We start from the raw sequence: 56838 nt of genomic DNA on the forward strand, positions 1-56838 counted from the left end.
GCCGACGCGGAACAGTGCCGGCTTGTCGGAGTTCTTCGGCGAATGCGCTGCGTCGGGCTGGATCATGCCGATCAGCCGATGGCCGTCGCGGAAGCAATCGTCGACCATTGAAAGGTAGCGCGGTTCGAAGATATTGAGCGGCATCTGGCCGCGCGGCAGCAGCAGCGCACCGGGCAGCGGAAATACCGGGATGATCTCCGGAAGGTCGGCGGGCCCGCGATATTCGATGTTGATCGGCATCTGGTGCGCGGTCCCCGGTTGACGTGATCAGCCCCTGCTATAGCGAGATACGGAAAACTCCGCAGCGGTTTCCCGAAAAGATCGTGCTCGAGCCGACGCGTTATGAAAACAGGATAATCGACAAGCGCTTGCGTCCCTCGACGGTTGCATCATCCGTGCCGCCCCAGGCCTCGAAGAACTGCACGAGCTGCTTGCGGGCGCCGTCGTCGTTCCATTTGCGGTCGCGCTTGATGATCGCGAGCAGCTGCTCGGTGGCCGCCGCCCGGTTACCTTGTGCGTTCAGCGCGGTCGCAAGGTCGAATCGTGCCTGATGATCGAGCGGGTCTGCGGCGACTTTCTGTTCCAGCTCGGCCACGGGTCCCAGCTGCTCCGCCTGCTCGGCAAGATCGATCGCGGTCTGCACGGCTTTCACGGCGGGATCGTTGCGCTTGGATTCCGGCACCATCGCCAGCGTCTGCTTGGCCTGCTCCATCGCGCCGGAGATGGCGTAGCATTTCGCAAGGCCCGCCAGCGCCGCGATGTTGGTCGAATCGTGCTGCAGCGCTTCGGCGTAGATCTGCGCGGCCGCCGCGGCATCGCCCTCGGCGAGCACGGCGTCGGCCTCCTGCACGATCTCGGCGACATTGACCTCGCCCGGTGCGGTGACGCCCTTGGTCAGTTTCTCGATGAAGGCATTGAGCTGGCTCTCGGGCACCGCGCCCATGAAGCCGTCGGCCGGCTGGCCGTTGACGAAGGCGATCACGGCGGGGATCGACTGGATGCCCATCTGGCCCGGGATCGCCGGGTGCTGGTCGATGTTCATCTTGACCAGCTTGACCTTGCCCTTGGCCGCCTTGACGACCTTTTCGAGAATGGGGGTGAGCTGCTTGCAGGGGCCGCACCACTCCGCCCAGAAGTCGATCAGCACCGGCTGGCGCTTCGATTCCTCGATGACGTCCTTCACGAAGGTCTGGGTGGTGGTGTCCTTGATCAGATCGGCCGCAGCCGGGCCCGGCGCTCCGTTACCCTGGTCGATGATCGTCACGGGATCCCCTCGTCTCATGTCTGGAATGGCGGCTCTTTAGCACGTCGCTCATTCATATGCTTTGCTGTCAGCCTAAAATTGGGCCGGGCCGGCCGAATTTCAATCCATCGCCGCCGATTCGGCAGTTCCGGGTCGTTTCCGGGCGATTCGACCCGAATCGGGGTCCATATGGGGCCTCGAAACCGAATCTATGCCGCCGGTAGCTGTTGCATTCGGCCTCCGCTTTTGGCATACGACAGCCGTTGCCGGCGCAGTCATGCGACCGACACAGGATGCGGGTGTAGCTCAGTGGTAGAGCACGACCTTGCCAAGGTCGGGGTCGAGGGTTCGAGCCCCTTCGCCCGCTCCAATTTTTCCCAGAGCATCCAGCCAAACCGGGTCAGGCCGTGGTCATCCACGCCGCTGGCGGCTGGTTCGGGTTCGACATGACAATCCTGGTCACCGGCAGCGCGGGTCATCTCGGCGAGGCAATTGTCCGGACGCTTCGCGGGGGCGGATCACCTGCTCGCGGGATTGACCTGAAGCCATCGTCCTTTGCCGACGCCGTCGGCTCGATCATCGACCCCGATTTCGTGCGGCGGCAGATGACGGGCGTCACCGCCGTGATCCACACCGCGACGCTGCACAAGCCGCATGTGGCGACCCACAGCAAGCAGGATTTCATCGATACCAACGTCACCGGCACGCTCAATCTGCTCGAGGCGGCCGTCGACGCCGGCGTGCGCAGCTTCGTCTTCACCAGCACCACCAGCGCGTTCGGCTCGCAGCTCAGGCCGGAGGCTGGACAGGCGGCGGTGTGGGTCACCGAGGACCTGCCGCCGGTGCCGAAGAACATCTACGGCACGACCAAGCTGATGGCCGAAAATCTCTGCGAGCTGTTCTTGCGCGAGCGTGGGCTGCCGGTCGTGATCTTGCGGACCTCGCGTTTCTTTCCGGAGGACGATGACGATCCCGCGATGCGATCGACTTATCCGCTGGAGAACGCGCAGGCCAACGAGCTGCTCTATCGCTGGCTGGATATAGCCGATGCTGTGAACGCCCATCTGCTCGCCGTCGAGCGCGCGCCGAAGATCGGTTTCGGCCGCTACGTCGTCTCGGCGACGAGCCCGTTCGAGCAGCGCCATCTCGCGGCGCTCGCGCGGGATGCGGCCGGCGTCGTGCGCGAGCTTTATCCGGATTGCGCGCAGCTCTTCGCCGCGCGTGGCTGGCGGCTCTTTCCCGAGATCGACCGCGTCTATGTCAATGCGTGCGCGCGGCGCGAGCTCGGCTGGCGGCCCGAATTCGACTTCGCGCATGTGCTGAACTGCCTTCGCGAGAGCCGCGATTTTCGCAGCGCGCTGGCGCGCGAGGTCGGATCGAAAGGCTATCATGACGCCGTGTTTGACGACGGGCCCTATCCCATCATCTCGTAAGCGCCGCAATCGCGGTTTTGCTCGACACGTCAGATGGCTAGCCGGGTTCACCGGGCGCGACGTCGTCCGACCCGTTCTACTGTGCATGGGGTTGTTTTCGCGTTTTTACGCGACGCCTCGCTCTGCTGCCTGCAAATCAGCCGCGTGCGGTCTTGATTCCGCGTTGCAGCGAGATCGTTGCCGCTGCCTGTCTCGCGTCGAGAGAAAATCCGTCTCAACTTTTACCGAGTGCAACCGCAGCGAACGCGACGCGCTTCTCACCGCCCGCAGATGTGCTAACCTTTTTGCGTCTGCCTCGCTGGCAGACCCCAGACTTCGCCTCTCGACGAACCATAACAAAATAATTTGCAGCCTTGACGGCTGCCTTAGGGGAGTGACGCGATGACATCGATGTTCCATCGATCCGTGTTGGCGCTTGCGGCGGTTGCCCTTCTTGCGGGAACCAGCGTCGGCAATGCGCAGGACAAAAGCAAACCGCTGAAGAAATACGAATCCGGCACCAAGGAGTTCTGGACCCATCCGCCGGATGACTGGTTCCTCGGCGACGAGACCGAGGCGCAGAAGGGCCTCGCGCCGCCGTCGGGTCCGCCGACGGGTGCGTCCGAGGCCGAGCTCGCGGCGATGATGAAGAAGATCAAGCTGCCGGCCGGCTTCAAGATCGAAGTCTATGCGCCCGGCGTTCTCGCGGCGCGGCAGATGGCTTGGGGTGACAAGGGCACGCTGTTCGTCGGCTCGTTCGGTCTCGGCAACGTCTATGCCATCAAGGACAACAACGGCAAGAAGGAGGTCAAGACCATCCTCAAGGGGCTGAACATGCCCACCGGTCTCGCCTTCCGGGATGGCGCGCTCTACGTCATCGCGGTCGACAAGCTGATCCGCTACGACAACGCCGAAGCCAATCTGGACAAGCTCGGCGAGGGCAAGGTCGTCTATGACGACATGCCGTCCTATGCCGCGCATGGCTGGAAGTACATCGCGGTCGACAAGGAAGGCTGGTTCTACATTCCGTTCGGACCGCCCTTCAACATCGGCATCCCGCCGACCAGCGTCTCGCAGATTCGCCGCGTCGATCCCAAGACCGGCAACGCGGAAATCTATGCGCTCGGCGTTCGCAACTCGGTCGGCGGCGACGTCGATCCGCGCACCGGCAAGTACTGGTTCACCGAGAATGCGCGCGACTGGGTCAGCGACGATCTGCCCAGCGACAAGCTGAACATGATCTCGAAAATCGGCGAGCATTTCGGCTATCCCTATTGCCACCAGGGCGATCTTCCCGATCCGAAGTTCGCCATGGGCCACAAGTGCTCCGAGTTCACGCCGCCCGTGCTGAACCTCGGCGCGCACGTCGCTCCGCTCGGCATGAAGTTCTATACCGGCGACCAGTTTCCGCCTGAGTACAAGAACAACATTCTGATCGCCGAGCACGGCTCCTGGAATCGTCACAAATACCAGGGCGCGCGCATCATGCGGGTGATCGTCGGGCCCGACGGCAAGAACGCCAAGCAGGAGGTGTTCGCCTCCGGCTGGCTCGAGGGCGACCAGGGCTATCTCGGCCGTCCCAACGACATCATCCTCGCCAAGGATGGTTCGATCCTCGTCGCCGACGACTGGGCCGGCGCGATCTATCGCATCAGCTACAGCAAGAAGTAGCGCGACGTGACATGGAGGCTGCGACCGGTGACGGCCGCAGCCTCTTTCATTTCAAAGTCCCAAGCTGTCGTTCCGGATCGCGCGCCAGCGCGAGTCCGGAACCCATAGCCCCGGCTCGTGGTTATGGATTCCGGGTTCGCGCCAATGCGCGCCCCGGAATGACGAGTTCGACAGATCGGAATCTCCATCATGCGTTGGCAGTTCATCTCGCACGCAACGGTCGCGGTTGCGCTCCTCGCGCTCGGCTTCCTCCCCGCCAGCGCCGCCGACGTCGCCGCCGGCAAGGCCAAGGCGGAAGTCTGCGCCGGCTGCCACGGCGAGAACGGCGTCTCGCAGACCGAGAACATCCCCTCGCTCGCCGGTCAGCCCGATCAATTCCTGCAATGGCAGCTCGTGTTCTTCCGCGCCGGCTCGCGCAAGAACGAGCAGATGCAGCCGATCGCCGAAGAGATCAGCAACGAGGACATCCGCAATCTCGGTGCCTATTTTTCGTCGCTGACGCCGCCGAAAGGTCCGGAGGACAAGGACTCCGATCTGTCGAAGAAGGGCGCGCAGGTTGCGGTCGGCCGCCGCTGTGCCTCATGCCACACCGATAGTTTCGCCGGCACCAAGGCGGTGGCGCGCATCGCCGGCCAGCGCGAGGAATATCTCGTGAAGGCGCTGCACGACTACAAGGCCGGCCAGCGCATCGGCGGCGGCGTCGCAGCGATGGCGGACGTTGCCTACGCGATGAGTGACGAAGAGATCACCGCGGTCGCGCATTATCTCGCGTATTACAAATAGCGCGAAGCTGTTGCGGCAAACGCAGCTCGTCGTCCCGGGGCGCGCGCAGCGCGAACCCGGGACCCATAACCACAGGATCAAGTTTGGCGAAGATTTGGAGTGACCACTTCGCCCCATGACCACTCCCTGTGGTTATGGGTCCCGGATCTGCGCTGCGCTTGTCCGGGACGACAGCGGAGTTCGAGGCTGCTACCTACCCCGCCCGCTGCTTCTCATACGCCTTCAGATGCGTGTACGCGATGCGTAGCTTCGGCACCGGCACCTTGGCGGCATCGGCGCGCGCGATGAGGTCGCCGATGACGTGGTCGGCCTCGACCGGAAGTCCCGCTTGGATGTCGCGGAACATCGAGGCCGTCATTGGCGAGCCCTCGGTGGTGAGGTTGCCCTTCACGCGCTCGAAGAACGGCCCGCCCGGCGTATAGCCTGATGCTGTGGCAATCGCGCTGGTCTCGTCCAACATGCCGAGCAGGAAATCCCTGCCGCCGGGAGCGGCGAGGATGTTGCCGACCGAAGTACGCATCAGACAGGTGCTCGCGGCGAGCGAGGAGAGGAACACCCACTTCTCCCACATGTCCTGCATGATGTTCTCGCTGGCGGCGGCACCCTTGATGGCGCTCTTGAAGGCCTCGTCGATCGCCTTGACCCGGTCCGACAATTGTCCGTCGCGCTCGCCGAAATTGAGCGACTGCATCGGCTGGAGCTGCACCACCTCGCGCTGCTCGTTCAGCGTCGCGGCGATGGCGCAGAGGCCGCCGAGCACGCGCTCCTTGCCGAACCTGGCATCCAGCGTGTCGAGATGCTTCATGCCGTTGAGCATGGGGATGATGGCCGTGTTCGGCCCGACCGCCGGCGCAAACGATTTGATGGCGTCGTCGAGGTCGAACGCCTTGCAGCTCAGCAGCACGACGTCGAATTTGTCCTTGAGCGCGTCGGCCTGCACCGTCGGAGGATTCTTCAGCGTCACATCGCCATTCGGGCTCTTGATGACGAGGCCGGCGCTCGCGAGCTCGCTGGCGCGCTTGGGGCGGACCAGGAAGGTGACGTCGCGGCCGGCCTGTAAAAGCCTGCCACCAAAATAGCCGCCGATGGCGCCTGCGCCGACCACGAGGATACGCATGGGAAAGTCCTTATTGTTATTTCTTCCGTCGTCCTGGAGCATGCCAGAACGACCTCAAGGAGACCACCCGCTTTCCGGAGAGTGCTGGATCACTTCTCCAGCACCATCTCCTCGACCTCGCGCAGCTGCTCCTTGCCGAAGAACATCTCGTTGCCGACGAAGAAGGTCGGCGAGCCGAACGTGCCGCGGGCAACGGCCTCCTCGGTGTTCTTGATCAGCTTGCCCTTGATCTCGGGCTCCTGGGCGCGGGTGAACAGTTTTTGGGCATCGAGCCCGGAGGAGGCCAGTGCTTTCGCGGCGACTTCAGGGTCGTCCATCTTCTTTGGCTCGCGCCACATGTGGTGGAAGGCGGCCTCGACATATTTCTCGAACACGCCCTCGGCCTGCGCCGCGATCGCCATGCGCATCAGGTTCAGCGTGTTGACGGGGAAGTTGGGATTGAAGACGTAAGGCTGGACCTTGAAACGCTTGACGAAGCGCTCGGTCTCGATCGCCTGGAATTCGCGCTTGTTCTTGACGCCGGCCAGCGTCTCGGCCGGCGACTTGTTGTTGGTCGACTTGAAGATGCCGCCGAGCAGGATCGGCACGTATTCGAATTTGACGCCGATGCGCTGCTCGATCGCCGGAATCGCGAGATGGCTGAGATAGGCGTTCGGGCTGCCGAAATCGAACAGGAATTGCGGGGCTGTGCGGGTCAAATTCGTTCTCCCTGACCTGGCTTTTTGAGCTGGCTTTGCACGCATTGTGGCGCAGGGTACGCCACAGGTCCACCGTTTAATGACGGTCATAATATCTTGATGATCAGATCAGTCGCCGGATCGCCCGCTTGCGCCACACCAGGAGGTAATAGCCCATCTGCAAAACGAACATGGCGCAGAATACGATGGGATAGGCGGCCCATACACCTTCAAGGCCGATGGCGCGGCTCAGGACCACCGCGGATGGCAGCTCGATCGCGACAATCGCGAAGATCGCCAGCAGCATCGGCGTCAGCGCCACGCCAGCGGCCCGCATGGCGCCGGAAAACACCGTCGCCATGCCGAACGGCACCGAGCTCCACAGGGCGATGAAGAGCAACTCCTTCGCCAGATCGAGCACGGCGCCGTCGGTGATGAAGAGGCCGAGGACCGCGCGCGGTGCGAGGTAAATCAGCGCGACCAGCCCGCCGGTTAACAGGAGGCTGAACGCGAGCCCGGTGCGGACGATGCCGTCGAGCCGTGTCCTGTCACCGCCGCCGACCGCCTGCGCACCGAGGATCGAGACCGTGATCGAAATCGACATCGCGGTGAACTGCGTATAGCCCATCACCTGGTTGATGGCGCCATAAGCGGCGGTGGCCTTGGAGCCAAAGCCGTTGACGAGACCGAGCAGAACCAGCTCGGCGATCGCCATCGCCACCATGCCGATCGCGCTCGGCAGGCCGATGCCGAGGATTTTTCCGAGCACGGCGCGATCGAGCCGCAGATGTCGCAGCAATGCAGCATCAGGTGCGAGCGCATGTTTCGTCCGCCGCAGATAGACGGCCAGCACGATCAGCGTCAGCGAATTGGAGATCGCAGCCGCCCAGGTCGGGCTGGTGATGCCAAGAGCCGGCAAGCCGAACGAGCCGCTGATCAGCATCGGCGTCAGGATCAGGCCGATCGCGATCGACAACGCCAGCGCCAGCAGCGGCGTAAGCGAATCGCCGACACCGCGGATCATCGCCGTCATCAGCAGGAAGACGAAGCCGAGTGGCACCGTCAGCATCATGATGCGCGCATAGGCGCTGGCCTGATCGAGAATGTCCGTGGGCGTCGCGAGCGCGATCATCAATTGCCGGCTGAAGACCCCGCCGACCAGTGCGATCGAGATCGACAGCAGCATGCCGACTGCGAGCGTCGTACCGACGACGCTTCTGATCGTGCCGTGCTCGCCCGCGCCGAAGGCCTGACCGATCAGCACGGTGGCGCCGGTGCTCAGGCCCATGACGAACGCGAACAGGAAGAACATCACCGGGAAGAAGGCCGACACGGCTGCGAGTGCATCGATGCCGATCATCTGGCCGAGATAGACGTTGCTGACGGTGCCGAACAGCGATTGCAGCGCGTTGCTCAGCATGAGCGGTACGAGGAAGCGGAGGAACGTTTTCCAGAGCGGCTTTGCTGCGGACATGGATTGGCCTTTCATCGGGGCATGCAAAGGCGTTGCCGCGCAATGCGCGGCCTGGCCGTCGATGGGGTTGTGAGAGATCGCGCCTAGGCGCGGTCGCTAGTGGCGAGCTTGACGATGTGGTCGCGGATGTCGGCGGGCCAGTCGGCGATCAGGGCGGTGAAGCGGCGCCGGTCATCGGCGAACAGTGCGCGCGAGGCTTCCTCGAACTGCGGCAAATTGCCGGCCATGGTCGACATGAAGTGATAGGCCGCATCGCGCGCCTGCCGCTCGCGATCCTTGTCGCCGCTGGCGCGCCTGGCCTCCTCGACGAGCTTTCGCAGCGCGACCGAGGCGCCGCCCGGTTGCGCATTGAGCCACTCCCAGTGCCGCGGCAAAAGTGTCACCTCGCGCGCGACCACGCCGAGCTTCGGTCGCCCCCGTCCGCGCGGCTCGCTCGGTGGCGCGGTCTCCTCAACCGGAGGCGGGACAAGCTTCGCCAACCGCGCCAGCACCTCGCGGTCCCCGCCGCGCAGATCGAAGTCGATCGATCGGCCCGTGGCGTCCTCGAAGATGATGATGGGCTCGTCCGGCCGCGGCGCCATCCGCTTGACGACCAGCGCGACCTCGCCGGCCGGCCCGGACGCGAGGCGGCGGTAGCCCTGGAAGGCGGTGAAAGTCCGTTGCATTGGAATCATTGCCATATTGACCACGTTGGGCGGTTTAATATCCGGGTAAATAGCTGGCGTCAATATACCCGGGCGAAATTATCCGGGCGGATGGCTCGACATTGCGGTCCCGGGCTGGCACGAACGCGCGGCTGATCGACCACGCCTAGCCTGGGGACCCCACCGATGCTGACCGTCCACCATCTCAACAATTCCCGCTCGCAGCGGGTGCTGTGGCTGCTCGAAGAGTTGGGCGTGCCCTACGAGATCGTGCGTTATCAGCGCCAGCCGGACATGCGCGCGCCGAAGGAGCTGCGCGCGATTCATCCGCTCGGCAAGTCGCCTGTGATCACCGACAACGGCAACACCATCGCCGAATCAGGTGCCATCATCGATTATCTCATCGCCACCTACGGCAACGGCCGGCTGATCCCGCCGCCGAACACGCCGGAGCGGCTGCGCTTCACCTACTGGCTGCATTATGCGGAAGGCTCCGCGATGCAGCCGCTGCTGTTGAAGCTGCTGTTCACGCTGATGCCGAAGCGTGCGCCGGCGCTGCTGCGCCCGCTGGTGCGCAAGGTCTCGAACCAGGCACTCACCGCACTGGTCAATCCGCAGCTCAAGCAGCACATGGATTATTGGGAAGGCGAGCTTGCAAAGAGCGAGTGGTTCGCCGGCAACGAGTTCACCGCCGCCGATATCCAGATGAGCTTTCCGCTCGAGGCCGCGCAAGCGCGCGGCGGGCTCGAGCTCGGTCATCCCAAGGCGATGGCGTTCCTGGAGCGCATCCACGCGCGGCCGGCGTATGCGCGAGCGTTGGAAAAGGGCGGGCCGTATCAGGTGGGGCGGTAGTTATTTGTACCGTCATTCCGGGGTGGTCCGAAGGACCAGACCCGGAATCTCGAGATCCCAGATTCACGCTGCGCGTGCCCCGGGATGACGGAGCCTCATCAATCCGCGTGCAATACGCGCCCGCGCGTCTCCGGCAGCGCGAAGGCTGCGATGAAGAACAGCGCGTAAGCCGCCACCGCGAAAATGGCGATTGCATTCGCAAGCGAGGTCGACGCCGACAGCGCGCCGACGAGGAACGGAAACAGTGCGCCGATGCCGCGACCGAAATTGTAGCAAAAGCCCTGGCCGGAGCCGCGCAGCCGCGTCGGATAGAGCTCGGTCAGGAACGCGCCGATCCCCGAGAAATAGCCCGAGGCGAAGAAGCCGAGCGGGAAGCCGAGCACCCACAGGATCTCGTTGGTGAGCGGCAGCTGCGTGTAGAGCAGCACCACGGCCATGGCGCCGACCGAGAAGATCAGGAACAAATTGCGCCGTCCGATCCGGTCGGCGAGCCAGGCGCCGACGAGATAGCCGATGAAGGAGCCGATGATCAGCGTCGAGAGATAGCCGGTCGAGCCGACGATCGACAGGTGACGCTCCTTGGTCAGGAATTGCGGTACCCAGAACGTGATGGCGTAGTAGCCACCCTGGCAACCCGTCGCGGCGAGTGAGGCCAGGATCGTGGTCTTCAGGATCGGGCCCGAAAAAATCTCCCAGAGCGCCGGTCGATCGCCGCTCGCGGCCTGCTTGGCGCGCGCCTCGGCCGCGACTTCGGGTTCGGTGACGGAGCGGCGGATGTAGAACACCAGCAGCGCCGGCAGCGCGCCGATCACGAACATCCAGCGCCACGCCGTCTCGGGCGGCAAGGCCGAGAACAGGATCGCCTGCGACAGCACGGCAAGGCCCCAGCCGACGGCCCAGCCCGACTGCACCGAGCCGACGGCGCGTCCACGATATTGCGGCCGGATCGCCTCGCCCATCAGCACCGCGCCCGCAGCCCATTCGCCGCCGAAGCCGAGGCCGAGCACGGCGCGTGCGATCAGAAGCTGGTCGAAATTCTGCACGACGGCGCAGACCAGCGAGAAGAACGAGAACCAGATGATGGTGATCTGGAGCGTCCTGACGCGGCCAATATGATCGGAGAGATAGCCGCCGAGCCAGCCCCCAATCGCGGAGGCCAGCAGCGTCACCGTGCCGGCGAGACCGGCCGAGGCCGCATCGACCTTCCAAAGCGCGATGATGGTGCCGATCACCAGCGGATAGATCATGAAGTCCATGCCATCGAGCGCCCAGCCGGCCGCGCAGGCCCAGAACGTCCGGCGCTCCGGCGGGTTCATGTCGCGATAGAAGGCGAGAAGGCTGGTGTCTTCGATCTCGGCGCGCTCGATGCGCCCGGTCGGATCGGTCGTGGTCATGTGCGTTTCCCCGGCAGTGTTTTAAGCCCGCGCGGTCGTAGCACGCGCGACAGCCGGAGCAAGGCGGCGCGCGCGCTCTAGCTATGCAACATCCGGGTTACTGTCCCGCGGCTTCCGCACCGCGCGTGCGCGGATCGGGCGCGCCGAGCGGTCCGTTCGGCGTCACGAGAATCGAATTGGCGGACGTCTGTCCCATCGGCTCGACGATGATATGGTCCATCGCCTTCAGCTTCAACAGAACGTCCTCGGGAAAACCGCGCTCGACGCGCACCTCGTCCGGCAGCCATTGGTGATGCAGCCGTGGGGCGACAACGGCCGCAGCCACATCCATTTTGTAGTCGAGCACATTCACGATCACCTGAAGCACGCTTGAGATGATGCGGCTACCGCCGGGCGATCCCGTCACCAGCACCGGCTTGCCGTCCTTCAGCACGATGGTCGGCGACATCGAGGACAGTGGCCGTTTGCCGGGCCCCGGCAGATTAGGCTCGAAGCCGACGAGGCCGTAGGCGTTGGAGGCGCCGACCGCGGCCGTGAAATCGTCGAGCTCATTGTTGAGCAAGACGCCGGTACCCTCCGCGACGAGGCCGACGCCGTAGCTGAAGTTCAGCGTGTAGGTATTGCTGACGGCGTTGCCGCGACTGTCGACGACGGAAAAATGCGTGGTGTTGGTACCCTCGCGCGGCGCAGCCGGAGCGGAAACCAGATCCTTCGACGGCGTGGCATGAGCGGTGGAGATGCCGGCGCGCAGCCCGGCGGCGTAGTCCTTCGCGGTGAGTGTCTCGATCGGCGCATTGACGAAAGCGGGGTCGCCGAGATAGCGCGCGCGGTCCGCATACGCGCGCTTCATGGCTTCGATCAGCAGATGCAGCGATGCCGGCGAACCCTGCTTCAGGTCCGTGAGCTGAAAGCCTTCTAGAATGTTGAGCGTCTCCACCAGCACCACGCCGCCGGAGGACGGCAGCGGCATCGAGATGATGTCGTAGCCGCGATAGCTGCCGCGCACCGGCGCGCGGATCACCGCCTGATACGCCTTCAAGTCGGCCGGCGTCATGATCCCGCCGGCATCCGAGACGGCCTTGGCGAGCTTGTCCGCGACCGCGCCCTCGTAGAAGCCGCGCGCGCCCTGCGCCGCGACGGCCGAGAGCGTCTCGGCGAGATCGCTCTGGATCAGCCTGTCGCCTTCGCCGAGCGGCGTGCCATCGGGACGCGAGAAGATCTTTGCGGAGGCTGGCCAGCGCGCGAGGCGGCGGTGCCAGCCCGGCAAGGTATCGGCAATGTCGTCGCTGACGATGAAACCATCGCGGGCAAGCGAGATCACAGGTTCGAGCAATTGCGCCAGCGTGAACTGGCCCGAACCGTATTTGTCCAGCGCCAGAACAAGACCCGCCACCGTGCCGGGCACGCCGATGCCGAGCGCGGAATCGCGCGACTTCGCGGAGTCGGGCTTGCCGTCGGACCCAAGGAAGATCTGCGGTGTGGTCGCCGCCGGCGCGGTCTCGCGATAGTCGATCGTGACGTCTTCGTTGCGCTCGGTCGAGTGGATCACCATGAAGCCGCCGCCGCCGATATTGCCGGCGCGCGGATAGGTCACCGCCATGGCAAAGCCGGTGGCGACCGCGGCGTCGACCGCATTGCCGCCGCGTCTGAGGATATCGGCACCGACTTGCGCAGAGATTCTCTCCTGCGCCACCACCATGCCGTGCTCTGCGGCGACGGCACGCACGGTGTCGAGCGCAGGTGGAACATAGGCCCGCCGCGCATCCTGTGCGGTGGCAGATGCAAGACCAAACGCCAGAGTGGCAATGAAGGCGAAAAATGTCCGCCGTGTCGGGTATGACGACATCATCAAGCTTCCGCCGTGGCCTTGGGCCAGTTCACACGTGCTGCTGCAATGCTATACGGTTTGCCCCGAGGCAGGCAAAACTGTTCGTGAAGAGGACTGCGTGATGACGACGATCGCCCCCGATGCGCGCATGACGGGCGTGCAGCGGACCTATCCGCCGCGCGCAGCTGTCGTCAGCTGGATCTTCTTCGACTGGGCCGCACAGCCCTATTTCACGCTGATCACGACCTTCGTGTTCGCGCCCTATTTCGCCACCAGCATTGCGCCAGATCCCGCCACCGGCCAGTCGCTGTGGGGCTTTGCGATGGCGGCAGCGGGTCTTGCGATCGCGCTGATGTCGCCGGTGCTCGGGGCCATCGCGGATGCGTCGGGCCGCAGGAAGCCGTGGATCGCAGGGTTCGGTGTGCTGCTGGTGCTGGCGGCCTGTACGCTGTGGATCGGCAAGCCCGGAGATCCCTCCATCATTCCGCCCCTGCTCACCGCCGTCGCGCTCGCCAGCGTCGGCGCGGAATTCGCCACCGTCTTCAACAATGCGATGATGCCGACCCTGGTGCCGCCGGAGCGGATCGGCCGGCTCTCTGGCACCGGCTGGGCCACCGGCTACATCGGCGGCATCGTCAGCCTGATCATCGTGCTCGGCTTCCTCGCCGCCAATCCCGAAACCGGCCGCACCCTGCTCGGATTCAAGCCGCTGTTCGGGCTCGATCCGGTCAGCCATCAGGGCGATCGCATCGTCGGACCGCTGACCGGGCTGTGGTTCATCATTTTCGTGACGCCGCTGTTCCTGTTCACGCCGGATTATCCGGCGAAGCGCCCGGTGCGCGAGGCGCTGCGCGCAGGACTGTCGGAGCTGAAGCAATCCATCAGGAGTTTGCCGAAGCAGAAGTCGCTGGCTGCGTTCCTGCTCGCCAACATGATCTACACGGACGGCCTGGTGTCGCTATTCGCGTTCGGCGGCATCTATGCCGCCGGCACGTTCGGCTGGCACACGATCCAGATCGGTACCTTCGGCATCATGCTGGCGATCGCCGGCACATTCGGCGCGTGGCTCGGCGGCAAGCTCGACGATTCGCTGGGACCGAGGCGCGTGATCACCGGCAGCTTGCTGCTCCTCCTGCTTGCGGTGGCCGCGATCCTTCTGGTCGACAAGGACAGCGTGCTGTTCGTCGCGGTCGCGCCGCCTCAGCCGGGCGCTCCCCTGTTCTCGAGCGCGGCCGAGCGCGCCTATCTCGTGCTGGGTTGTCTGATCGGTGCCGCCGGCGGGCCATTGCAGGCGGCTTCGCGCACGCTGCTGATCCGGCTCGCGCCGAAAGACCGCATCGCGCAGTATTTTGGCCTTTTCGCGCTGACGGGGAAAGTGACGTCCTTCATCGGCCCGCTTCTGATCGGCATGATCACGGCGGTGACGGCCAGCCAGAAGGCCGGCATGGCCGTGCTGGTGGTGTTCTTCGTTGCGGGGCTGGGGCTGTTGATGCGGGTGAAGGCGGAATAAAACTCTGTTGTCGTCCCGGACAAGCGGAGCGCAGATCCGGGATCCATAACCACAGGAAGTGGTTTGGCGAAGACCCGTAGTTGCCAACTCGCGCCGCAATTTCTCCCTGGGGGTATGGGTCCCCGCCTTCGCGGGGACGCCCCCTTGAGAGTTCAGTGCACCAATAATCTAGTGCCTGAAGTGCCGCGTGCCCGTGAACACCATGGCGATGCCGTGCTCATCGGCGGCCTTGATCACTTCGTCGTCGCGCATCGATCCGCCGGGCTGCACCACGGCGGTGGCGCCGGCTTCAATGCAGGCGAGCATGCCGTCGGCGAACGGGAAGAACGCGTCCGATGCCACGACCGAGCCCTTGGTGAGCGGCTCGGCAAGCTTCAGCTCGGCCGCCGCGTCCTGCGCCTTGCGCGCCGCGATCCGGGCTGAATCCACCCGGCTCATCTGGCCCGCGCCGATGCCGACGGTGGCGAGATCCTTGGCATAGATGATGGTGTTGGACTTGACGTGCTTGGCCACGCGGAAGGCGAATTTGAGGTCGCGCATCTCGGCATCCGTGGGCGCACGCTTGGTCACGACCTTGAACGTCATGTCGTCGACTACGGCGTTGTCACGGCTCTGCACCAGCAGGCCGCCGGCCACCGTCTTCGCGGTGAGGCCGGGCGCGCGGGGATCGGGCAGGGTGCCGGCGAGCAGCAGGCGCAGATTCTTCTTGCCGCCGATGATGGCGATCGCCTCCTCGCTGGCATCCGGCGCGATGATCACTTCGGTGAAGATCTTCGTGATCTCGCGCGCGGTGTCGGCATCCAGTGCACGGTTCATCGCAATGATGCCGCCGAAGGCCGAGGTGGAATCGCAGGCCAGCGCCTTGCGATACGCGCTGACGAGGTCCGAGCCCTCGGCAACGCCGCAGGGATTGGCGTGCTTGACGATCACGCAGGCCGCGGTGCGCTTGGCGTCGAACTCGCCGATGCATTCATAAGCCGCATCGGTGTCGTTGATGTTGTTGTAAGAGAGCTCCTTGCCCTGCAGCTGCCGCGCGGTGGAGACGCCCGGCCGCTTGTCCGGTGTCGCGTAGAACGCCGCGCTCTGGTGCGGGTTCTCGCCATAGCGCAGCGACTGGATCAGCCTGCCACCGAACGCGCGGAAGTCGGGCGCGTCGATCTCGAGCTGGCGATTGAACCAGTTCGAGATCGCGGCATCATAGGCCGCGGTGCGCGCATAGGCCTTTGCGGCAAGGCGGCGGCGCAGCTTCAGCGTGGTTGCGCCGTTGTTGGCGGCGAGCTCGTCGAGCACGGCCTGATAGTCCTGCGCCTCGACCACGACGGCAACGTCGTCATGATTCTTCGCGGCGGCGCGGATCATCGCGGGGCCGCCGATATCGATGTTCTCGATGCAATCCTCGAAGCCGGCGCCTTTATCGACCGTGGCCTCGAACGGATAGAGATTGACGACGAGGAGGTCGATCGGCGCGATGCCGTGCGTCTTCATCGCCTCCGCATGCTCCTTGTTGTCGCGGATCGCGAGCAGGCCGCCATGCACCTTGGGATGCAGCGTCTTGACGCGGCCGTCCATCATCTCGGGGAAGCCGGTGAGGTCGGAGACGTCCTTCACCTTCAAGCCTGCGGCAGCGATCGCCTTGGCGGTGCCGCCGGTCGAGACCAGCTCGACATCATGCGCGGCAAGCGCCTTGGCGAATTCGATCAGGCCAGTCTTGTCGGAAACGGAAAGCAGGGCACGGGTGACGCGGCGGGGATGGTCAGTCATGAGCAAGATCCTCTGTCTTAAGGAGTGTCTATGCCCAGGCGCGCGGCGGATATGTGTCGCGCTTCCCGATGGTGCTCCATCCAAGGTCGCCAGTCGCGCGAACGAGGGCTCGATAGCAGCTTTTGGCCGTTTTCACAACGATCAGATCACCTGATCTGCATGATGCGGGCTTCCCGACCGGTGATCGCGCGAATCGGAGGCAAACATCGCGATCTGCGAGCTAGATGGACTTCAAGGTTTCTTCGGGACAATGAGAGGAACAATTAACCGGCGATCTGACCCCCGTCACTCGGCCCAATGTCTGGGTTAGGTTTTTTCCATAGTCGCTCATCCTGCTTAAGTTCGTTTGAGACGAGGGTTTCCAAATTGATGTAAACTGGGTGGTAGATTTCGACGATAGGAACTCCAATTCCTGCCGCCCATCGAACCACTTTTCCTGTTTCCCGATCTTTTCTTCGTCCTTTCTCAAAGAAGTCACGATATCGAAGCGGTGATATACCCAGAAATGGTGTGAATTTTACCTTCGATGCCTCCTCCGCGCCTTCGATCTCGATCGAATCAGAGTGAAGTTCGCGTGCATAGCTTTTGGGGTACGGCTCAAGGAAGACGACTGTGTCTATGCCTGATGCAACGATGTGTTTCGCACATATGTGACATGGGAAAGTCGTGCAGAAGAGCTTTCCTGCTTTGATCTGGATTCCCAGTCGTGCAGCGTCAGTTATCGCCGACATTTCCGCATGAATGATTCTACCAAATTCGATCAAGTCCATCACCTTGGACTTACGAATGGCATCGTCTTCCATGATGTCCCTAACAGCAGCTATCGAATTGATTTGTTCGGCGAGCTTCTTGCGTTCAAATAGAGTCTCTAAAATATCGTGCAGAATCTCTCGTTTGATTCTGTCGTTCGGATCTTCGCCCAGCGCAAAGTCACGGCGATCCTCCAGCCCGTCGGACCAATAGCTGCCGCCGCCGAATTTCGGGACTTCATTGCAGCCGAGCGTTGCGACCTCGCCGCTATCTCTGAATATTGCCGCTCCAACCTGACGCGACAAATCGCCGGATCTTAGTGCTGCCGATTTAGCCAGGTACATTCCGTACTCATGACGATCGGGAGTAAGGGAATTGTCTCCAAAGATAAGATTCACAAAACGCTTTATCATCGCTTCGCAATTCTTGCGGTTCACTCCATCAACAAATACATCGCCTAAAGGAAACGTCTCTCTTATTTGCTGGCCGTGAGTTTTGTCACTCTCTTGATAATCCTGCGCCATAAGGGCGATGGCTTGGCATTCGGCCTCATGGTCCTCTAGACCGCCGAAGTTGGATGATTTGATTTTCTTCTTGAGAAATAATTCGCGCTCCGCAGGCGAACTATAAGCGGAGATTTGAAAGAATAGCTTTCCGTATACCTGCCTGAGCAGACCGATCTCCTTCGGTCGCTTAAATTGTCGAAGGATGTATGCGTGCTTTGGAATAGGCTGTTGTAAGGCTTCCTGTAGCAACTTTGGATCCGCCGGAAGTTTGATGCTGTGCTCGTTCGCTAAGCCTCGGTTCAGTCCCTCACGAATTGATTGGATCGCCGTAATCGTAATAGCGGCGAGCGCGTCCTCGCGCTCTATTCGGCTGCAAATCTCATCTGCATACTCGATCCGAGTCGTAATTCGATCTAAGTAAGGCTCTTCCTTGAGAACAATATTCGAAGGCACGTCCTGCATAATTTGCGTGACGTGTATCGCCGACGTATTATACTTTTGAAGTATTAGTTCAGTAGTTAGCACCTCGACAATCATGTCAAGATCGACCCCAACCGGAGCAACTAAACCGAAGAATAGCTCTGGGTGAGGAATTCTATTTACACTCATCAACTTTTCCCCATAACTATACTTCTTAAGTGTTCATTAATAGTTTTCAGTTGTAGTTAAGAATAAATCAGGATTTACTGCGTTTAAGAGATTCGCTGCAACCCATGGCATGGAACTCTAACCATAACCATGGAGGGTTGTAAAAATGGCTAATTCCGTGAGGCTAGAATCCGGGTGGCTATTTCGTCAGCTTGAATCTGCTGAGCAACGCGCCGGAAATCTTCCATTTTGGCTTAGTCAGCCCAGTCCGCCAAGTCGTGTCGAGCGACCATCTAGCGACCGTGAGCAGCCGAACAACGAGAACAATGAGCGGCCGAGCGAGTAGCCCAAATTAGAGCCACTCACTATGGCGGTCATCTCTACCCGGCCTACAGCGGAAGTTCCGGCTCACGGCGGGCGTTGCGGCGGGCATTGGTGACGGTCGGCGAGGCGGTGGAGCGGACGAAGCTCCAGCGGATCGAGGGCGCCTGCCGCGCATCCTGCCGGATCACGATTTGCGCGGTGCGGCGGGGGCCGTCATTGCCGGCCAGGAACACGCTGTCCTCGAGGTCGACCTTGTCGTCCAATGCTTCAAAGGTCCAGACGTCGCGGTTCGGCAGCACCAGCATGACGCCGCGGGCATCCGACAGCCGGCTCGCCTTCACCGCCGGATGCAGATGGAAGCGCAGCGCGAAATCGGCATCCGCGCCCTTGAAACGTCCGCCCTGCGGCGGTGACAGCGTATCCTCGCCGTCGATGCGCGCGCCGTCATTGGCGATCATCAGCACGCGGCGATGGATCGCGCCGAACTTGGCGAGATAACCGTCATGCGACGTCGTGAGCAGCGTGCCGTTCTGCACGATCTCACGATAGCTCTCGACCTCGACCGGACCGCTGGTGACCGGCGAGCCGTGCAACAGGCGCTTCATCGCCGACATCTCGACGAACTGGCACGAGGACGTCTCGTGATAGGTCAGCGTGGAATGCGCCGCGGTACCGCGTGCGAACGGCCGCCAATTGTCGCGGCCCGTCGTCGGCATGCCGCAATTGGTGACGATGCGGCTGATGCCGGAGGACAGTTCGAACGACAGGCAGCCGGCATGGGCGTCGTGGCTGACGCCGGCCGGCGGCGGCGGCCCGGTGTCGATGATCACGGTGGTCTGGCCGGCATCGAGGCGCTGGTAGCCGGTATGCGGCATGTTCGCCATCGGCGCGCCGTGGGTGTCGTCATAGGCGAGCAGCGTGGCGAGCAGGTCCGAGGGCGTCGCGCTCATGCCGTTGAACAGCGCGAAATTGCCGTCGCCGTGCCGGAAGAAGCGCAGCATCGGCATCATGCGGTCGATCGCATTGAGCAGCGCCGGCGGCGGCGCGATGTTGCGTGCGGCGAAGGTCTGTCGCAGCGGCAACAGGTCGATCAGGAGCTCGATCAGCGCACCGGGATTGCGAGAGATGTGTCCGCCGTCGGGCAGGATCTGCCGCTGCAACTCGTCCGAAAGCTTCTTAGACGCGCTGCGGATCTGGCCCGCCTGGTTGGCGAGGCACAGCGCGGCGTAGCACAGCGCGATCAGCACCTGCAGCTTCGGCACACCATCGGGAATGTCGACCATGGTGTAGCGCAGGAAACGGATCTCGCGCGCGAGCGCGCGCAGGTAACGGCGGTAGAATTTGTTGTCGGTGTCGTTGAGCACCAAGGGTGCCTGCGACAGCAGCGAGATCACGCGCCGTGCCAGCACGTCGGCGCGCCGCGCGACGGCGCGGCGCTTGTTGCTGGGATTGGCGATCCAGTCCTCGACCAGCGCGCGCGCATTGGCGCGCGTCAGCGCGGTATCGGCGGCGCGCAAATGGCGCAGCCAGCCGAAGCCGAGCAGCGCGACTTCCCAGTCCTCCGACGGCGGCTCGAGATCGAAGATCGAGCGGCCGTGGCAATTGACGATCTTGCCGGCGAAGACGAAGCGGCCGGCATAGATCTCGGCGGCGCGGGTTGCATCCGCGGTGCGCAAATCGTGCGGCGCGATGATCAGCCGATCGGTGCGGCCGGGCCAGACCCGCGACAGCGCAACGGAACCGCCACTCGCGCGCGCGAGCATGTTCCGCGCGAAGCGGTTCATCACCAGCGTCGAGATACGTCTGCGTTGAGCGACCGACACGCCTTGCCTTGAAGGGGGAGAGATTCCGACGAATCCTTATTAATCCCAAAATCCAGCGGCTGACACCACCTTGAAAGGGTGCGAATCAGTGCCGTCGCAAAAACCGGTGCAAAATCAGGATTTAACGAGCCGAGCCGCGTAGAATCCGTCGAGCCCGCCGAGCTTGGGATCTGCGTTCGGCAGGTGGCTGGGCAGGGTGCGCAGGTCGCCGTCAGCGGTGATGATCTCGCCGAGCCCAAACACCTCGGAAGCGTCGATCGGCACGCGGCGCAGGCCAGGCTCCGCTTGCAGCAGCGCGGCGATCGCCTGCTCACCCTCTTCGGGTTCCAGCGAACAGGTGCAGTAGACCAGTGTTCCGCCGGGCTTCAGCAGCGAGACGGATTTCTTCAGCAGCCGCTGCTGGAGCGTGCTCAATGCGGCGATGTCCGATTGCTGGCGGAGCCATGCGACGTCGGGATGCCGTCGGATCGTGCCGGTCGAGGTGCAGGGCGCGTCGAGCAGGACGCCGTCAAAACCCTCGGCCGGGCCGGCCCAGTCCACGGCGTCAGCGACGACGGTCTCGGCCTGGAGCGACAACCGCGCCAGATTCTCGCGCAGACGCGCCACCCGGGCCGGTGAGCGGTCGATCGCCGTGACATGCGCGCCTGCCAGCGCCAGTTGCGCGGTCTTGCCGCCTGGGGCGGCGCAGAGATCGGCGATGGATTTGCCCTTGATGTCGCCGAACAGCCGCGCCGGCAGCGCGGCGGCGGCGTCCTGCACCCACCACTGTCCTTCGGCAAAGCCGGGCAGCACCGTCACGGAGCCGTGCAGCACCGTACGCACCGATCCGGTCGGCAACACCTCGCCATGCAGCCGGCTCGCCCATTGCGCGGGGTCCGACTTCACGGTGAGATCGAGCGAAGGTTCATGGCCGAGCGCCAGCGCCATGTCTCTTGCGGTCGCCTCGCCGTAATGCGCGCTCCAGCGCGCGACCATCCAGGGCGGCAGGTCCAGCGATTGCGTGGCGACTTCGTCCACCAGCGCCTTGCCCTCGCGCGCGCAGCGGCGCAGCACGGCATTGACGAGGCCGGCATAACGCGCGGCGCGCCGGTCGGATTGCACGAGGCGGACGGAGAGATCGACGGCGGCGTGATCGGGCACGTCCATCCAGAGGATCTGCGCGGCGCCGATCAGGAGCGCGCTTTGCGCGCGCGGCGCGTCGGAGGGAATGCCCTTGTCGAGCAGGCGTGACAGCACATGGCCAAGCGTGCCGAGCCGGCGCAGCACCGTCGCGACCAGGCGACGCATCAGCGCGCGGTCGCGGTCTGCCAGCGTCTTCAGTCCGGGATGGGCGCCGCTGCCGTCGAGCTGGTCGTCAAGCGTGCGGTGCTTGTGCAACACGCCGTCGACGATGTCAGCGGCAATCCGCCGCGCCGCGAGACCGGGCACTTCGGACGGAGGAGCGAAACGTTGAGATGGCATGCGGGCTTAAGGTTCTTAGCGAGCGGCAGTTCCGCCGAAGGGGCGCATGCCTTAACAAACCAGCTGTGGCACGCGAATATGCCAAATGTAAGAATGGCCTGTCGCCTTTACATCCCGTCGTGACCATTTCAGCAATGCGTTATTGGACGTCGCAGGCCTTCCGATCCTGCGCTAGGAACCCGGACGATGAGTGACCAGCCCTCCGTTCCCGATCGCAAGCAGCTCCCGCCGGCCGCCCAGCGCGCGCTGGCCGAAGCCGAGGCGCGCCGGCAGGCCGCGGCGGCGCATGCCGAAGCGGCACCAAAGGAATTGCAGGGACCGAAGGGCCCCGAACCCACGCGCTACGGCGACTGGGAGCGCAAGGGCATCGCCTCGGACTTCTAAGGCATCGGCTCTCGCTACCCTTGCCGCCCCAGCCGACTCAGCCCTAGCGTGCGCGGATGCCGCGTTTCGACCCCAGCCATCCCTATCGGCCGTCCTATAGTGGTTCGCCGTTCGGCCGCCACTTCGCGGGGCTGTTGCCGTGGATGTTCGTGGTCGGGGTCATTGTGGCGATCGTGCTGGTCTTCCGGCACGGGACGAGCTGGCCCATTCCGCATGCCAATGACGGACAATCGCGCGATGCCGAGATCATCCTGCAGCAGTCCGGCAGCTCCGACATGCGTCACCCGGTCGACGTCGTCCGCACCATCGACGGCGATACCTTCCTTGCCCGCATGCACCAGCGCGACGGCCGCGACCTGGTCGCGCGTGTCAGGCTGCGGGGTATCGATGCGCCCGAGATGAAAGCGTCCTGCCAGGATGAGCTGAACAAGGCCGAAGCCGCCAGCGATGCGCTGCGCAACCTGCTCGGCCAGGGCGGCGTCACGATCTCCAATCTTGGCCAGGACAAATACGGTCGCGTTCTCGCCGACGTTGCGACCAGACGCACCGCCAACGTCTCGGCGGCGCTGCTCGCGGGCGGTCATGTGCGCAGCTACAATGGCGGTCACCGCGACGGCTGGTGCGCGCGGGGCTGGCGCTTCTGGTGACAAAAAAGCCGCGTCGTTGGACGCGGCCTTTGCAGTTCTGTGCCGATGCCGGCGATCAATCAGCGCGTCACGACCACCGTCGTGCCGACGGAGACGCGGCCGTAGAGATCGGTGATGTCGTCGTTGAGCATGCGGATGCAGCCGTAGGAGACGAAGCCGCCGATCGAACCCGGCACGTTGGTGCCGTGGATCGCATATTCGCCGCCGGCCAGCGTCATCGCCGCAACGCCCATCGGGTTGCGCGGCGAGCCGCCGGGAATGACGTCGGGGATGCTCGGCTTGTCGCGCTTCACCTCGGCGGGCGGCGCCCAGGCCGGGTTGCGATACTTGCCGTCGATGCGGGTGGTCCCGGCCCACTGCTTGCCGGACTTGCCGACGCCGACCGGATAGCGCACGGCGTGGCCGTTATCGAGGATGAGATAGAGCCGCCGCTCGTTGGTTTTGACCACGATGGTGCCCGGCGAATAATCGGCCAGATGCGTCCCCACCATCTCCGGCCGCGCCTGCGCCGCCGTCGACATCAAGATCCCGGCCCCGATGGTGGCGGCAAGCGCCACTGCAATCCTCATCGACATCGATTTTCCCCTAGCCCGAAAAGATCGTCCAAAATCACGCAGAACCCGGCAATCGCCGGCTTGCCCAGACATTCTTAACCGCGCCCGTTAACCGGATGGTTTCCACGCACGGCCGCCGAGGGCCAGCCAGCAGGGGGAACAAAGGAAATGTTCGAAATAAAGTAAATGACCTGAAAACAACACCCGGCGGGAAAGATGGGGCCGTGCCCACGCGCGCCCTGACAAATGCGTGAGGGTGTGAACGGCTGTTATCTCAGGAGGCCAGATTTTCTTCATGTCCCGGACGCGGTGCGGCACGAAGTGACACGCTGCAGAACCGGGACCCGGTTCTTCGAGGCATGGGCCCCAGCTCTGCAGCGCACCGCTGAAGAGGCGCTGCGCTGTGTCCGGGGCACGAGACCTTTTTACGACGACTTCTTGTTCTGCCGGTTCTTGACGAGATCATCGACGACGCCGGGATCGGCCAAAGTCGAGGTGTCACCGAGGCTGCCCGGCTCGTCCTCGGCGATCTTGCGCAGGATGCGGCGCATGATCTTGCCGGAGCGGGTTTTGGGCAGGCCAGGTGCGAACTGGATCTGGTCGGGCGAGGCGATCGGGCCGATCTCCTTGCGCACCCAGGTGACGAGCTCCTTGCGCAGATCTTCGGTTGGCTCGATGCCGGACATCAGGGTGACATAGGCGTAGATGCCCTGGCCCTTGATGTCGTGCGGGAAGCCGACCACGGCGGCTTCCGACACCTTCTCATGCGCGACCAGCGCGCTCTCGACTTCGGCGGTGCCCATGCGGTGGCCGGAGACGTTGATGACGTCGTCGACGCGGCCGGTGATCCAGTAATAGCCGTCGGCGTCGCGCCGGCAGCCGTCGCCGGTGAAGTATTTGCCCGGGTAAGTCGAAAAATAGGTCTGCTCGAAGCGAGCGTGATCGCCATAGACGGTGCGCATCTGGCCCGGCCAGGACCGCGTCAGACAGAGATTGCCGGTGGTCGCGCCTTCGAGCGTCTTGCCGTCGGCATCGACGATCTCAGGCGCCACGCCGAAGAACGGCTGTGTCGCCGACCCCGGCTTCAGCCTGGTTGCGCCCGGCAGCGGCGTAATCAGAATGCCGCCGGTCTCGGTCTGCCACCAGGTGTCGACGATCGGGCAGCGGTCGTCGCCGACGACGCGGTGATACCACTCCCACGCTTCCGGATTGATGGGCTCGCCGACCGAGCCGAGCAGGCGCAAGCTCGCGCGCGAGGTCTTCTTCACGGGGGCGTCGCCGCTCTGCATCAGCGCGCGGATCGCGGTCGGTGCGGTGTAGAAGATGTTGACCTTGTGCTTGTCGATGACGTTCCAGAACCGCGAATTGTCCGGGTAATTCGGCACGCCTTCGAACATCAGCGTGGTCGCGCCGTTGGCGAGCGGTCCGTAGAGAATGTAGCTGTGGCCGGTGACCCAGCCGACGTCGGCGGTGCACCAGTAGATGTCGCCGTCGTGATAGTCGAAGACGTATTGGTGCGTCATCGCGGCGAACACGAGATAGCCGCCGGAGGTGTGCAGCACGCCCTTGGGCTGGCCGGTCGATCCCGAGGTGTAGAGGATGAACAGCGGATCCTCGGCGTGCATATGCTCGGCCGGGCATTCCGTCGTCACCATCGCGGCGGCGTCGTGATACCAGAGGTCGCGGGTCGGGTTCATGTCGACCTTGCCGCCGGTGCGCTTGACCACGACGACCCAGTCGACGCCGTCGGCCTTGGCGAGCGCCGCGTCGACATTGGCCTTCAGCGGCACCTTCTTGCCGCCGCGCAGGCCTTCGTCCGCCGTGATGACGACCTTGGATTGGCAGTCGTTGATGCGCTGGGCGAGGCTGTCGGGCGAGAAGCCCGCGAACACCACGGAATGGATCGCGCCGATCCGCGCGCAGGCCAGCATCGCGTAGGCCGCTTCCGGAATCATCGGCAGGTAGATGGTGACGCGGTCGCCCTTCTTGACGTTGCGGGTGCGCAGGATGTTGGCCATCCGGCAGACCTCGTCGTGAAGCTCCTGATAGGTGATGTGCTTCGACTGCGAGGGATCGTCGCCTTCCCAGATGATTGCGGTCTGGTTGGCGCGCTTGTGCAGGTGACGATCGATGCAGTTATGGGCGACGTTGAGGATGCCGTCCTCGAACCATTTGATCGAGATGTTGCCGGGCGCGAAGGAGACATTCTCGATCTTGGTCGGTGTGTGCATCCAGTCGATGCGCTTGGCCTGCTCGGCCCAGAACGCGTTCGGGTCCGAGATCGAGCGCGCGTACATGTCAGTGTACTTGGCCTGGTCGACCCAGGCGCGCTTGGCCCATTCCGCGGGGACGTCGTAGATCTTCTCGGACATGTTTCCCTCCACCTACGGCAATTCGGGGCACAGGCCGCCGGCAAGCCGACTTGATCGTTGAACCGATTATGTGCCGGGCTAACCGGACCCGACAAGGAGCACAAGCTGGACCTTCGGCGGGCGGCCGGCCATGCGGAGGATCAAGACAGGCAGCAAAGGCTCTGGATTTGAGGTATCTAAAAACCGCTCGCCGGGCAAGGTCGCGAAAGTTGCGAATGACGGTTTTTGGGAAGGCAGGGAGACCGGACTTAGCCTAGACTAGCCTGCATATCGAGAAAGGACGAGCGCATAGCCAAAGAACGTTCCGGCCGGGAGAAATAACACGGTGGCCTTCTGCAGCTTGCCCAGCCCCACTTTCGAGGCATCTCTATTCCCGAATACGAGCATCGTGATGCCGGCAACGGCGATCGCAAGAATCGTAGGGATCAGAATCTCGGGAGACTGTCCGATATAATTGAGAAGATCCCGCGTCACTGCGAATACGATCAACGCAATCAAATTGAACGCGATGACGTACGACGTAGCGTCGATTTGCGCGTTGCTGGTTACATCGCCGCCGGCACTATCTGGTGCGTCAGCATGCGAGGGGCGAAAGTAGCGAATGGCCAGGCCGACCAGAAAGGCCGCAATCGTAAAATAGATCAGCGTAATCGTGCCAAAGGGCAGGAGGTCAATCTTGACGCTCTTGTCGCTCAGGGTGCTGATGAATATGCCGACCAGCACGATTCCGACGAGGCCGCTAAGCTGGAGCGATAGAGCTCGATCACGGCCAACGCTTTGCAGGGGTGAGGTCGACAAACACGATGTCCTTATCAACTCGATAACATCAGTCAGGAACCCCAACACAAAGCCTACCAGCTCCCGGAGTTCCTTCAACATGCTCAACTCTTTACGTTAAAGTTTGGTTTATCCGTGGCGTCGGCAAGCTAGTTCCATTGGATGCGCCACGTCTTTTGGGGGTCGAGCAGCGTGTCCCGCGGGTACCGCGCATCGTCCGCGTCGATGATCATCACGTCGGTCCAATCCGTGCCGGCTGGCGCGGTACTGATGGGAATGTTGATGCAGGAAAAGCGGTCAGGTGATTTACGGTAGGGAAGTACGCGAACCGCCAGATCACGATAGGCGCTATACGCCGGAGATGCTGCAACCGCAGTTCCGGTCGCCTGCGGTGCCTGGAAGGCGGTTGTAACGCGATTGCCGAAATAGCCGACCACGCCGATGACCTGACGATCAGTAATGCTATCCTCGAATTGGAGCTGCGGCCGGATATCCCAGCTCGACGTCGATACGCAGCGATTGTCGCTCTCGCCCCACCAGCCCTTCGGTCTGTTGCCAAGATCGGCATGAACCCGATCCATCAACGGATCCGGCAACTGATACTTGTGATAGTTCACGTACTGAGTGACGTCAGGTTCGTAGGTAGCTTCCGGTGTCTGAACGTCCGGCTTGCCGTTGCACGGAGTTCTGTAAGCAATGCGAGACAGGGTAATTCGCTGAGGCGTTGTTGCTGGAGCGGGCGCCACCAAATGGTGCCTGACCTTCAAGATAACCACGCCGGAATTGTATGCGTGCGAGGGCACGATATACGCAAGACTGGGTGGTGACTGGCGCTTCAGGCTCTTCACCGGTTCGAGAGGCGAGCCGCTGGGCAGCACATAAAGCTGCCTGGCAACGATGTCTTGCATCTGTAAGAGGCTGGCGCAGGTCTTCTGCGCTGAATATGCGGCTGTTGATATGAGTGCGAACGAAAATCCAAGAACCGCACGCTTGCCGAAGTACTTCATCTCCAAACCCTCTTGGCAGCCTGGTCAGGCAGGTGTCGGGAAAAACGAAGAAGCAATCGAACTGCAGGTTGTGGCGGGTCACGATCTCTGCAAATCTTGGTAGTCGCCATCAATCCCCTAAAACCTTAAGGTGAAGCTCGCTCTCGTTCAAGGGACCGATCGTGTCCCGACATAGGACGACGGAGGTCGCCGACCCCCGGTGAAGCCGCGTCAGGTCTTTACCTCGTTTGTGGGAGGGGCTTGGCGCAGACCGTCCATGCGCAAGTTGGAGGTATCTAAAAACCGCTCCTCACTGATTCGGGACTCGCAATGCGGTTCGGAACACCCTAAGTGGCTAACCCGGGTCCAAAGAGATCGTCCAAGGGCTCCTTGGAACAAAAATCAGAACAGCGGCATTGACCGGCAACAGACAGGGCTAAGGCTTAAGACCATGATGGATCAGCAGAATCTCGGGACGATACGGCCCGCTTCGGCCGATCCTGCTGCTGTCGCGCTGGCCAAAGCCCTCGGACAATGGCCGAAACCGGCCGGTTCCGGCCGTCCCAGCCCGAAAAAGGTGTTCGACACGGCGCCCGCGGCGACGGTCGAGGCGATCGCGAAGGAGCTTGGCCTGCGGCTCGGCGACCAGAACGAACTGAAGATCCGGCGCATCAAGCGCGGCAAGGGCTATTCCTTCGTCCGCCCCAATGGCGCGCATATCCGCGACGCCCGCACCATCCGCCGGCTGCATGCCATGGCGGTGCCGCCCGCCTATCGCGAGGTGCGCTACTCGGCCGATCCGAGCTCGCATCTGCAGGCCGTGGGACGCGATGCGGCGGGCCGGCTGCAATATCGCTATCACGCCGATTGGGAGAAAGTCCGCGAGCACCGCAAGGCGCATCGCCTGGCGAAGCTGGTCGGCGCATTGCCAAAGATCCGGCGCAAGGTTTTCGCGTTCCTGTCGGGCGACGTGCCGACCCGCGAGTTCGCGCTCTCGGCCGTGATCGAGCTGATCGCGCGGACCGCGATCCGTCCCGGCAATGAATCCTATGCCCGCCTCAACGGCACGCGCGGTGCGACCACGCTGCTGAAGTCCAATGTCACGCTGGAAGACGATTGCTTCGTGCTGACCTTCAAGGCGAAGGGCGGCAAGGCCGTGCGGAAAGAATGCGACGCGGCCAAGCTGGTGCGCGCGATCGGCATCCTGCAGGGCGTTCCAGGCAAGCGCATGTTCCAGTATCGCGACGCCTACGGCATCGTGCGCGCGGTCAGCACCACACAGGTGAACGCGTTCCTGCGCGAGATCGCCGGCATCAAGATTTCACTGAAGGATTTCCGCACCCTGATGGCCTCCGCCGTCGTCGTCGAATCGCTGTCGCGGATCACGCCGGCGACCAGCCAGCGCGGCCGCAAGAAGCAGGTGCTGGATGCGATCCGCGCCGCCGCCGACAAGCTCTCCAACACGCCGGCGATCTGCCGCAAGAGCTACGTTCACGACACCATCGTCACCGCCTTCGAGGACGGCATTCTGGAGCGCTTTGCAGCGACGATGAAGGGCCAGCGTTCGCAGGCCAGGCGCGAGCAGCTGTTGCAGCAGGTGGTCGCGACCGCGGCGGTGTAAGCGGCGCTGCCGTAGGGTGGGCAAAGGCGCAAAGCGCCGTGCCCACCATCTTAAGCCAGACCTTTGTCTGAAAGGGTGGGCACGCTGCGCTTTGCCCACCCTACAGGTTCAGCGAGCTAAACCCCGCCCATCTTGCAGACGAGCTTCCACTCCTCCGCCGTCACCGGCTGAACCGACAGCCGCGAATATTTCACCAGCGCCATGTCGGCGAGCTTTTTCTCGGCCTTGATGGCGGCCATCGTCACCGGCGTCTTCAAGGGCTTGTCGGCCTTGATGTCGACGCAGACGAATTTCTCGGCCTTGTCGGTCGGGTCAAGGTAAGCTTCCTTGATGATCTCGGCGATGCCGACGATCTCCTTGCCCTCGTTGGAATGATAGAAGAACGCCTTGTCGCCCTTCTTCATGGCAACGAGATGCTGGCGCGCGGTGTAATTGCGTACGCCGGTCCAGGCTTCGCCCTTGGCACCCTTCGCCACCTGCTGGTCCCAGGACCACACAGACGGTTCGGATTTCACCAGCCAGTACGCCATGTTCATTCCTCTGCCTTGAACGGCCGCGTCAGCAGCCCCGAGATTGCGGCGTCGATCGTGCTGCGGCCGCCCAGGATCGAAGCGACCGCCTCCGATACCGGCATCTCGATGTTTTGCGAAGCCGCGAGCTCGATCAGCACCGGCGCGGTGAACTCGCCCTCGGCAAGCTTGCCGGCGGGCGGCTGCTCGCCACGGCCGAGCGCGAGGCCGAGGGCGAAATTGCGTGACTGCGGGCTTGCGCAGGTCAGGATCAGGTCGCCGAGACCGGACAGGCCGGTGAGTGTCTCGCTGCGCGCACCCAGCGCGCGGCCGAGCCGCGTCAGCTCGGCGAAGCCGCGGGTCGTGAGTGCGGCCTGCGCGGAGGCGCCGAGCTTGCGCCCGACGGCGATGCCGACCGCGATCGCCAGCACGTTCTTGGCGGCGCCGCCGATCTCGACGCCGCGGATGTCGGTGGAATGATAGGGTCGGAACGTCGGCGAGCCCAGTGCCTGCACGAGGCCACTTGCGAGCGCTTCATCCTGCGCTGCCAGCGTCACCGCCGTCGGCAAGCCACGCGCGACGTCGTCGGCAAAGCTGGGGCCCGACAGGATCGCCGGCTGCGCATGCGGCGCGGCTTCGGCGATCACGTCAGTCATGAACTTGTGAGTGCCGTGCTCGATGCCCTTGGCGCAGGCGACGATCGGCACCGGCTTTGCCAGATGCGAGGCCAGCATGTTGACCGCGCCGCGCAAATGCTGCGCCGGCGTCGCGATCAGCAACATGTCCGCGCGCGCGGCTTGCGCGAGCTCGTGCGTGACGATGATCTCCGGCGCCAGCCGAACGCCGGGCAGCCGTGGATTGTCGCGGGTCGATGCAATCCGCGTCGCATGTTCAGCATTGCGCGCCCACAGCGTCACGCTCCGCCCGGCGCGCGCCGCCACCGTCGCCAGCGCCGTGCCCCAGGCACCCGCCCCGATCACCGCGACCGAGTCGAACGCAGCCATCGTCAATATCCCGCCCGCGTCTTGCCGTAGCCCGCCGGCGCCGTGGCGTTTGCGTCGAGCAGCCAGCGCGCGCGGGGCTGCGCTTCCATCGTATCGGTCAGGCCGAGTGCGAGGCGTTCGGCGCCGGCCCAGGCGATCATCGCGCCGTTGTCGGTGCAGAGCGCGGGCGGCGGCATGATCAGTTGCGTTCCGGCTTGCCGCGCCACGTCGTGCAGCGCGCCACGAATCGCCTGATTGGCGGCGACGCCGCCGGCCGCCACCAGCGCATGCGGTGCGCCGAACCGCTCGCGGAAAAGCCTCAAGCCAACCCGCAGCCGGTCGGCGGTGGAGTCCAGCACGGCGGCCTGGAAGCTTGCGCAGAGGTCGCTGATGTCCTGCGGCGTGATCTCGGCGAGCCGGCTCGCCTCGTTGCGCACCGCCGTCTTCAACCCCGATAGCGAGAAGTTGGCATCGGGGCGCCCCTGCATCGGCCGCGGAAATGCAAAGCGCGTGGCATCGCCGCTGGCCGCGGCGCGTTCGACCTGCGGTCCGCCCGGGTAGGGCAGGCCCAGCATCTTCGCGACCTTGTCGAAGGCCTCGCCGATGGCGTCGTCGACCGTGGTGCCGAGCCGCACATACTGGCCGACGCCGGTGACCGCGACGATCTGGGTATGGCCGCCCGATGCGAGGAACAGGCAGTAGGGAAATTCAACTCCGTCGGTCAGGCGCGGCGTCAGCGCATGCGCCTCGAGATGGTTCACCGCGACCAACGGCGTGTCATGAACCATCGCGATCGCCTTCGCGGTAGTGAGTCCGACGATGACGCCGCCGATCAGCCCCGGCCCCGCGGCCGCCGCGACGCCATCAAGCTGGGCGAAGCCGATCCCGGCCTCGCGCATCGCGCGGTCGATGATGCCGTCGAGCAGGTCGACATGTGCGCGCGCGGCGATCTCGGGCACGACGCCGCCGAAGCGGGCGTGCTCCTCGACCTGCGACCGCACGATGTTGGACAGGATCCTGCCGCTGCCGTCAGGCGCGCGCTCGATCACGGCCGCGGCGGTCTCGTCGCAGGTGGTCTCGATGCCCAGTACCAGCATTGGCGAATTGTTATCCAATTTGCGCCCTTCTCACCCCCCTTGCGCTCATCCGCAAAGCAGAGTTCTGGTACGTCCGGTAGCATTCCGGGGTCGGCTTGCGCAATCGTCACGCGCATCCATCCTCGTCAATGCGTCACTGCCACTTGGTTTCCGGAACACCTGCGATGTCCATTCTTGTCACACGGCCGCATCCCGACAATGAGGCGACGGCGGAGAATTTGCGCGCGCGGGGTCATGTGGTGCTGCTCGCGCCGGTGCTCAAGTTCGAGCCGGTCGCCTTCCATGACGAGAGTGAAGCGAACTACAGCGCCATCATCGTCACATCGGGCAATGCGATCCGGGCCGTCGCGCCGCAATTGCAGGACTCTGGCTTGAAGAACCTTGGGCTGCTGAAGCTGCCGCTGTTTGCGGTCGGCGAGCATACGGCTGCCGCGGCGCGCGCCGCCGGCTTTGCCGAGGTGATCGTCGCGGCCGGCGATGCCGCAGCCTTGCGCGACAGAGTGATGCAGAGCGCGCGCGACAAGGTGCTGAAGAAGAAAAGCACGCTGCTGTATCTGGCCGGTGCCGATCTGTCGCGCGATCTCGGCGCGGAACTTGGCGCCGAAGGATTCAATGTGGTGACGCAGACGACCTATCGCATGGCTCCGGTCACGGTGCTGCCGCGCGAGGTTTGCGACGGCTTTGCCACCCATGGGATCGAGGCGGTGCTGCATTACTCCCGGCGCAGCGCGCGAGCCTTCCTGGATGCCGCGCGGGACGAAGGCGTCGAAATCTCGGCGCTGGCGATCCCGCAATGCTGCCTGTCCGAGACGGTCGCCAGCGTGCTGCGCGATGCCGGTGCGTCACAGGTTCTGGTGGCCGCGAGCCCGGACGAAAATGCCCTGTTTGATGCCTTGGAGCGTGCTTTGCGCACCCGTTTGGCGTAAGAGGTCGGGCCGAATCCGACGCAATCGGGTCCGTTTAGGGCATGTAAGTGTGAGGAACCGTCACGATGGCCGACGACAAGCCTGAAGACGCAGGCAAACCTGAAGACTTACAAATCGCTCCCGAATCCGGCCGCGCCAAGCGCACGCCGCCCACCATCGACCTCGAGGCGACCGAAGTGTCCACCCAGCCGCGCGAGACGGTGGGCGAGCCCGAGGCTGAGCCGGCCCCCGAGCAGGCCGCGCACGAGCCGGTCGGTGCCGACGAAGCCAAGCCTGACCTCGCCAAGCCTGACCTCGTCAAGCCTGACCAGCAGCCCGATCACGCCGAGGCGGCGGCCGCCGCTGCCGCTGTGGTCGCGTCCACGCCGGTGTCACCCTGGGTCATTGCTCCCTTCGCCGGCGCGGCCGGAGCCGCGATCGTGATCGCGGTGGGCTGGGTGCTGGGCTGGCCTGCCGTGCAGGCGCCGCCCGCCGCGCCGCAGGTGACCAGCGCGACGGTCGACGCGCTGAGCGGACGCGTGGCCGCGGTCGAAACCAGAACTGCCAAGCCCGCGGCGGATCCTGCCATCGTGGCGCGGATCGACGCGTTGGAAAAACTGGTCGGCGCGTTGCGCGGCGACGTCGCCAATCTGCGGGCACAATCCGACAAGACCGCGAGCGCGTTGAACGACGCGAAATCCGCGCCGCGCGATGTTGCAGCATCTTCCGATCTCGCCAACCGCGTCGAGGTGCTCGAGCGCGCCAGTAAAACCGAGCGCGCCGAGCTGGCACGGCAGGGCGAGAAGATGGACGACAAGCCGCTGCGCCATGTGGTGGCGGCGACCCTGCTCGACGTCGCCGTTCGGCATGGCGACCCGTATCAGTCGCAGTTGTCCGCGGCGCGGTCGCTGGCGAGCAAGCCGGATGTGCTGAAGCCGCTCGATACCTTCGCATCGTCAGGCATCCCGACGCCGGTCGCGCTGAGCCGCGAGCTGCTCAATATCGTGCCAAAGCTCTCTCCGCCGCCGGAAGCTCCCGCGGCCAACGCCGGCATCGTCGAGCGTCTCCAGGCAGGAGCGTCGAAGCTCGTCCGCATCGAGCGTACTGATGGCGTCGGCAACGACCGCGGCGCCATCGTCGCGCGGGTGACGGCCGCGGCGCTGCGCAACGACTTCGTCGAAGCGCGGCGCGAGCTCAAGACGTTGTCCGAGGCCGATCGCGCGCCGGCGCAGGCCTGGCTCGACAAGTCCGATGCCCGCGATGCCGCGCTCGCCGCGTCCCGCAAATTCGCCGACGATGCCATGGCGGATCTCGTCAAGCCCGCTCAATAAAGGTTCGCGCAACAATCTGCGCGTATAGGGATCGTCATGCTCCGCATCGTCCTCTTCCTCGTTTTGATTGCACTCGCAGGTGCAGGCGCGGCCTGGGTCGCCGAGCAGCCCGGCGAGGTCGTGATGACCTGGGGCGGCTGGCGAGCTTCGCCGACCATTCCGGCGTTCGTGCTCCTTCTCGGCGTGTTTGCCGTGGCGGTTGTCTTGCTCTGGAGCATCCTGACGACGCTCTGGCGCACGCCGGGGCGTTTGCGCCGCCGCAGTCGCGAGAAACGCCACGCGCGCGGACGCCACGCCATCACCCACGGCCTGCTCGCGATCGGTCACGGTGATACCGCGCTCGCCCGCCGGCATGCCGACACCGCGCGGCGGCTCGCCGGAAACGATCCGCTCGCGTTGCTGCTTCACGCGCAGTCGGCGCAGCTCGAAGGCAATCGCGACGAAGCGCAGCGCGCCTTCCGCGCCATGGCCGAGCGCGAGGATACGCGGCTGCTTGGTCTGCGCGGCCTGTTCATCGAGGCGCAGCGCGCCGACGATGCGGTCGGCGCCGTCATGATCGCCGAGGAAGCGATCAAGCTGTCGCCGTCCTCGACCTGGGCCTCGCATGCGGTGCTCGGATTCCGCTGCGCGCGCGGCGACTGGAGCGGAGCGCTTGCGATCCTCGATTCGAATCTGTCCGCGGGCCTGATCGACAAGCAGGCCTATCGCCGCCAGCGCGGCGTGCTGCTCACTGCGCGGGCGCTGGAGCTCGAGACCATGGACCGCGACGTCGCGCGCGAGAGCGTGATGGAGGCGATCAAGCTGGCACCGACCCTGGTGCCGGCCGCGGTGCTCGCCGCGAAATTCGAGAGCGAGGCGCATCAGGTGCGCCGCGCCATGAAGCTGGTCGAAGCGGCCTGGCTCGCCAATCCGCATCCCGATCTTGCGGATGCCTATGCGCATGTGAAGCTCGGCGATTCCGCGCGGCAGCGCCTGCAGCGGGTCGAGACGCTCGCGGCGAAAACGCCGGCCGACAAGGCAGGGCATGTCGAGGGCCAGCTCGCGATCGCGCGCGCCGCGATCGATGCCTCCGAGTTCGCGCGCGCCCGCGCGGTGCTGGCGCCTTACGTCAACGATCCGACCCAGCGCGTTGCGCTGCTGATGGCCGAGATCGAGCGCACCGAGCATGGCGACGGTGGCCGCGCCCGCGCCTGGACCTTGCGCGCCGTGCGCGCCCGCCACGATCCGGCCTGGACCGCGGACGGCTATGTCAGCGACCGCTGGCGTCCGGTTTCGCCGGTCACCGGCCGGCTCGATGCCTTCCAGTGGCAGACGCCGGTCGCGAGCCTGCCCTCGGACAGGGGCACGACGATTGAGTCCTCGGCGTTCGAGGAAGCCATGCTGGCAGCCCCGCCGCCGAAGCGGGTGACGGCGGCCCCGAGCGACAATCCGGTGGAACCGGCTTCGGCTGCGTCGACTCCCGCCGCACAGGACAATTCACCGCTGGCCGCCCTGGAAGAGCCGGCGGTCACACCGGCCGAGCCGGCCCCCGCGCCCGCCGAATCATCGTCCGTGGCGGCAACCCCGGTGTTCAGGACGCGTGCCGACCTCGGCAAGGCCGCGTCTGCCCCGATTTCCGCCGTCCTCCCGATCGTCCGCGCTCCAGATGATCCCGGGATCGATGACGAGGGGCCGAGCGATGAATTTACGGAACAAATCGGCACGCCCAAAGCCCAGGCCGGCGGCTGGCGCGGATTCTGGTCCCGCTGGGGCGCGTGAGCCGCATTTCGCGCCCCGCTTGTCCTTGCCAATTCGGGCCATGCCCGATATCAGAAGCGCGCGTATCGGAGCCGGCATCGCCCGGGCCCCGGCAAGGTTAGCCGCAATAGCTCAGTTGGTAGAGCACGTCATTCGTAATGACGGGGTCGGGGGTTCGAATCCCTCTTGCGGCACCAGCGCCCGCCGGTCGAGATTACCCGACGCCACAAGACCGTCGAACGGTTCTTCCTCAAGTCCGCACGCAGACCCATCAAATGCATGACGTGTTGGTCGTTGTCATTGCGATGCTGGCGTTCGGCGGCATCGGCCTGCCTTTCTGCCTGCTCCTTCCATCGCACCGGTTTTCGGTTCGATGGGCACTTGCTCCTCCGCTTGGCGTCGGGCTGCTGGCTGCGGCAACGGCTGTCTTTTACGTTCACGGCATCATCGCTCCATGGATGACCATGGTGCTTCTTCCGATCGCCGGCATTGCGCTCGCTGCGGCGTTTCTGGTCCGCAATCCGGTTGCGATTCCTCGCCGCATCGCCGTCGTCGGTGTGCTGTCGATCCTGCTCGTCGTCATCCTATGCCTGGCGCCGGCATGGACAGGCGGGGCGCGCTTCCGGGTGTTCCAGGGCAACGTCTACGACCACATGCTCTACGTCGGCGCGGCGGTCGCATATAGAGCTGTCGATTATGCCGATCTGGTCAGCCGTTCAGACGCCGTCCTGCCGGACCCAATCTTCCCGATGGCTCTGTGGTTCATCGACTGGCGCGGCGCGGTGTCGATGATGCTTGGCGCGATCGCGACGCTGACGCGCGGCAGTGTCGTCGATTGTGCCTATCCGTATATGGTCGCGTTTCAGATCAATATGCTGTTCGCGGCATTGTTCGTCTTCAGGAACGTGCTGTCGCTTGAACCGCGGGCGGCGGCCATCTGCGCTGCGGCGCTCACGATCGGATTCTTCGAGCAGTACGTCTTCGATATCAACGCAATGTCGCAACTGGCGGGGCAACCGCTGTTCCTGCTGGTGTTCGGTCTCGCCGTTCTCGCTTTCGACAAAGATCGGTTCGGCATCGGTATCGCGGCGATCGGCCGTATGATGGCAGTCTTCGCCGCACTGATCGCCGGCGTCTTCTTCCTGTATCCGGAGCCGCTCACCGTTTACGGACCGGCGATCGCGACCGCTTCCGTCGTCGCTCTCCGTCATCGCGGTGTCCGGCAGACCATACCCGCCGCCGCTGGAATGGGTGGCGGAATTGGCCTGGGTCTCCTGATATGTGCGCCGCTGTGGTCGGGAACAGGAGCCTATGTCGCAAGGGTTTTGAGTCAGGCAGCCGGCGAAACGCCGGATTGGTGGCAATACTTCCAGCGCTATCTGCTCGGGCGCGAAGAGTCTTATCTGGATGTCATCATCGCCCCGTCGAGCAGTCTCGGCCAGTTGATCTATGCTTGGTTTTCATGGCCGATCGAGGCCGTCATCGCCGCGCTTGGTCTGTTTGCGATCCTGCCGGCCTATGGTTGGCCGGTTGCGCTCGCCGTCGTCTGGAAGCTCATCCTGTATGGCTGCGTCGCGACGCTGCTGATGAATATCGCAGCTACGATTCTGCGGGCCTGGCGCGTCGATCCTGACTTGGCCAGGACCCGTTTTTGGCTCGGCAGCATTGTCGGCTGCGTTGTCCCACTCGGCATATTGGCGACGGGTCATGGCTGGGCTGCGGGCAAGGGGTTGGCCATGGTCGCGCCGCTGCTGTTCACGCTCGTCATCGCTCCGCTGGCGACGGCACCAGATCATTCCACCGGCGCCATCATGAGCCGCATCGTCGTGTTCGGCCATCTGTGCCTCGGCCTGGCGAGGCCTTTCCTGGTCACCGGCCATGGATTGCCGGGGCTGCCGACTGCGTCCGCCCAAGTGGAGATGCAAAAGGCGTCGCTTGACTGGGACTATCATCGACTTGGCGTGGAGATTGGTGCCTGCAAGGGCCTCGTGATCGAGACGTCGAACCCGATGATGCGCAATCTCCTGCGGCGTCTTGCCGTCGAAGCCGACGTTCCATGGGCCGCACCGAAGCCGACGGGTTGGCCGGGACGCAGGTCGGTCAGCGATTATTTTCCAACGGGTTGGGAGCAATTCGATTGCCTCGCATCGGCGGATCGATTGGTGGAAGCCAGCGGACGAAAGCTCATCGATCTCTCTGCCGAGCATACGGTGCGCGATTTTCTGAACGGGCGCCGCAACCAGCTCGACCTCGGACCGCGAACGCCGGCACAAATCATCAGGTCCGGGCTATACGATCGTGAAAAGACGCCGGGCGGCGATCTCCAGTGGGCGGGCCCGAAGGTCATGGTCGAACTTCCCAACACACCGTCTCCGGCACTATCGCTGCAATTCCGGCTATGGCCGATGCCGCTGTCCGGGGACCGGATGATACTGCGCGTCAATGGTACGGAGATTTACGCCGGATCACCGCCTCAATCGGTGCTGTCCCGTTCGCTCGAGCAGTTCTCGGGCGACGAGAAGCTGCGACTGGAAATCGAGATCAATGCGCCCACACATTTCCAGGGCGATCCACGCGAACTTGGCTTCGCCATCAGGGAGTTGAGTTTGCGCCGATAGTAAATTGGCGGTGCTGCTGCGCGAACAATCATGCCGGCCGGCGCTTCCAGGGTCACGCCCATCCATGTGATTTCCATCACATAATCCCGGCCGTATCTCCCGTAATGTCCCGGTCACGCAAACACGGGGAGATTTCACATGCGCAAGATCATTCTGGTTGCCGCCATGCTCCTGGCTTCCGCGTCTGCCCATGCGGGCGACCGCAGCCTGTCGCTGTCCACGGCAACGGCGGCTCCGCAAGCCACGACGACCACTGCCCCGACGACGCAAATCAGCGACGTCGCGCCGGTCGTCGAGGCTCCGAAATATGTCGATCGCCCGCCGGCGATCCCGGCTGCTCCGGCTCCCGCCGCTGCCCCTGCGCCCGCTGCAGCGGCCGCGCCTGTCGTGACCACGACGGCTTCAGCGCCGACCGCAACCCAGCCTGTGGCAAAGACGACGGCGAAAGCGAGCAAGCCGAAGCACCAGCACGCCTGGACCGAGCGCCGCATCATCGGCGAGCTGCATCGTCACGGCATCTACTGGTAAGCGGGCGTTCGCCACCACAAACTCCGTCATGCCCGGGCTTGACCCGGGCATCCACGTCTTTGTTGCTGATCCAAAAACGTGAATGGCCGGGACAAGCCCGGCCATAACGTGAAAGTTTTGGATCGGATCGATCGCGCTTACTGCGAAACCGTCTGCACCACGCTCGAGATCGGACGCGTGGTCGTGCTGGCGGTCGGCACCTTCATATCCTTCAGCACCGCCTCGTCATATTCCGGCAGCGACTGGAAGGTCGTCTTGGCCTTGATCTGCACGATCTTGTAACCACCGGCCTTCAGCCGCGCGAGCAGGGTCGGCAGCGCCTCGCCGGTGTGCTTCTGGAAGTCGTGCATCAGGATGATTCCCTTACCGAGCTTGTCGAGCTTGGTCATCACCGTCTCGACGATCTTCTCGGGGGTGGCGCCCTTCCTGAAGTCGAAGGAATCCAGATCGGTCGACCACATCGCGACGTTGCGGGTGCCGAGATAGCTCACCATGGCCGGATTGTGCTGAAGCTGCGGGAAGCGGAAGAACGGCGCCGGATTGGTGCCGAGCGCGAGCTTCACGGCGCTGAAACCCTTCTCGATTTCGTCCTTGGCCTGCTGCTCCGTCAACTTCTTGCTGTTCAGATTGAGGTGCGACCAGGTGTGCGTGCCGACCGTATGGCCCTGGGCCAGCACCTGGCGCAGGATTTCCGGATGCCAGCTCGCATGCTTGCCGACCGAGAAGAACAGGCCCTTGGCGCATTCATCCGCGAGCGCCTTCAGCACCGCGGGCGTGTTGACCGGCCACGGGCTGTCGTCGAAGGTCAGCACGACCTCCTTGTCGGTGAGGAAGTCGAATTGCTTGAACGTTTCGAAACCGAAGCCGGGGCCGCCGGTGGTGTCGATCTCGACCACGCGGGAAACGCCCAGCGCGTTCGGATTGGCGCAGGCCTGCTTCGGCTGCATCGGCATCGCCGGAGCGGGCGCAGGGACCGCTGCCTGAGCCATTGCCGTCGGCTTGGCCGCGATCGTCGCGGTGGTTGAGACGTCATCCTTGGCGGCAAGCTTGGCCGGTGCCGGCAATGGATCGGCGGCACGGGCGGCAATTGTCTTGGGAGCGCCCTGATCGGCGATCGAGGAATAATAAAACCAACCGCCGGCGGCGATCACGACCGCCGCAACTACACTGGCCAGCATCAGGCCCAACGCATTACGCATCGCTACTCTTTCCAATTACGCAACCAAACCGGCGGATTTTCCCGCGCGCCCGGCTATTAATGCGAAGGAACAGTTAACGTGACACCAACACGACGGCGTTTGCGCCGGTTTTTCAGCAGGGTGCGCCAACGTGACCGATGTCACATTCCGGGTGTGGCCCGTGACCGTCATCACAGTCGAAAGTGTTTTGCTGGAGCATCGTCAGTCCCATCAACAACGGGCGTTCGCCACGGCGGCGCCAATGGGAGCTTCAAATGACCACCTCGCTGAACACCAAGTCGTTCTCTGCCAAGTCCTCTACCAAGTCCTCTACCAAGTCCCTGACGAGCAAGATTCGCGACACCAGCCTGGCTCTGGGCTTTGCCGCCATCGTCTCGATCGTCTCGACGACCTCGAGCTTCGCCTTCTCGGCCGAAGCCCAGCAGCAGTGCACCGGCGACGCCTTCCGCCTGTGCTCGTCGGAAATCCCCAACATCCCGAAGATCACGGCGTGCATGATGAAGCACCGCACAGACCTGAGCGCCGGCTGCCGCGCCGTGATGGACAAGGATCTCGCCAAGGGCGCCTCACGCAAGGTCGCTGACGCCCAGGACAGTCAGTAAGAGGCAACCAGCAAGCGCGCGCGACGCATCGCGCGTCGTCGTCATCGAGCTCCCCTCGCGATGTGCCCCGGTATCAAGCCGGGGCCACGCGGCGGCGCCATGCAGCCCGCCAATAAAGCCGTTGCGGCTGAGAGATCGTCGCACTAGCTTCGCCCGCAGATCTTCCGGGTAAGAGGCATTACGCGATGACCAGATTCCTTTTCATTCTTCCTTTGCTCCTGTGCGCATCGGGCGCATCGGCGCAGCATCAGCCCGGACAGGACGCCTGCGCGCGCGATGTCACGCGCTTCTGTCGTCCGGTCATGAACAATGGCGATGGCGCCGTGCTCGCCTGCCTGAAGCAGAATCGCCCGAAGCTGAGCAAGGGCTGCGAAAAGGTGCTGACGGATCACGGGCAGTAAACCACCGCCGTCATTCCGGGGCGCGCAAAGCGCGAACCCGGAATCCATCGAGCAGCATACGCTTGGAGGAATGGATTCCGGGCTCGCGCCTGACGGCGCCGGAATGACGATCCAAATTAGGTGCTGCTTCCCGCCGCGCTCGCAACCACTGGCAACACCTCGGCGCCTGCGCGATCCGGCGTCTCTTCCTTCCAGCGCACCGAGCCGAACGGCCGTTCCAGCATGCGGCGGATCCGCACCGGATCGGGGCCGACGTGGAAATCGATCGCCTGCTGATGCAGCGCGCGCTCGGATTGGGTCGAACGGTTGCGCTGGCGCAGATAGTCGAACCAGGTCGGGCAGTGATAGCGCTCGGTCCACAATTCGGGATCGGCGATGTCGCGCGCGATCGACCAGCCATAGGCGCCGTTGCGCTGCCGGGAGAGCTGCACGTCCTGCATCACGTTGTGGAAGGCGCGCGCGTTCTCCTGAGATACCCGGTATTCGATCTCGACCACCAGGGGTCCGCTGCGGCCGGTGAGCGACAGCTTCACCTCGGGATCGGCCAGCACGTCGGCGTCCTCGTTGCGGGCGCCGACGCGCGGCATCGTGAGCCAGAAGCCGAGCACCGGCGAGATCAGCATCAGACCGGCGGCCGTCAGTAGCGCGATTTCGACGCCGGCATAGTCGGTGAGATGGCCCCAGCCCCAGGCGCCGATCGCGATGCCGCCGGAGATCGAGGCCTGGAACGCCGCGAGCGAGCGGCCGGCGACCCAGCGCGGCGCCGAGAGCTGCACGCCGATATTGAACAGTGCGATCGCGGCCATCCAGACCGCGCCCGCGAGCACCAGCGCAGCCGCGGTGAGCACCGGCTCGTTGCTGACCGCGAGCGCTGCCATCGCGAACGCCATCGAGATGGTGCAGGCGCGGATCGCGGCCTCACCGCTCATGCGCTTGCGCAGTTCGTGAATGTTGAGCGCGCCGATGACCGCGCCCATGCCGAAGGCGCCGAGCATGATGCCGTAGGTCTGCGCGCCGCCATGGAGCAGGTCGCGCGCGACCAGCGGCATCAGCGCCATCACGGCGCCGCCGATCAGCCCCATCACCAATGTGCGCAACAGCACGATCTTGATCGGCGGCGAATTGGTGATGTAGCGGAAGCCCGAGACCATGGCGCGGTTGAGCTTTTCCCGCGGCAGGCGTGACGGTTCGGTGTTGCGCCGCCACAGCAGCAACACCACCAGCAGCGGCAAATAGAGGATCGCATTGCAGGCGAAGGCCGCTACCGCGCCGAGCGAGGCGACGATGACGCCGCCGACCGCGGGACCGAAGCTGCGTGCGATATTGTAGCTGATGCCGTTCAGCGCGACGGCCGACGGCAGGGCTTCGGGCGGAACCTGCTCGCTGACCGAGGATTGCCACGCCGGTCCGAACAGCGCATTGCCGCTGCCCACCACGAAGCAGAAGACGAGCAGCGTTTCCGGGGTAGTCAGCTGGAGCCAGGCCAGCACCGTCAGCGCTGTCGCACCGACCAGCGCGATCGCGAGCGAAATCAAGGTGACGATACGGCGGTCATACATGTCGGCGATCGCGCCGGCCGGCATCGAGATCAGCATGATCGGCAGCATCAGCGCGGTTTGCACCAGCGCGACCTTGTCGGCCGAGGCCGCCATCTGCGTCATCGCCCAGGCCGCGCCCACGCCCTGGATCAGCAGGCCGAGATTGGAGAGCAGGCTGGCGAGCCAGATGCGCCGGAACAAGGTGTACCGCAGCGGGGCGGTGATGCCGTCGGCCGCAATTTTCTGACGGTTCGTCTGCTCGGTCATATCCCCTTCCATATCGGATGGCAGAAGTGCTCTGGGAGCGGTCCCTGGGTGATTCCGGCAAGTTCAGTGATGCCTGCGAAAGTCCTTCGCTGTCCAGTGGTTAGGCCGGTATAAGCGGTGCAAAGACTCGAGGTTTTGCCGGGAGGAACACATGAAGCTGTCGCGACGCACCATCCTGCAAGGGGCGGGCACCCTGCCCTTCGCAATTGCGAGCTTGCGGACGGGCGCGCTGGCCCAGAGTGCGCCCGCGGCGCAAAGCGCCGAGCCGCCGCCCATCCTGTTCGTCCACGGCAATGGCGATTATGACGCGCTCTGGATGACGACGCTGTGGCGGATGGAATCCAACGGCATCGCGCGCGATCGCATGATGGCGATCAATTTCACCGATCCCAATGCGCGTAGCGACGACAAGGTCGAGCAGGCCAACCGCTCCTCGACCGAGGACCAGCGCCGCGAGCTCGCCGGCGCCATCGCCGGGTTGAAGCGGCGCACGGGCGCGTCCCGCGTGGCGCTGGTTGGCAGTTCGCGCGGCGGCTATGCCATTCGCAATGTCATCAAGAACGGCGGTGCCGGGGATGTCAGCCACGCCGTCCTGTGCGGCACGCCCAATCACGGCGTGTTCGCGACTGACGATCAGCCCAACAGCGAATTCAACGGCCGCGGCGCGTTCCTGCGCGGTTTGAACGAGGGCGAGATCGAGGTGACGCCGGGCACGGCCTTCCTCACCCTGCGCAGCGACGGCATGGACAAATATGCGCAGGCCGACGGCCGCTTCATCGGCAAGCCCGGCACGTCGACCGGGGTCACCGTTGAAGGCCCCGAACTGAAGGGGGCCACCAATCTGGTGCTCGGCGCGCTCGATCATCGCGAGGTGGCGTTCCACCCCAGAGCCTTCCGCGAGATCTACAAGTTCATCGCAGGGCGCGAGCCTGCACGGATCGCGATTGTGCCGGAGCAGAGCGTCCGGTTGAGCGGTCTCGTCTCGGGCACGCCGGGTGGCGTGTCGACCAATCGGCCGGTGGCCGGTGCAACCGTCGATATCTTCCGCGTCGACCCCGAAACCGGTGAGCGCATGGGCAATGCCCTGCACAGCGCGAAGACCGGCGCGGACGGCCGCTGGGGTCCTGCGCAGGTCGAGCCGTCCTGGTCGCTCGAATTCGTCCTCGCGTCGCCGGATGCGCCGACGACGCATATCTACCGCTCGCCCTTCGCGCGTTCGTCTGAAATTGTCCATTTGCGCGCCGCGCGCCCGCTCGGGGCGGCTGATAAGGATGCCGGGGCGGTCGTGATCATGTCGCGGCCGCGCGGCTATTTCGGGCTGCCGCGGGACGTCGTGCTGTTGGACGGCAAGGAGCCGAAGGACGTCAAGCCGGGCGTGCCCACGGATTCGGCAGCGACCCTGCGCCTTCCGGCGAGCGAAGTCGGGCGTAACATCGTGGCTCAGTTCGGCGAAGAACGAATTGTGGCACGCCTCTGGCCTGCGTCCGAGAACAGGATTGCGATTGCCGAACTGACTTATTAGCTATTTGCCTGCGTCACATCTCTCGGGAGGGAGCCATGAATATCGCCAGTGTGCGTCGGCCCATCGTCCCTCCGACCCCGCCGCGTGCACCCGACGACATGTCGTTCCTCGGCCGGGTCGCGCTCCTCCGGCAGAACATGATCGCGACCTGGGGGCAGCGCGCCTATGAGGAAGACGTCATCAAGGGACGCTTCTTCCTGCAACACAGCTTCATCCTGAATCGTCCGGATGCGATCCGGCATGTGCTGCTCAGCAACTACGAAAACTACACGCGCACGCCGGCTGGCATCCGCATGCTGCGTCCCGTGCTCGGCGAAGGCCTCCTGATCGCGGAAGGCCAGGCCTGGACGTTTCAGCGCCGCACGCTCGCGCCGGCCTTCACGCCGCGCGCGACTGCGAACCTCGTTCCGCACATGACGGCGGTGCTCGACGAGACCATCGCGAAGCTCGATGCGCAGTCGGGCGCGCCGGTCGACCTGCGCGAAATCATGCAACGCATGACGCTGGAGATCGCCGGGCGTACGATGTTCTCGTTCGGCATGGACCGACACGGCCCGGCCTTGCGCAATTTCGTCGTGGAATATGGCGAGCGGCTCGGTCGGCCGTATTTCCTCGACATGCTGCTGCCGGTGTCGTGGCCGAGCCCGATGGATTTTCCCCGCGCCCGTTTCCGCAAGCGCTGGACCGAATTCGTCGCCATGCTGATCGCCGAGCGGCGCGCGATGGGCAAGAAGGACGGAGCGCCGCCGCGCGACCTGTTCGATCTCATGGATGCGGCGCGCGACCCCGAAACCGGCAAGGGCTTTTCCGACGAACAGCTGGTCGACGAGGTCGCGACCATGATTCTCGCCGGCCACGAGACCACCGCGACGGCGCTGTTCTGGGCGCTCTATCTGCTCGCGCTCGATCCCGATACGCAGGAGGAGGTGGCCTCCGAGACACGCGGCGAACATCTCGACAGCATGGCCGACATCGATCGCCAGAAACTCACCCGTGCGGTGATCGACGAGACGATGCGGCTCTATCCGCCCGCCTTCCTGGTCGCGCGGGCCGCGCGCGAGAAGGACAACGCGGCCGGCGTCGAGATCGGCAAGGGCGACATCATCATGATCGCGCCCTGGCTGCTGCACCGGCACGAGAAGCTGTGGGACCAGCCGAACGCGTTCATTCCGAAACGGTTCATGTCGAAAGAGGCGTCCGATCGTTTCGCCTATTTGCCGTTTGGCGCTGGCCCGCGCGTCTGCATCGGCGCGCCGTTCGCGCAGGCCGAGTCCGTGCTGGCGCTGGCGCGGTTGATCGGCGCGTTCCGCGTCGAGCTTGCCGACAGCATTCCCGTGATTCCCCATGGCGTCGTCACGACCCAGCCGGATCGTTCACCCCCGTTCCGTATCACCCGCCGGTGACAGACGTTGGTCTGGCCGATGGCGTGATCCATCCTGATAGAGTTACGCCATGAGCGACATCCAGGCCCAGTTTTCCGTTCTGAAGCAGACCGCCGACGCCAAGGTGGTCGATGCGATCGCGCGCCTGATCGATGATGGTGAGGATCACGAGCTCAACCGGGTCAACGTCCTCGATTTTTCCAGGGAGCACGGTCTGGACGAGGAGCAGGCAATTTCGGGCTTCCTGCATTCGGCGCGGCTCGGGCTGTTCGATCTCGGCTGGAACGTGCTGTGCCCGGGCTGCGGCGGCGTGCTGGGGGCGCATTCGACCCTGAAGGCGCTCAAGCCCGACGACTATCACTGCGCGCTCTGTGCCTGTGGCTACAAGGCCTCGGTCGACGATCAGGTCGAGGTCTCCTTCACCGTGAACCCGTGCGTGCGGCGCATCGCGGCGCACGATCCTGATACGCTTCCGGTGTGGGATTATTTCAGGCAGGTGTTCTGGAGTTCCGGCGTCGATTTCAACAAGGAATCGTTCGCGACGCTCGCCAACGAGGTGACGCTCGATACGATGGAGCTGCCGGCGGGTGAAAAGGCGACCATGTCGCTGCAGCTGCCGAACGACTTCATCATCATCTTCGAGCCGGTGACGCACGCCGCCCATTTCATTGACGTTCAGGGCGAGCCGACCAAGGACCGCCAGCAGCTCGCCATCATGTACAACAGGGTGCAGGCCCCGACGGGGACCACGACCATGCGGCCGGGACCGTTGCGGCTGTCGCTGGAGAACCAGGCCGGCGTGCGTGTGCTGCCGTCGGTGTTCATCGCGGCGGAGGCGCTTCATCACCTCATCGGCAAGCGCAAGCCGTTCCTCACCGCCAAGCGGATGCTGTCGAACCAGACCTTTCGCGACGTGTTCAAGGCGGACAATCTCAGTCTCGACCAGCGTCTGCAGATCACGTCGCTGACCTTCCTGTTCACCGATCTGAAGGGTTCGACCACACTCTACGAGCGCGTCGGCGATCTTGCCGCCTTCGATCTCGTGCGCGCGCATTTCCACGCGCTGCTCGAGATCATCTCCTCCGAGAAGGGCGCGGTGGTGAAGACGATCGGCGATGCCGTGATGGCGACCTTCGTCCGCCCCGAGCACGCCATCGTCGCCGGCTTGCGGATGCGCGCGGCGATGGACGAGCTCAACAAGAAGCGCGGCACCGACGATCTCATCGTCAAGATCGGCATCCATGAAGGCCCGTGCCTGGCGGTGATGCTCAACGAGCGGCAGGATTATTTCGGCCAGACCGTCAACATCGCCGCCCGCGTGCAGAGCCTGTCGACCGCGCAGGAGATCCACATCACCGGCCCGGTGCTGGATGCGCCGGCCGTGGCGGAAGTGTTGAAGCAGCGCGAGATCAGGCCGATCCAGAAGCAGGCCGCGCTGCGCGGCATCGCCGACAAGATGGTGGTGTACGAGATTCCGTGAGCCTTAACCGGTCATTCCGCGGCGATGCGTTAGCATCGAACCCGGAATCTCGAGATTCCGGGTTCGCGCTCCGCGCGCCTCGGAATGACGGCACCCAGATTGCCGAAACGTAATGCAGCGCGCGGAACTGACGCACGTTGCGCCGGTTGAGTTTCCTGCTCATATAATGCTGGTAACGCTGCACCCCTCTCGCGGCTTCATCGATTTCGGTAGGACCTCATGCTCGACGGCCTGCGCCAATTCATCGCCGACATTGTCGCTCCCCATGCCGGGGACCGCGCATTCGGCGACAGCGACTACCGGCTGGCGGCAACCGCGCTGCTGGTTCACGTGGTCTCGCTGGACGGCCAGCCGACGGCGGCCGAGCAGCGCAAGCTGCACAATTTGATCGAAAGCCATTTCGGGCTCGATCGCGGCACGGCGGACCGCCTGATCGCGGATGCGACCCAGGTCGAGGGCGAGGCGGTCGACCTCTATCACTTCACCAGCGTCATCATGCGCTCGCTCGACGAAGAGGGCCGCAAGCGGATCGTCCAGATGATGTGGGAGCTGGTCTATGCCGACGGCCAGGTCACCGAGTTCGAGGACAACGTGGTCTGGCGGGCCTCCGACCTGCTCGGGATTTCGCAGCGCGACCGGATCGACCTGAAGCATGCGGTCGCGGACCGGGTCGGCGGCCAGGTCAAGGATGGCGCCGTCGGCGGCTGAACCGCGCCAGCACGGCGATATTGCCGGTTGTGCGGACCACATGACGAAACTTTAATGTAGCTCGGGACCACCCGGGTTCCGGATTCCCCTGCAAATCCGCGGTTTTCCGCTCTCCCTGTCGCCCGCTCAAACCGCCATGCTGCGAGCGCCGCTTGCCTGCCGCGCACGGCCTATGCTCTCGTTCCGCCATTGCGGGGCCAAAAAACGTCAATTCAAGAGACTTCGATCGTGACTGAGCGGGTAACGTTGATCACCGGTGCCTCTGCGGGCATAGGCACGGAGCTGGCGCGTGTGTTCGCCGCGAATGGACACCGTCTCGCGCTGACGGCGCGGCGGGCGGACCGGCTGGAGGCGCTCGCGAACGAGCTCGCTGCCAAGGGCGGCAAGAAGCCGATCGTGATCGCCTGCGATCTCCAGCAAGCCGATGCCGGCGAGAAGATCGCCGCCGCGCTCGCCGCCGAAGGCGTCGAGCTCGATCATCTCGTCAACAATGCCGGCTTCGGCGTGTTCGGTGATGCGATCGAGTGCGATCGCGCCGAGCAGGTTGGCATCGTCGATGTCAACGTCCGGGCTCTGACGGAACTGTCCCTGCGCTTCGCCGATCAGCTCATCAGGAACAAGGGCGGTCTTCTCAACGTCGGCTCTGTCGCCGGCTTTCTGCCTGGCCCCGGCATGGCGGTGTACTACGCATCCAAGGCCTATGTGATTTCTCTGACCGAGGCGTTGCGGGCGGAGCTCGCGCCGCGCGGGGTTCGTGTCACGGTGCTTTGCCCGGGTCCGGTGCCCACTGAATTCCAGGCCCGTGCTCGCGTTGGATCCGGACACAATACGGCCCTTCTCAATGTTCCCGCGGCCGATGTGGCGCAGCAGGCCTATCGTGGGCTGATGGCCAACAAACGGGCAGTGCTGCCTGGCCTCGGCATCAAGATCGTGCCGTTCGCGCTGCGTTTCTTCCCGCGCGGCTTCATCCTGTCCGCAACAAGTCGGTTCCAGCGGCAGAGGCACTGAAGCGTCCGGAGTGGCCCGGAGCTTGCTCCGTTCGGAGCGTGTGTGCGCGAACTCACACGATGTTAACCATCGCTTAGCTATGCTGATGGTCTGAACCGATAGCACTCGCAGAGGCCATGTCGTTCCGGACGGACAGGTTTGGTGGCGCAGAGGTGGTGCCCTTCACGAGAAGGACGCCGGGCGCGGCCGCCTCCGCAACGAAGTTGCCGGTTCTCATCATTCTGCATCAGGAATCATCGACCCCGGGCCGCGTCGGCAATGCGCTCCGCGCGCTCGGCCACCGCCTCGACATCCGCCGGCCCCGCTTCGGCGATCCCCTGCCCGACACGCTCGACCGGCATGCCGGTGCCGTGGTCTTCGGGGGGCCGATGAGCGCCAATGATCCCGACGACTACATCCGCCGCGAGATCGACTGGATCGAAATTCCGCTTCGCGAACAGCGGCCGTTCCTCGGCATCTGCCTTGGCGCGCAGATGCTGGCGATGCAGTTAGGCGCCCGCGTCGCGCCGCACGCGCAGGCGCTGACCCAGATCGGCTACTACCCGATCCGTCCGACCGCCGCGGGGCATGCGCTCTGCCCGGCCTGGCCGGCGCAGGTCTATCACTGGCATCGCGAAGGCTTCGACCTGCCCGTCGGCACTGAGCTGCTTGCGGAAGGCGATGATTTTCCGGTTCAGGCGTTCCGCACGGGCAATGCTTTCGGCCTGCAATTTCACCCTGATGTGACCTACGCGATGATGCATTGCTGGACCACGCGCGGCTATGACGGTCTCAGCGCGCCTGGCGCGCGGCAGCGGCATCATCATTTCGCGGATCGTGCGGTCTACGATGCCGCCGAACGCGCCTGGCTTGCTCATTTCATCGACGGCTGGCTGGCGCGCCGGCCGGTGCTGGCGCAAGCCGCCGAGTGATCGCGGCTTCGCGCAAGCCCTTGCCTCATCCCTGGATATGCTAGGCTCGTTCCTAACGAGCGCGCGCGAACGCGCGCCGGCAGCAAAGGGAGAGCGTCATGGCTTACGAACACATTCTCTATGAGGTGAGCGACAAGATCGCGACCATCACGCTCAATCGCCCCGATCGTATGAATGCGTGGACGCCGGTCATGGAGCGCGACGTGCGTCACGCGATGGAAGCATCGAGCGCCGACGACAATGTCCGCGTCATCGTGCTCACCGGCGCGGGCCGTGCCTTCTGCGCCGGCGCCGACATGGATGCGCTGAAGGGGCTCGATCCCAACGACGTCAGGCGCGCATCGAACCTGCCGCCGTTCGACATGAACCGCCGTCCCGACTGGCAGACGCGCTACGGGTTCTATCCGTCGATTGGAAAACCGGTCATCGCCATGCTCAACGGCGCCACCGCCGGCATCGGCCTCGTCCACGCGCTCTATTGCGACCTGCGCTTTGCCGCCGACAACACCGTGTTCACGACAGCCTTCGCGCGGCGCGGGCTCATCGCCGAGCATGGCATGTCCTGGATGCTGCCGCACATCGTCGGCCATGCCAATGCGATGGATCTGTTGCTCTCGGCCCGGCGCGTCGGAAGCGACGAGGCGCTGCGGATCGGCCTGGTCAACCGGCTCTGCTCGCCCGAGAAGCTGCGCGATGAGACCTATGCCTATGCGCGCGACCTCGCCGACATGGTGTCCCCGAGCGCGATGGCCGTGATCAAGCGGCAGCTCTACGAGGTGCCGTTCCAGACCCTGGCCGAGGCGACGATCGAGGCGAACCGGGAGATGATGGTGGCGCTGAACGGCAGCGATTTCCGGGAGGGCGTCGCCAGCTTCATGGAGAAGCGGCCGCCGAGGTTTACGGGGAAGTAGGGGGCGGGGATCTGAGGAGGCAGCCCGGCTTCGCCCTGCGGGCTACGCCGCGGCAGCCTTCGCTACGAAGCGGCTTGCCGAGCCGAAGCAGGCGTAGCCTGCGAAGGCTGGTGGAGCCAGGCGGGATCGAACCGCCGACCTCGTCATTGCGAACGACGCGCTCTCCCAGCTGAGCTATGGCCCCTTTGCTGGCCGCTCTGGTTAATGCGGCCGACAACCGGGCGCCATTTAAGTCCCCGGCAAGGTCAAGTCAAGGACGGGTGTAACCCGGTTTTAGCCATCCCGGCACCGACTTCCCTTGTTTGGGCCTGACGGAACCGATATCTAGCAAAAGGCGTCAATCCTGACCGCAGCCAGAGTTTTCAAAAGCCAGAGTTCTTAAAAGCCATGCGTGCCGTTCTCGACATCGTCATCATCGTGCTCGACCTCTACGTCTGGCTGCTGATCGCCTCCGCGATCCTGTCCTGGCTGATCGCCTTCAACGTGGTGAACACCCGCAACCAGTTCGTTTCGGCGGTGGCGGAGTTCCTGTACCGGATCACCGAGCCGGTGCTGGCGCCGATTCGCAATTTCCTGCCCAGCCTCGGCGGCCTCGACATCTCGCCGATCATCCTGATCCTGCTCATCATGTTCACCGAGCGGGTGATCCTGTATTACATCTACCCGAACGTGATCTAAGCAGGCGGAGCGCCTTGGTTGCGAAAGAGCCCTGGCGCTATGCGGCCGCAGGAATCAGCATCGCGCTGCGGGTGACGCCGCGCGGCGGCCGGGACGCCATCGACGGGATCGAGCAGCTGGCCGACGGCCGCAGCGTACTCAAGGTGCGGGTGCGCGCGATCGCCGATGGCGGCGAAGCCAACAAGGCCGTTCTGGTCCTGCTGGCGAAATCGCTTGGTGTCCCCAAGGCCGCTGTCAAATTGCTATCCGGGGCGACCTCGCGGCTGAAGCAGATCGCGGTCGACGGAGATCCGGTGCGGCTCGGCGAAGCCCTGCGCCAGCTCGCATCAGCCCAATCAAGCGACTGAGGGAACTGACATGACCGCCAAAATCATCGATGGAAAAGTCATTGCGGCGGAACTCCGTGGCCGCGTCGCCGACGAGGTGGCCCGCGTCAAGCGCGAGCACGATCTGGTGCCGGGTCTCGCAGTGGTCCTGGTCGGCAATGATCCCGCCAGCGAGGTCTATGTCCGCTCCAAGCACACCCAGACCCAGGCCGCCGGCATGGCCTCGTTCGAGCACAAGCTGCCGGCCGACGTGTCTCAAGCGGACCTGCTGGCCGTCGTCTCAAAACTCAACCGCGATCCGGCGGTGCACGGCATCCTGGTGCAGCTGCCGCTGCCGAAGGGGCTGAACACCGAGGCCGTCATCAACGCCATCGACCCCGCCAAGGACGTTGACGGCCTGCATCCGAACAATGCCGGCCGGCTCGCCGGCGGCTTTGAGGCGCTGTCACCCTGCACGCCGCTCGGCTCGATCATCCTGACCAAGAGCGTGCACGCTTCGCTCGAAGGCATGAACGCCATCGTCATCGGCCGCTCCAATCTGGTCGGCCGTCCCTTGGTGCAGCTGTTGCTGAACGAGAACGCCACGGTGACCATCGCGCATTCGCGCTCGCGCGATCTGCCCGGGCTCGTGAAGCGCGCCGACCTCGTCTATGCCGCGGTCGGCAAGCCGGAGATGGTGCGCGGCGACTGGCTGAAGCCGGGCGCGACCGTGATCGATATCGGCATCAACCGTATTCCGAAGGAGGATGGCAAGACGCGCCTCGTCGGCGACGTCGCCTATCAGGAAGCGCTCGCCGTCGCCGGCGCGATCACGCCGGTGCCGGGTGGCGTCGGCCAGATGACCGTGGCGTGCCTGCTGGTGAATACGCTGCGCGCGGCCTGCGCGATCGCGGGCCTGCCGAAGCCGGCAGTGTAGCAGTTGAAGTTCTCGTGCCCCGGACGCAGCGCAGCGTGACATAAGCGCGTTTAACGCGCGTCTTCGACGCGCTATGGCGCTGCTGAGCCGGGGCCCATGCTTGCGGCCTTCTGGGTCCCGGCTCAGCGTCGCGTCATTGCATGCCGCGCCGCGTCCGGGACATGGTGCCTCAGCCCTTCTTCTTCTTCTCGCGCTCGATGCCTTCGAGGATCAGCTTCTGTGCGTCTTCCGGGCCGCCCCAGCGCAGGATCTTCACCCACTTGCCCTTCTCGAGATCCTTGTAGTGCTCGAAGAAGTGCTGGATCTGCTGCAGCGTGATGTCGGGCAGGTCGGAGTACGACTTCACCTTGTCGTAGCGCTGCGTCAGCTTCGACGACGGCACCGCCAGGATCTTCTCGTCGCCGCCGGCTTCGTCTTCCATGAAGAGCACGCCGACCGGGCGCACGCTCATGACGGCGCCCGGGATGATGGCGCGGGTGTTGATGATCAGCACGTCGCAGGGGTCGCCGTCATCGGACAGCGTGTGCGGGATGAAGCCGTAGTTACCGGGGTAACGCATCGGCGTGTAGAGGAAGCGGTCGACCACCAGCGTGCCGGCTTCCTTGTCCATCTCGTATTTGATCGGTTCGCCGCCCACGGGGACTTCGATGATGACGTTGACGTCGTGGGGGACGTTTTTCCCGATCGAGACCGCATCGATACGCATTCAAGGCTCCGTTGTTGCCGAGGTTAAATCGCGCCCGGCAGCGATTTTGGCGCTGTCATACGCGGGCTTGGCCCGCCAATCCATCGCGTTTTTGTGAAATAATGAATCCAGCGATCACCGGCCCGAAGGTCAACGGTATCGACGGATGGGGAACGCTGCCGGCCAGTGTTTCAGCAGCTCAATTGGTCCAGGCGAAGGCAACCTTGTCGAGCGACTTCGGCCCGAACCGCTCGGAGGAGCGCGCCACCATGCGGCCGCCCAGCGCCCGATAGAACTCGGTGGCGGGATCGTTGTCCGAGAGCGCCCACACCACCATGCTCTTGAGCCCGCTCTGCATCAGGTCGCGGCGAGCCGCGGTGAACAGGCGACGGCCGAAGCCGAGACCCTGAAATTCGGGACGCAAGTACAGCTCGTAGATCTCTCCGTCGAAATGCAGGCTGCGGGCGCGGTTGCGGCCGTAATTGGCGTAGCCTGCGATCTTGTCGCCGAACACGAGCACGCTGACGCGGCTGCCCTTGCGGATGGCGCTGTCCCACCATTGCGGGCCGCGACGGTTGATCAGCTTCTCCAGCTCACCGCCGGGAATGATGCCCTGATAGGCGGAACGCCAGGCTTCGTCATGGGTGGACGCCACCGCAGTTGCATCTGCAGCTTTGGCCGGCCGGACCTCGATCAGGGTTGTGCTCATGGGCGTGATCAAACCAAGTCGCCGCGCCGGCGGCAAGACCTATCGTTAATTATCGGTTAACGTGTGGACTTTCTGCATCAGTCTTTTAACCATGTTGTACCGAAAAAAGACAGCGCGCCATTTCGAATGGTACTTGCCTGCCATGCGTCGGTGCGAAACTGCCTTTCGGCAACGCATGAACGGCGATGGCAACGCAGAAAGTCCGCCCGGAATGATTCGTTCCGACTAGTCTGGCTGTCGTTGTCCGTGTTCGCCTCCGGCCATTCATGCGGCTCTTCAACATCCTCGCGCTCTTGCCTCTGCTGTCCCTGCTGACCGCGTCGCCTCTGTGCGCCCAGGTCACGCTTGGGTCGTCGGGCGCGGAGGGCGAACCGTTTCGCCGGCAAGAGTGGCGCGTGCCGTCACCGGATACCGACATCGCCGCGCATGCGCTGCTGTTCCGCCCGCCTGGCGCGGGTCCGTTTCGGCTCGCCGTCATCGCGCATGCCTCGACGCAGAACGTGTTGCGTCGCGCGCAAATGCCGCAGCCGGAATACCGCGCGCTCGCAGCGTTTCTGGTCGCGCGCGGCTTTGCCGTGCTGGTGCCGGAGCGGCTCGGCCATGGCGCGACCGGCGGCCGCTATGTCGAGGACCAGGGCGGCTGCGACGAAGCGGACTATGCGCGTTCTGCCCGCGCCACGGCCGACGAGATTTCGCGCGCACTGGAGTTCTTGCGCAACCAGGATTTCATTCGCAAGGATGCCGCGGTGGTGATCGGCCATTCCGCCGGCGGCTGGGGCGCGCTGGCGCTTGCCGGCGCTGATCCGAATGTGATCTCCGCGATCGTCGCGTTTGCGCCGGGGCGCGGCGGCCATGCCAATGACGAGGCAAACCGGATCTGTGCGCCACAGACGCTGCTTGCTGCTGCGGCCGAGTTCGGCAAGCCGGCGCGCATTCCCGTCACATGGCTGGTTGCGGCCAATGACAGCTATTTCGCGCCGGCGTTTTCGCGAAGACTGGCGGATGCGTTTCGCGGCGGCGGCAAGGTCGATTTTCGCACCCTACCTGCGATAGGCAGCGAGGGCCATTGGATGATCGAGCTCGAGACGGGTGTGAAAGCCGCGCGCGGCGAGCTCGACCGCGCCCTCGACCAAACCAAGTCAGCTAGGTCGTACAAACCATGATGCCGAAATGGCCCGACGATGACGTGATCCTGTTCGACGGCGTCTGCATCTTCTGCTCGCGCTGGGTGCGGTTCGTCGCTGCGCGCGATAAGGCCAAGCGGTTTCGCTTCACGCCGATCCAGTCGGACTACGGCGCGAAGCTCGCGCGCAACTTCGGTATTGATCCCGATGACCCCGACACCAATGCCGTGGTCCATGGCGGCGAGGTGTACATGACGTCCGACGCTGCACTGACAGTCTTATCGCAGCTCCCCGGTTGGGGCTGGGTGAGTGCGCTGTTCGCCGTGCCGAAGCCGCTGCGGGACCCCGTGTACAGCCTCATCGCGCGCAACCGCTACCGCGTCTTTGGAAAGTACGATGCGTGCTTCGTGCCCGATGCCGACTTGCGGGCGCGGGTGATCGAGTGACTCGTCATTGCTTCGCTGCGCGCTGCGCTCGCAATGACAGAGTTCGTGGTTATGGTTTGCGTAGAGCCGTGAGCACTTCTCCCGCTGCCCGCTCGCCGCTGTCTCGCGCCCCATGCGCCGTCGTGAAGAAATTTGGCGACGTGGCTTCGCCGGCAAAGAACAGCCGTCCATCCACCGGCGCGGCCAGCACGGCGCGGTCGCCGGCGTGTCCAGGCAGGGCGTGCGAGTAGGAGCCTCTCGCAAACGGATCATGCGCCCAGCGCGACTCGTAGAGCGGCTTCAGCTTGCGGCGGATGTCGTTGCCGAGAAAGCCTGCAATTTCGTCGATGCTGTGCGCGGCGATGGCGCCTGCGCCGGCATCTTCCAGCTCGCGGGCAAAACTGCCGCCGAAAAAGCCTTCGATGCAGGGCTGGCCGAACGGACGGATGTGATAGGTGCCCATCTCGGTGCGCATGGTGGCGCCGCGCAGATTGCCTTCCTTCGGGAAGGCTTCGGCGTCGTCGAGTGCCAGCGTCACCTTGTCGTCGACACCGAGTGGCAGGCCGGCCGCCGCATCGACCTTGGCGGGGAGCGGCGGCGAGAAATGGATGGCTTCGTCCGCGATCAGATTCGTCGGCACCGTGACGATCACCTTGTCGATGGCCAGATTGCCCTGCGATGTCGTGAGGCGGATGCGCTGGCCGGAATGATCGATCAGCGTGACGTTGCAGTTCAGCGCCACCGGGCAGGGCGCGCCATAAGCGGCGATCAGGGCGCCGTAGCCGCGCCGGACACGCCAGTTGAGGTCGCTGTCCTCATAAGCGTCCCAGTCCAGCGTCGACATGTCCTTCAGTTCGCAGCCGTTGATATAGGTCGAGACTGCGTCGATCATCGGGTTCCAGCGGTTGCCGGGCTCCAAACTCCGGCTCGCGGGCTCGTCCTTGCCCTTTTGCGCGGCTTGCCAGAGACGCTGATAGAACGCGTCCATCGCGCGCATGAAATCGTCGCGCTTCTCTTTCGGAAATGCGTTGCCGAAAGCGCGCTCGCGCCAGGGCGGCAGGTCCTTGTTGACCTCGAAATCGAGTTTTCGCGCGATATCGACGAAGGAGTTTTTGTCGGCGGAGTGCAGCCAGCCGCAGCCGACGTCGAACGTGACTTCAGGTGAGGCCTGCACGGTCC

Annotated in this window: 51 protein-coding genes, 3 tRNA genes and 1 riboswitch (2 of these 55 only partly in view); of the genes, 29 read left to right on the plus strand and 25 right to left on the minus strand. The window is 64.3% G+C overall.

Annotation, left to right across the window (positions count from 1 at the left end):
• On the minus strand, window positions 1-240 hold the 5' portion of the coding sequence (locus F8237_RS15625) for an LON peptidase substrate-binding domain-containing protein (RefSeq protein ID WP_151645943.1). It extends 438 nt beyond the left edge of the window; 240 of the gene's 678 nt are visible here — the first part of the coding sequence; its start codon is at window positions 238-240; the stop codon falls past the left edge of the window.
• Between the two features lie 100 nt (window positions 241-340).
• A complete protein-coding gene (gene trxA, locus F8237_RS15630; RefSeq protein ID WP_162006067.1) occupies window positions 341-1264 on the minus strand; it encodes a thioredoxin in 924 nt (307 codons plus the stop codon).
• A gap of 274 nt (window positions 1265-1538) precedes the next feature.
• On the opposite strand from trxA, the gene F8237_RS15635 reads away from it, so the two are divergent.
• The 4 genes from F8237_RS15635 (at window position 1539) to F8237_RS15655 (ending at window position 5109) form a co-directional block, all read left to right on the plus strand.
• A tRNA-Gly gene (locus tag F8237_RS15635) sits at window positions 1539-1613 on the plus strand.
• Window positions 1614-1689: 76 nt separating this feature from the next.
• On the plus strand, window positions 1690-2676 hold the full coding sequence (locus F8237_RS15640; protein WP_162006378.1) for an NAD-dependent epimerase/dehydratase family protein: 987 nt from the start codon (window positions 1690-1692) through the stop codon (window positions 2674-2676).
• A 381-nt stretch (window positions 2677-3057) separates the two neighbouring features.
• On the plus strand, window positions 3058-4326 hold the full coding sequence (locus F8237_RS15650) for a PQQ-dependent sugar dehydrogenase (RefSeq protein WP_151645949.1): 1269 nt from the start codon (window positions 3058-3060) through the stop codon (window positions 4324-4326).
• 189 nt (window positions 4327-4515) lie between these two features.
• Window positions 4516-5109 (plus strand): c-type cytochrome, encoded by a 594-nt coding sequence (locus F8237_RS15655; RefSeq protein WP_151645951.1) that lies wholly within the window; start codon window positions 4516-4518, stop codon window positions 5107-5109.
• Window positions 5110-5302: 193 nt separating this feature from the next.
• Here the strand turns inward: F8237_RS15655 and panE are convergent, their stop codons facing one another.
• The 4 genes from panE to F8237_RS15675 all read right to left on the minus strand — a co-directional run bounded on the left by panE (window position 5303) and on the right by F8237_RS15675 (window position 9057).
• On the minus strand, window positions 5303-6226 hold the full coding sequence (panE, locus tag F8237_RS15660; RefSeq protein WP_151645953.1) for a 2-dehydropantoate 2-reductase: 924 nt from the start codon (window positions 6224-6226) through the stop codon (window positions 5303-5305).
• A gap of 89 nt (window positions 6227-6315) precedes the next feature.
• Window positions 6316-6924, minus strand: coding sequence for a 2-hydroxychromene-2-carboxylate isomerase (locus F8237_RS15665; RefSeq protein ID WP_201280199.1), 609 nt, complete (start codon window positions 6922-6924; stop codon window positions 6316-6318).
• Between the two features lie 103 nt (window positions 6925-7027).
• Window positions 7028-8377: an MATE family efflux transporter gene (locus F8237_RS15670; protein WP_201280200.1), complete on the minus strand. Its 1350-nt coding sequence runs from the start codon at window positions 8375-8377 to the stop codon at window positions 7028-7030.
• An 83-nt stretch (window positions 8378-8460) separates the two neighbouring features.
• On the minus strand, window positions 8461-9057 hold the full coding sequence (locus tag F8237_RS15675) for a DUF2239 family protein (protein ID WP_151645959.1): 597 nt from the start codon (window positions 9055-9057) through the stop codon (window positions 8461-8463).
• 150 nt (window positions 9058-9207) lie between these two features.
• Here F8237_RS15675 and F8237_RS15680 point away from each other — a divergent pair, with 150 nt between their 5' ends.
• A complete protein-coding gene (locus F8237_RS15680) occupies window positions 9208-9873 on the plus strand; it encodes a glutathione S-transferase family protein (RefSeq protein ID WP_151645961.1) in 666 nt (221 codons plus the stop codon).
• Between the two features lie 98 nt (window positions 9874-9971).
• Here F8237_RS15680 and F8237_RS15685 read toward each other — a convergent pair whose 3' ends face one another.
• Together F8237_RS15685 and ggt are read right to left on the minus strand one after the other, a co-directional pair.
• The gene (locus F8237_RS15685) at window positions 9972-11267 is read right to left on the minus strand and encodes an MFS transporter (RefSeq protein WP_151645963.1); all 1296 of its coding nucleotides are present in this window, start codon (window positions 11265-11267) and stop codon (window positions 9972-9974) included.
• 97 nt (window positions 11268-11364) lie between these two features.
• Window positions 11365-13116, minus strand: a complete 1752-nt coding sequence (ggt, locus tag F8237_RS15690; protein ID WP_151645965.1) for a gamma-glutamyltransferase — start codon at window positions 13114-13116, stop codon at window positions 11365-11367.
• 100 nt (window positions 13117-13216) lie between these two features.
• Between ggt and F8237_RS15695 the strand changes: the two genes are divergently transcribed.
• On the plus strand, window positions 13217-14605 hold the full coding sequence (locus tag F8237_RS15695) for an MFS transporter (RefSeq protein WP_151645967.1): 1389 nt from the start codon (window positions 13217-13219) through the stop codon (window positions 14603-14605).
• Window positions 14606-14773: 168 nt separating this feature from the next.
• Here F8237_RS15695 and purH read toward each other — a convergent pair whose 3' ends face one another.
• The 4 genes from purH to F8237_RS15715 form a co-directional block, all read right to left on the minus strand.
• The gene (gene purH, locus F8237_RS15700; protein WP_151645969.1) at window positions 14774-16366 is read right to left on the minus strand and encodes a bifunctional phosphoribosylaminoimidazolecarboxamide formyltransferase/IMP cyclohydrolase; all 1593 of its coding nucleotides are present in this window, start codon (window positions 16364-16366) and stop codon (window positions 14774-14776) included.
• A 25-nt stretch (window positions 16367-16391) separates the two neighbouring features.
• A riboswitch (ZMP/ZTP riboswitch) is annotated at window positions 16392-16473 on the minus strand.
• Window positions 16474-16629: 156 nt separating this feature from the next.
• The gene (locus F8237_RS15705; protein ID WP_151645971.1) at window positions 16630-18231 is read right to left on the minus strand and encodes an anti-phage dCTP deaminase; all 1602 of its coding nucleotides are present in this window, start codon (window positions 18229-18231) and stop codon (window positions 16630-16632) included.
• Between the two features lie 368 nt (window positions 18232-18599).
• Complete coding sequence (locus tag F8237_RS15710) at window positions 18600-20318, minus strand: heparinase II/III family protein (RefSeq protein ID WP_162006379.1); 1719 nt, start codon at window positions 20316-20318, stop codon at window positions 18600-18602.
• A 153-nt stretch (window positions 20319-20471) separates the two neighbouring features.
• Window positions 20472-21818 (minus strand): RsmB/NOP family class I SAM-dependent RNA methyltransferase, encoded by a 1347-nt coding sequence (locus F8237_RS15715; protein ID WP_151645975.1) that lies wholly within the window; start codon window positions 21816-21818, stop codon window positions 20472-20474.
• A gap of 186 nt (window positions 21819-22004) precedes the next feature.
• Here F8237_RS15715 and F8237_RS15720 point away from each other — a divergent pair, with 186 nt between their 5' ends.
• Both F8237_RS15720 and F8237_RS15725 read left to right on the plus strand, forming a co-directional pair.
• A complete protein-coding gene (locus F8237_RS15720) occupies window positions 22005-22202 on the plus strand; it encodes a DUF1674 domain-containing protein (RefSeq protein ID WP_151645977.1) in 198 nt (65 codons plus the stop codon).
• 56 nt (window positions 22203-22258) lie between these two features.
• Window positions 22259-22849: a thermonuclease family protein gene (locus tag F8237_RS15725; RefSeq protein ID WP_151645979.1), complete on the plus strand. Its 591-nt coding sequence runs from the start codon at window positions 22259-22261 to the stop codon at window positions 22847-22849.
• A gap of 59 nt (window positions 22850-22908) precedes the next feature.
• Here the strand turns inward: F8237_RS15725 and F8237_RS15730 are convergent, their stop codons facing one another.
• The 4 genes from F8237_RS15730 to F8237_RS15745 form a co-directional block, all read right to left on the minus strand.
• Window positions 22909-23424, minus strand: coding sequence for a L,D-transpeptidase (locus tag F8237_RS15730; protein ID WP_151645981.1), 516 nt, complete (start codon window positions 23422-23424; stop codon window positions 22909-22911).
• Window positions 23425-23828: 404 nt separating this feature from the next.
• Window positions 23829-25775, minus strand: coding sequence for an acetate--CoA ligase (gene acs / locus F8237_RS15735; RefSeq protein WP_162006069.1), 1947 nt, complete (start codon window positions 25773-25775; stop codon window positions 23829-23831).
• A gap of 258 nt (window positions 25776-26033) precedes the next feature.
• Window positions 26034-26654 carry a hypothetical protein gene (locus F8237_RS15740; RefSeq protein ID WP_151645985.1) on the minus strand — a complete coding sequence of 207 codons (621 nt, stop codon included), beginning with the start codon at window positions 26652-26654 and terminating at the stop codon, window positions 26034-26036.
• Between the two features lie 47 nt (window positions 26655-26701).
• Complete coding sequence (locus tag F8237_RS15745) at window positions 26702-27559, minus strand: hypothetical protein (protein WP_151645987.1); 858 nt, start codon at window positions 27557-27559, stop codon at window positions 26702-26704.
• Window positions 27560-27989: 430 nt separating this feature from the next.
• On the opposite strand from F8237_RS15745, the gene F8237_RS15750 reads away from it, so the two are divergent.
• Window positions 27990-29159: a DNA topoisomerase IB gene (locus F8237_RS15750; protein WP_151645989.1), complete on the plus strand. Its 1170-nt coding sequence runs from the start codon at window positions 27990-27992 to the stop codon at window positions 29157-29159.
• A 116-nt stretch (window positions 29160-29275) separates the two neighbouring features.
• On the opposite strand, the gene F8237_RS15755 is transcribed toward F8237_RS15750, so the two are convergent.
• From F8237_RS15755 to tsaD, 3 genes are read right to left on the minus strand one after another with little or no spacing between them, the layout of a single operon-like run.
• Complete coding sequence (locus F8237_RS15755) at window positions 29276-29689, minus strand: EVE domain-containing protein (RefSeq protein WP_151645991.1); 414 nt, start codon at window positions 29687-29689, stop codon at window positions 29276-29278.
• Window positions 29690-29691: 2 nt separating this feature from the next.
• Entirely contained in the window at window positions 29692-30672 is a 981-nt protein-coding gene (locus F8237_RS15760) for an NAD(P)H-dependent glycerol-3-phosphate dehydrogenase (RefSeq protein WP_151645993.1), read from the minus strand.
• Window positions 30673-30674: 2 nt separating this feature from the next.
• Window positions 30675-31748, minus strand: a complete 1074-nt coding sequence (gene tsaD, locus F8237_RS15765) for a tRNA (adenosine(37)-N6)-threonylcarbamoyltransferase complex transferase subunit TsaD (protein ID WP_151645995.1) — start codon at window positions 31746-31748, stop codon at window positions 30675-30677.
• 164 nt (window positions 31749-31912) lie between these two features.
• Between tsaD and F8237_RS15770 the strand changes: the two genes are divergently transcribed.
• From F8237_RS15770 to F8237_RS15795, 6 genes are all read left to right on the plus strand, one after another.
• Window positions 31913-32674, plus strand: coding sequence for a uroporphyrinogen-III synthase (locus F8237_RS15770; RefSeq protein WP_151645997.1), 762 nt, complete (start codon window positions 31913-31915; stop codon window positions 32672-32674).
• A gap of 65 nt (window positions 32675-32739) precedes the next feature.
• Entirely contained in the window at window positions 32740-33984 is a 1245-nt protein-coding gene (locus tag F8237_RS15775) for a COG4223 family protein (RefSeq protein WP_151645999.1), read from the plus strand.
• Window positions 33985-34020: 36 nt separating this feature from the next.
• On the plus strand, window positions 34021-35742 hold the full coding sequence (locus tag F8237_RS15780) for a heme biosynthesis protein HemY (RefSeq protein WP_151646001.1): 1722 nt from the start codon (window positions 34021-34023) through the stop codon (window positions 35740-35742).
• Window positions 35743-35842: 100 nt separating this feature from the next.
• Window positions 35843-35918 (plus strand) — tRNA-Thr (locus F8237_RS15785).
• A gap of 78 nt (window positions 35919-35996) precedes the next feature.
• Entirely contained in the window at window positions 35997-38339 is a 2343-nt protein-coding gene (locus tag F8237_RS15790) for a hypothetical protein (protein ID WP_151646003.1), read from the plus strand.
• A gap of 138 nt (window positions 38340-38477) precedes the next feature.
• Window positions 38478-38867, plus strand: coding sequence for a hypothetical protein (locus F8237_RS15795; protein ID WP_151646005.1), 390 nt, complete (start codon window positions 38478-38480; stop codon window positions 38865-38867).
• Between the two features lie 137 nt (window positions 38868-39004).
• Here F8237_RS15795 and F8237_RS15800 read toward each other — a convergent pair whose 3' ends face one another.
• The gene (locus F8237_RS15800; RefSeq protein WP_151646007.1) at window positions 39005-40066 is read right to left on the minus strand and encodes a polysaccharide deacetylase family protein; all 1062 of its coding nucleotides are present in this window, start codon (window positions 40064-40066) and stop codon (window positions 39005-39007) included.
• A 254-nt stretch (window positions 40067-40320) separates the two neighbouring features.
• Between F8237_RS15800 and F8237_RS15805 the strand changes: the two genes are divergently transcribed.
• Together F8237_RS15805 and F8237_RS15810 are read left to right on the plus strand one after the other, a co-directional pair.
• On the plus strand, window positions 40321-40668 hold the full coding sequence (locus F8237_RS15805; RefSeq protein WP_151646009.1) for a hypothetical protein: 348 nt from the start codon (window positions 40321-40323) through the stop codon (window positions 40666-40668).
• Between the two features lie 185 nt (window positions 40669-40853).
• Window positions 40854-41069 carry a hypothetical protein gene (locus tag F8237_RS15810; protein WP_151646011.1) on the plus strand — a complete coding sequence of 72 codons (216 nt, stop codon included), beginning with the start codon at window positions 40854-40856 and terminating at the stop codon, window positions 41067-41069.
• A 116-nt stretch (window positions 41070-41185) separates the two neighbouring features.
• Here F8237_RS15810 and F8237_RS15815 read toward each other — a convergent pair whose 3' ends face one another.
• Window positions 41186-42874 (minus strand): MFS transporter, encoded by a 1689-nt coding sequence (locus F8237_RS15815; RefSeq protein WP_151646013.1) that lies wholly within the window; start codon window positions 42872-42874, stop codon window positions 41186-41188.
• Window positions 42875-43025: 151 nt separating this feature from the next.
• On the opposite strand from F8237_RS15815, the gene F8237_RS15820 reads away from it, so the two are divergent.
• The 7 genes from F8237_RS15820 (at window position 43026) to F8237_RS15850 (ending at window position 50796) form a co-directional block, all read left to right on the plus strand.
• Complete coding sequence (locus tag F8237_RS15820) at window positions 43026-44396, plus strand: hydrolase (RefSeq protein WP_151646015.1); 1371 nt, start codon at window positions 43026-43028, stop codon at window positions 44394-44396.
• Window positions 44397-44431: 35 nt separating this feature from the next.
• Window positions 44432-45799, plus strand: coding sequence for a cytochrome P450 (locus F8237_RS15825; protein ID WP_151646017.1), 1368 nt, complete (start codon window positions 44432-44434; stop codon window positions 45797-45799).
• A 49-nt stretch (window positions 45800-45848) separates the two neighbouring features.
• Window positions 45849-47258 carry an adenylate/guanylate cyclase domain-containing protein gene (locus tag F8237_RS15830; protein WP_151646019.1) on the plus strand — a complete coding sequence of 470 codons (1410 nt, stop codon included), beginning with the start codon at window positions 45849-45851 and terminating at the stop codon, window positions 47256-47258.
• A 219-nt stretch (window positions 47259-47477) separates the two neighbouring features.
• Window positions 47478-47966: a tellurite resistance TerB family protein gene (locus tag F8237_RS15835; RefSeq protein WP_151646021.1), complete on the plus strand. Its 489-nt coding sequence runs from the start codon at window positions 47478-47480 to the stop codon at window positions 47964-47966.
• 228 nt (window positions 47967-48194) lie between these two features.
• Complete coding sequence (locus tag F8237_RS15840; RefSeq protein WP_151646023.1) at window positions 48195-48974, plus strand: SDR family NAD(P)-dependent oxidoreductase; 780 nt, start codon at window positions 48195-48197, stop codon at window positions 48972-48974.
• Between the two features lie 116 nt (window positions 48975-49090).
• The gene (locus F8237_RS15845) at window positions 49091-49885 is read left to right on the plus strand and encodes a glutamine amidotransferase (RefSeq protein ID WP_151646025.1); all 795 of its coding nucleotides are present in this window, start codon (window positions 49091-49093) and stop codon (window positions 49883-49885) included.
• Between the two features lie 98 nt (window positions 49886-49983).
• Window positions 49984-50796: an enoyl-CoA hydratase gene (locus tag F8237_RS15850; RefSeq protein WP_151646026.1), complete on the plus strand. Its 813-nt coding sequence runs from the start codon at window positions 49984-49986 to the stop codon at window positions 50794-50796.
• A 108-nt stretch (window positions 50797-50904) separates the two neighbouring features.
• On the opposite strand, the gene F8237_RS15855 is transcribed toward F8237_RS15850, so the two are convergent.
• A tRNA-Ala gene (locus F8237_RS15855) sits at window positions 50905-50980 on the minus strand.
• 203 nt (window positions 50981-51183) lie between these two features.
• On the opposite strand from F8237_RS15855, the gene F8237_RS15860 reads away from it, so the two are divergent.
• From F8237_RS15860 to folD, 3 genes are read left to right on the plus strand one after another with little or no spacing between them, the layout of a single operon-like run.
• The gene (locus F8237_RS15860; RefSeq protein WP_151646028.1) at window positions 51184-51474 is read left to right on the plus strand and encodes a YggT family protein; all 291 of its coding nucleotides are present in this window, start codon (window positions 51184-51186) and stop codon (window positions 51472-51474) included.
• A 14-nt stretch (window positions 51475-51488) separates the two neighbouring features.
• Window positions 51489-51821: a DUF167 domain-containing protein gene (locus F8237_RS15865; protein WP_151646030.1), complete on the plus strand. Its 333-nt coding sequence runs from the start codon at window positions 51489-51491 to the stop codon at window positions 51819-51821.
• A 10-nt stretch (window positions 51822-51831) separates the two neighbouring features.
• Entirely contained in the window at window positions 51832-52716 is an 885-nt protein-coding gene (gene folD, locus F8237_RS15870; protein WP_151646032.1) for a bifunctional methylenetetrahydrofolate dehydrogenase/methenyltetrahydrofolate cyclohydrolase FolD, read from the plus strand.
• A gap of 169 nt (window positions 52717-52885) precedes the next feature.
• Here the strand turns inward: folD and ppa are convergent, their stop codons facing one another.
• Window positions 52886-53422, minus strand: coding sequence for an inorganic diphosphatase (gene ppa / locus F8237_RS15875; RefSeq protein ID WP_151646034.1), 537 nt, complete (start codon window positions 53420-53422; stop codon window positions 52886-52888).
• A 178-nt stretch (window positions 53423-53600) separates the two neighbouring features.
• On the minus strand, window positions 53601-54110 hold the full coding sequence (locus F8237_RS15880) for a GNAT family N-acetyltransferase (protein WP_014490714.1): 510 nt from the start codon (window positions 54108-54110) through the stop codon (window positions 53601-53603).
• 266 nt (window positions 54111-54376) lie between these two features.
• On the opposite strand from F8237_RS15880, the gene F8237_RS15885 reads away from it, so the two are divergent.
• Together F8237_RS15885 and F8237_RS15890 are read left to right on the plus strand one after the other, a co-directional pair.
• Window positions 54377-55273, plus strand: a complete 897-nt coding sequence (locus F8237_RS15885) for an alpha/beta hydrolase family protein (RefSeq protein ID WP_151646036.1) — start codon at window positions 54377-54379, stop codon at window positions 55271-55273.
• On the plus strand, window positions 55273-55680 hold the full coding sequence (locus F8237_RS15890) for a thiol-disulfide oxidoreductase DCC family protein (protein WP_151650563.1): 408 nt from the start codon (window positions 55273-55275) through the stop codon (window positions 55678-55680). The genes F8237_RS15885 and F8237_RS15890 overlap by 1 nt, the downstream gene beginning before the upstream one ends.
• Window positions 55681-55729: 49 nt before the next feature.
• Here F8237_RS15890 and F8237_RS15895 read toward each other — a convergent pair whose 3' ends face one another.
• Window positions 55730-56838, minus strand: partial view of a flavin monoamine oxidase family protein gene (locus tag F8237_RS15895; protein WP_151646038.1) — the 3' portion only. It continues 139 nt past the right edge of the window; 1109 of the gene's 1248 nt are visible here — the last part of the coding sequence; its start codon lies off the right edge, out of view; the stop codon is at window positions 55730-55732.

Origin of the sequence: Bradyrhizobium betae (assembly GCF_008932115.1) — a bacterium.
Taxonomy (GTDB): domain Bacteria; phylum Pseudomonadota; class Alphaproteobacteria; order Rhizobiales; family Xanthobacteraceae; genus Bradyrhizobium; species Bradyrhizobium betae.

Bases quoted from the DNA above. Each gene is read 5' to 3' on its own strand.
- F8237_RS15640 (WP_162006378.1), top strand. From the start codon at position 1,690: ATGACAATCCTGGTCACCGGCAGCGCGGGTCATCTCGGCGAGGCAATT.
- F8237_RS15650 (WP_151645949.1), top strand. From the start codon at position 3,058: ATGACATCGATGTTCCATCGATCCGTGTTGGCGCTTGCGGCGGTTGCC.
- F8237_RS15655 (WP_151645951.1), top strand. From the start codon at position 4,516: ATGCGTTGGCAGTTCATCTCGCACGCAACGGTCGCGGTTGCGCTCCTC.
- panE (WP_151645953.1), bottom strand. From the start codon at position 6,226: ATGCGTATCCTCGTGGTCGGCGCAGGCGCCATCGGCGGCTATTTTGGT.
- F8237_RS15670 (WP_201280200.1), bottom strand. From the start codon at position 8,377: ATGTCCGCAGCAAAGCCGCTCTGGAAAACGTTCCTCCGCTTCCTCGTA.
- F8237_RS15675 (WP_151645959.1), bottom strand. From the start codon at position 9,057: ATGGCAATGATTCCAATGCAACGGACTTTCACCGCCTTCCAGGGCTAC.
- F8237_RS15680 (WP_151645961.1), top strand. From the start codon at position 9,208: ATGCTGACCGTCCACCATCTCAACAATTCCCGCTCGCAGCGGGTGCTG.
- F8237_RS15685 (WP_151645963.1), bottom strand. From the start codon at position 11,267: ATGACCACGACCGATCCGACCGGGCGCATCGAGCGCGCCGAGATCGAA.
- ggt (WP_151645965.1), bottom strand. From the start codon at position 13,116: ATGATGTCGTCATACCCGACACGGCGGACATTTTTCGCCTTCATTGCC.
- F8237_RS15695 (WP_151645967.1), top strand. From the start codon at position 13,217: ATGACGACGATCGCCCCCGATGCGCGCATGACGGGCGTGCAGCGGACC.
- purH (WP_151645969.1), bottom strand. From the start codon at position 16,366: ATGACTGACCATCCCCGCCGCGTCACCCGTGCCCTGCTTTCCGTTTCC.
- F8237_RS15705 (WP_151645971.1), bottom strand. From the start codon at position 18,231: ATGAGTGTAAATAGAATTCCTCACCCAGAGCTATTCTTCGGTTTAGTT.
- F8237_RS15710 (WP_162006379.1), bottom strand. From the start codon at position 20,318: ATGAACCGCTTCGCGCGGAACATGCTCGCGCGCGCGAGTGGCGGTTCC.
- F8237_RS15715 (WP_151645975.1), bottom strand. From the start codon at position 21,818: ATGCCATCTCAACGTTTCGCTCCTCCGTCCGAAGTGCCCGGTCTCGCG.
- F8237_RS15720 (WP_151645977.1), top strand. From the start codon at position 22,005: ATGAGTGACCAGCCCTCCGTTCCCGATCGCAAGCAGCTCCCGCCGGCC.
- F8237_RS15725 (WP_151645979.1), top strand. From the start codon at position 22,259: ATGCCGCGTTTCGACCCCAGCCATCCCTATCGGCCGTCCTATAGTGGT.
- F8237_RS15730 (WP_151645981.1), bottom strand. From the start codon at position 23,424: ATGTCGATGAGGATTGCAGTGGCGCTTGCCGCCACCATCGGGGCCGGG.
- acs (WP_162006069.1), bottom strand. From the start codon at position 25,775: ATGTCCGAGAAGATCTACGACGTCCCCGCGGAATGGGCCAAGCGCGCC.
- F8237_RS15740 (WP_151645985.1), bottom strand. From the start codon at position 26,654: ATGTTGAAGGAACTCCGGGAGCTGGTAGGCTTTGTGTTGGGGTTCCTG.
- F8237_RS15745 (WP_151645987.1), bottom strand. From the start codon at position 27,559: ATGAAGTACTTCGGCAAGCGTGCGGTTCTTGGATTTTCGTTCGCACTC.
- F8237_RS15750 (WP_151645989.1), top strand. From the start codon at position 27,990: ATGATGGATCAGCAGAATCTCGGGACGATACGGCCCGCTTCGGCCGAT.
- F8237_RS15755 (WP_151645991.1), bottom strand. From the start codon at position 29,689: ATGGCGTACTGGCTGGTGAAATCCGAACCGTCTGTGTGGTCCTGGGAC.
- F8237_RS15760 (WP_151645993.1), bottom strand. From the start codon at position 30,672: ATGGCTGCGTTCGACTCGGTCGCGGTGATCGGGGCGGGTGCCTGGGGC.
- tsaD (WP_151645995.1), bottom strand. From the start codon at position 31,748: ATGCTGGTACTGGGCATCGAGACCACCTGCGACGAGACCGCCGCGGCC.
- F8237_RS15770 (WP_151645997.1), top strand. From the start codon at position 31,913: ATGTCCATTCTTGTCACACGGCCGCATCCCGACAATGAGGCGACGGCG.
- F8237_RS15775 (WP_151645999.1), top strand. From the start codon at position 32,740: ATGGCCGACGACAAGCCTGAAGACGCAGGCAAACCTGAAGACTTACAA.
- F8237_RS15780 (WP_151646001.1), top strand. From the start codon at position 34,021: ATGCTCCGCATCGTCCTCTTCCTCGTTTTGATTGCACTCGCAGGTGCA.
- F8237_RS15790 (WP_151646003.1), top strand. From the start codon at position 35,997: ATGCATGACGTGTTGGTCGTTGTCATTGCGATGCTGGCGTTCGGCGGC.
- F8237_RS15795 (WP_151646005.1), top strand. From the start codon at position 38,478: ATGCGCAAGATCATTCTGGTTGCCGCCATGCTCCTGGCTTCCGCGTCT.
- F8237_RS15800 (WP_151646007.1), bottom strand. From the start codon at position 40,066: ATGCGTAATGCGTTGGGCCTGATGCTGGCCAGTGTAGTTGCGGCGGTC.
- F8237_RS15805 (WP_151646009.1), top strand. From the start codon at position 40,321: ATGACCACCTCGCTGAACACCAAGTCGTTCTCTGCCAAGTCCTCTACC.
- F8237_RS15810 (WP_151646011.1), top strand. From the start codon at position 40,854: ATGACCAGATTCCTTTTCATTCTTCCTTTGCTCCTGTGCGCATCGGGC.
- F8237_RS15815 (WP_151646013.1), bottom strand. From the start codon at position 42,874: ATGACCGAGCAGACGAACCGTCAGAAAATTGCGGCCGACGGCATCACC.
- F8237_RS15820 (WP_151646015.1), top strand. From the start codon at position 43,026: ATGAAGCTGTCGCGACGCACCATCCTGCAAGGGGCGGGCACCCTGCCC.
- F8237_RS15825 (WP_151646017.1), top strand. From the start codon at position 44,432: ATGAATATCGCCAGTGTGCGTCGGCCCATCGTCCCTCCGACCCCGCCG.
- F8237_RS15830 (WP_151646019.1), top strand. From the start codon at position 45,849: ATGAGCGACATCCAGGCCCAGTTTTCCGTTCTGAAGCAGACCGCCGAC.
- F8237_RS15835 (WP_151646021.1), top strand. From the start codon at position 47,478: ATGCTCGACGGCCTGCGCCAATTCATCGCCGACATTGTCGCTCCCCAT.
- F8237_RS15845 (WP_151646025.1), top strand. From the start codon at position 49,091: ATGTCGTTCCGGACGGACAGGTTTGGTGGCGCAGAGGTGGTGCCCTTC.
- F8237_RS15850 (WP_151646026.1), top strand. From the start codon at position 49,984: ATGGCTTACGAACACATTCTCTATGAGGTGAGCGACAAGATCGCGACC.
- F8237_RS15860 (WP_151646028.1), top strand. From the start codon at position 51,184: ATGCGTGCCGTTCTCGACATCGTCATCATCGTGCTCGACCTCTACGTC.
- folD (WP_151646032.1), top strand. From the start codon at position 51,832: ATGACCGCCAAAATCATCGATGGAAAAGTCATTGCGGCGGAACTCCGT.
- ppa (WP_151646034.1), bottom strand. From the start codon at position 53,422: ATGCGTATCGATGCGGTCTCGATCGGGAAAAACGTCCCCCACGACGTC.
- F8237_RS15880 (WP_014490714.1), bottom strand. From the start codon at position 54,110: ATGAGCACAACCCTGATCGAGGTCCGGCCGGCCAAAGCTGCAGATGCA.
- F8237_RS15885 (WP_151646036.1), top strand. From the start codon at position 54,377: ATGCGGCTCTTCAACATCCTCGCGCTCTTGCCTCTGCTGTCCCTGCTG.
- F8237_RS15890 (WP_151650563.1), top strand. From the start codon at position 55,273: ATGCCGAAATGGCCCGACGATGACGTGATCCTGTTCGACGGCGTCTGC.